The organism is Streptomyces sp. NPDC053079, assembly GCF_044546695.1.
Classification (GTDB): domain Bacteria; phylum Actinomycetota; class Actinomycetes; order Streptomycetales; family Streptomycetaceae; genus Streptomyces.
Genome location: NZ_JBITZJ010000003.1, coordinates 421,964 through 479,634, shown reverse-complemented (window position 1 = coordinate 479,634; position 57,671 = coordinate 421,964). Strand labels below are relative to the sequence as shown.

Annotated in this window: 44 protein-coding genes, 1 tRNA gene and 1 pseudogene; 29 read left to right on the top strand and 17 right to left on the bottom strand. The window is 72.7% G+C overall.

The genetic code is table 11. The annotated features are described in order from the left end of the window. Positions 1–30 precede the first annotated feature (30 nt). The 11 genes from asnB to ACIGXW_RS14455 all read left to right on the top strand — a co-directional run bounded on the left by asnB (position 31) and on the right by ACIGXW_RS14455 (position 14,523). Positions 31–1,908, top strand: a complete 1,878-nt coding sequence (gene asnB / locus ACIGXW_RS14505; RefSeq protein WP_399573191.1) for an asparagine synthase (glutamine-hydrolyzing) — start codon at positions 31–33, stop codon at positions 1,906–1,908. Next, entirely contained in the window at positions 1,908–2,882 is a 975-nt protein-coding gene (locus tag ACIGXW_RS14500; RefSeq protein WP_399573189.1) for a quinone oxidoreductase family protein, read from the top strand. The genes asnB and ACIGXW_RS14500 overlap by 1 nt, the downstream gene beginning before the upstream one ends. Before the next feature lie 12 nt (positions 2,883–2,894). Continuing rightward, positions 2,895–3,800 carry a catechol 1,2-dioxygenase gene (locus ACIGXW_RS14495; protein ID WP_399573187.1) on the top strand — a complete coding sequence of 302 codons (906 nt, stop codon included), beginning with the start codon at positions 2,895–2,897 and terminating at the stop codon, positions 3,798–3,800. A gap of 280 nt (positions 3,801–4,080) precedes the next feature. Further along, on the top strand, positions 4,081–5,010 hold the full coding sequence (locus ACIGXW_RS14490; RefSeq protein ID WP_399573185.1) for a hypothetical protein: 930 nt from the start codon (positions 4,081–4,083) through the stop codon (positions 5,008–5,010). A gap of 164 nt (positions 5,011–5,174) precedes the next feature. Beyond that, positions 5,175–6,266: an amidase domain-containing protein gene (locus tag ACIGXW_RS14485; RefSeq protein ID WP_399573183.1), complete on the top strand. Its 1,092-nt coding sequence runs from the start codon at positions 5,175–5,177 to the stop codon at positions 6,264–6,266. A 270-nt stretch (positions 6,267–6,536) separates the two neighbouring features. Then, on the top strand, positions 6,537–7,763 hold the full coding sequence (locus ACIGXW_RS14480; protein WP_399573181.1) for a beta-ketoacyl-[acyl-carrier-protein] synthase family protein: 1,227 nt from the start codon (positions 6,537–6,539) through the stop codon (positions 7,761–7,763). Positions 7,764–8,017: 254 nt separating this feature from the next. Beyond that, positions 8,018–10,825 carry an AMP-binding protein gene (locus ACIGXW_RS14475; RefSeq protein WP_399573179.1) on the top strand — a complete coding sequence of 936 codons (2,808 nt, stop codon included), beginning with the start codon at positions 8,018–8,020 and terminating at the stop codon, positions 10,823–10,825. Continuing rightward, positions 10,765–11,487, top strand: a complete 723-nt coding sequence (locus ACIGXW_RS14470; RefSeq protein WP_399573177.1) for a beta-ketoacyl synthase N-terminal-like domain-containing protein — start codon at positions 10,765–10,767, stop codon at positions 11,485–11,487. The genes ACIGXW_RS14475 and ACIGXW_RS14470 overlap by 61 nt, the downstream gene beginning before the upstream one ends. A 26-nt stretch (positions 11,488–11,513) precedes the next feature. Further along, positions 11,514–11,774 carry an acyl carrier protein gene (locus ACIGXW_RS14465; RefSeq protein WP_071967522.1) on the top strand — a complete coding sequence of 87 codons (261 nt, stop codon included), beginning with the start codon at positions 11,514–11,516 and terminating at the stop codon, positions 11,772–11,774. Positions 11,775–11,829: 55 nt separating this feature from the next. Next, positions 11,830–13,653 carry an acyl-CoA dehydrogenase gene (locus ACIGXW_RS14460; protein ID WP_399573175.1) on the top strand — a complete coding sequence of 608 codons (1,824 nt, stop codon included), beginning with the start codon at positions 11,830–11,832 and terminating at the stop codon, positions 13,651–13,653. 285 nt (positions 13,654–13,938) lie between these two features. After that, positions 13,939–14,523, top strand: a complete 585-nt coding sequence (locus tag ACIGXW_RS14455; protein WP_399573173.1) for a hypothetical protein — start codon at positions 13,939–13,941, stop codon at positions 14,521–14,523. 37 nt (positions 14,524–14,560) lie between these two features. On the opposite strand, the gene ACIGXW_RS14450 is transcribed toward ACIGXW_RS14455, so the two are convergent. After that, positions 14,561–16,621: a phosphocholine-specific phospholipase C gene (locus ACIGXW_RS14450; RefSeq protein WP_399573171.1), complete on the bottom strand. Its 2,061-nt coding sequence runs from the start codon at positions 16,619–16,621 to the stop codon at positions 14,561–14,563. A gap of 269 nt (positions 16,622–16,890) precedes the next feature. Between ACIGXW_RS14450 and ACIGXW_RS14445 the strand changes: the two genes are divergently transcribed. The 5 genes from ACIGXW_RS14445 (at position 16,891) to ACIGXW_RS14425 (ending at position 20,855) form a co-directional block, all read left to right on the top strand. Then, complete coding sequence (locus ACIGXW_RS14445) at positions 16,891–17,853, top strand: hypothetical protein (RefSeq protein ID WP_399573169.1); 963 nt, start codon at positions 16,891–16,893, stop codon at positions 17,851–17,853. A 20-nt stretch (positions 17,854–17,873) separates the two neighbouring features. Next, complete coding sequence (locus ACIGXW_RS14440; RefSeq protein ID WP_399573167.1) at positions 17,874–18,137, top strand: hypothetical protein; 264 nt, start codon at positions 17,874–17,876, stop codon at positions 18,135–18,137. 121 nt (positions 18,138–18,258) lie between these two features. Continuing rightward, positions 18,259–19,167, top strand: a complete 909-nt coding sequence (locus tag ACIGXW_RS14435) for a hypothetical protein (protein ID WP_399573165.1) — start codon at positions 18,259–18,261, stop codon at positions 19,165–19,167. Between the two features lie 186 nt (positions 19,168–19,353). After that, positions 19,354–19,986, top strand: a complete 633-nt coding sequence (locus ACIGXW_RS14430; RefSeq protein WP_399573163.1) for a DUF4360 domain-containing protein — start codon at positions 19,354–19,356, stop codon at positions 19,984–19,986. Positions 19,987–20,189: 203 nt separating this feature from the next. Continuing rightward, positions 20,190–20,855 carry a DUF4360 domain-containing protein gene (locus ACIGXW_RS14425; RefSeq protein WP_399573161.1) on the top strand — a complete coding sequence of 222 codons (666 nt, stop codon included), beginning with the start codon at positions 20,190–20,192 and terminating at the stop codon, positions 20,853–20,855. Between the two features lie 29 nt (positions 20,856–20,884). Here ACIGXW_RS14425 and ACIGXW_RS14420 read toward each other — a convergent pair whose 3' ends face one another. The 3 genes from ACIGXW_RS14420 to ACIGXW_RS14410 form a co-directional block, all read right to left on the bottom strand. Continuing rightward, positions 20,885–21,481, bottom strand: a complete 597-nt coding sequence (locus tag ACIGXW_RS14420) for a TetR/AcrR family transcriptional regulator (RefSeq protein WP_399573158.1) — start codon at positions 21,479–21,481, stop codon at positions 20,885–20,887. 217 nt (positions 21,482–21,698) lie between these two features. Continuing rightward, complete coding sequence (locus tag ACIGXW_RS14415) at positions 21,699–23,150, bottom strand: MFS transporter (protein WP_071967531.1); 1,452 nt, start codon at positions 23,148–23,150, stop codon at positions 21,699–21,701. Between the two features lie 225 nt (positions 23,151–23,375). Next, the gene (locus ACIGXW_RS14410) at positions 23,376–24,566 is read right to left on the bottom strand and encodes a serine hydrolase domain-containing protein (protein ID WP_399573156.1); all 1,191 of its coding nucleotides are present in this window, start codon (positions 24,564–24,566) and stop codon (positions 23,376–23,378) included. A gap of 97 nt (positions 24,567–24,663) precedes the next feature. Here ACIGXW_RS14410 and ACIGXW_RS14405 point away from each other — a divergent pair, with 97 nt between their 5' ends. Then, entirely contained in the window at positions 24,664–25,065 is a 402-nt protein-coding gene (locus ACIGXW_RS14405) for an alkyl sulfatase C-terminal domain-containing protein (protein WP_399573154.1), read from the top strand. On the opposite strand, the gene ACIGXW_RS14400 is transcribed toward ACIGXW_RS14405, so the two are convergent. Then, complete coding sequence (locus ACIGXW_RS14400) at positions 25,046–26,200, bottom strand: PP2C family protein-serine/threonine phosphatase (RefSeq protein WP_399573152.1); 1,155 nt, start codon at positions 26,198–26,200, stop codon at positions 25,046–25,048. The two genes, ACIGXW_RS14405 and ACIGXW_RS14400, sit on opposite strands and share 20 nt — an antisense overlap. A gap of 90 nt (positions 26,201–26,290) precedes the next feature. Further along, positions 26,291–26,428, bottom strand: a complete 138-nt coding sequence (locus ACIGXW_RS14395) for a hypothetical protein (RefSeq protein ID WP_399573150.1) — start codon at positions 26,426–26,428, stop codon at positions 26,291–26,293. A 45-nt stretch (positions 26,429–26,473) separates the two neighbouring features. On the opposite strand from ACIGXW_RS14395, the gene ACIGXW_RS14390 reads away from it, so the two are divergent. Next, positions 26,474–27,298 carry an endonuclease/exonuclease/phosphatase family protein gene (locus ACIGXW_RS14390; RefSeq protein ID WP_399573148.1) on the top strand — a complete coding sequence of 275 codons (825 nt, stop codon included), beginning with the start codon at positions 26,474–26,476 and terminating at the stop codon, positions 27,296–27,298. Positions 27,299–27,368: 70 nt separating this feature from the next. Then, positions 27,369–27,442: transfer RNA gene (locus ACIGXW_RS14385), tRNA-Lys, on the top strand. Between the two features lie 44 nt (positions 27,443–27,486). Here ACIGXW_RS14385 and ACIGXW_RS14380 read toward each other — a convergent pair. Beyond that, positions 27,487–28,365, bottom strand: a complete 879-nt coding sequence (locus ACIGXW_RS14380) for a LysR family transcriptional regulator (RefSeq protein WP_071967845.1) — start codon at positions 28,363–28,365, stop codon at positions 27,487–27,489. Between the two features lie 123 nt (positions 28,366–28,488). Here ACIGXW_RS14380 and ACIGXW_RS14375 point away from each other — a divergent pair, with 123 nt between their 5' ends. Beyond that, complete coding sequence (locus tag ACIGXW_RS14375) at positions 28,489–29,325, top strand: alpha/beta fold hydrolase (RefSeq protein WP_399573146.1); 837 nt, start codon at positions 28,489–28,491, stop codon at positions 29,323–29,325. A 27-nt stretch (positions 29,326–29,352) separates the two neighbouring features. Here the strand turns inward: ACIGXW_RS14375 and ACIGXW_RS14370 are convergent, their stop codons facing one another. After that, positions 29,353–29,520, bottom strand: coding sequence for a hypothetical protein (locus ACIGXW_RS14370; RefSeq protein ID WP_399573144.1), 168 nt, complete (start codon positions 29,518–29,520; stop codon positions 29,353–29,355). A gap of 37 nt (positions 29,521–29,557) precedes the next feature. After that, a pseudogene (locus tag ACIGXW_RS14365) lies at positions 29,558–29,940 on the bottom strand (PfkB family carbohydrate kinase); the annotation flags it as partial. A 44-nt stretch (positions 29,941–29,984) separates the two neighbouring features. Between ACIGXW_RS14365 and ACIGXW_RS14360 the strand changes: the two are divergent. Together ACIGXW_RS14360 and ACIGXW_RS14355 are read left to right on the top strand one after the other, a co-directional pair. Further along, positions 29,985–31,196 carry a cytochrome P450 gene (locus tag ACIGXW_RS14360; RefSeq protein WP_071967540.1) on the top strand — a complete coding sequence of 404 codons (1,212 nt, stop codon included), beginning with the start codon at positions 29,985–29,987 and terminating at the stop codon, positions 31,194–31,196. A gap of 161 nt (positions 31,197–31,357) precedes the next feature. After that, complete coding sequence (locus ACIGXW_RS14355) at positions 31,358–38,953, top strand: SDR family NAD(P)-dependent oxidoreductase (RefSeq protein WP_399573142.1); 7,596 nt, start codon at positions 31,358–31,360, stop codon at positions 38,951–38,953. Positions 38,954–38,969: 16 nt separating this feature from the next. Here the strand turns inward: ACIGXW_RS14355 and ACIGXW_RS14350 are convergent, their stop codons facing one another. After that, positions 38,970–39,872: a phytoene/squalene synthase family protein gene (locus tag ACIGXW_RS14350; RefSeq protein WP_399573140.1), complete on the bottom strand. Its 903-nt coding sequence runs from the start codon at positions 39,870–39,872 to the stop codon at positions 38,970–38,972. Positions 39,873–40,033: 161 nt separating this feature from the next. Here ACIGXW_RS14350 and ACIGXW_RS14345 point away from each other — a divergent pair, with 161 nt between their 5' ends. Next, positions 40,034–40,927, top strand: coding sequence for a GNAT family N-acetyltransferase (locus tag ACIGXW_RS14345; RefSeq protein WP_399573138.1), 894 nt, complete (start codon positions 40,034–40,036; stop codon positions 40,925–40,927). 55 nt (positions 40,928–40,982) lie between these two features. Here ACIGXW_RS14345 and ACIGXW_RS14340 read toward each other — a convergent pair whose 3' ends face one another. Both ACIGXW_RS14340 and ACIGXW_RS14335 read right to left on the bottom strand, forming a co-directional pair. Next, the gene (locus ACIGXW_RS14340) at positions 40,983–41,333 is read right to left on the bottom strand and encodes a DUF6355 family natural product biosynthesis protein (protein ID WP_399573135.1); all 351 of its coding nucleotides are present in this window, start codon (positions 41,331–41,333) and stop codon (positions 40,983–40,985) included. Positions 41,334–41,468: 135 nt separating this feature from the next. After that, on the bottom strand, positions 41,469–42,080 hold the full coding sequence (locus tag ACIGXW_RS14335) for a nucleoside deaminase (RefSeq protein ID WP_104531843.1): 612 nt from the start codon (positions 42,078–42,080) through the stop codon (positions 41,469–41,471). Positions 42,081–42,209: 129 nt separating this feature from the next. Between ACIGXW_RS14335 and ACIGXW_RS14330 the strand changes: the two genes are divergently transcribed. After that, on the top strand, positions 42,210–43,730 hold the full coding sequence (locus ACIGXW_RS14330) for an SDR family oxidoreductase (RefSeq protein WP_399573133.1): 1,521 nt from the start codon (positions 42,210–42,212) through the stop codon (positions 43,728–43,730). Here ACIGXW_RS14330 and ACIGXW_RS14325 read toward each other — a convergent pair. Genes ACIGXW_RS14325 through ACIGXW_RS14310 form a run of 4 tightly spaced genes read right to left on the bottom strand, consistent with a single transcriptional unit; the run spans position 43,708 to position 46,310 of the window. Next, the gene (locus tag ACIGXW_RS14325) at positions 43,708–44,142 is read right to left on the bottom strand and encodes an Immediate-early protein 2 (protein WP_071967546.1); all 435 of its coding nucleotides are present in this window, start codon (positions 44,140–44,142) and stop codon (positions 43,708–43,710) included. The genes ACIGXW_RS14330 and ACIGXW_RS14325 overlap by 23 nt on opposite strands. Before the next feature lie 25 nt (positions 44,143–44,167). Continuing rightward, a complete protein-coding gene (locus tag ACIGXW_RS14320) occupies positions 44,168–45,091 on the bottom strand; it encodes an anti-sigma factor RsbA family regulatory protein (RefSeq protein ID WP_399573131.1) in 924 nt (307 codons plus the stop codon). Next, on the bottom strand, positions 45,088–45,411 hold the full coding sequence (locus ACIGXW_RS14315; protein WP_399573129.1) for an STAS domain-containing protein: 324 nt from the start codon (positions 45,409–45,411) through the stop codon (positions 45,088–45,090). Before ACIGXW_RS14315 ends, ACIGXW_RS14320 begins: the two co-directional genes overlap by 4 nt. Beyond that, positions 45,408–46,310, bottom strand: coding sequence for a SigB/SigF/SigG family RNA polymerase sigma factor (locus tag ACIGXW_RS14310; RefSeq protein ID WP_399573126.1), 903 nt, complete (start codon positions 46,308–46,310; stop codon positions 45,408–45,410). Before ACIGXW_RS14310 ends, ACIGXW_RS14315 begins: the two co-directional genes overlap by 4 nt. Positions 46,311–46,478: 168 nt before the next feature. Between ACIGXW_RS14310 and ACIGXW_RS14305 the strand changes: the two genes are divergently transcribed. The 4 genes from ACIGXW_RS14305 (at position 46,479) to ACIGXW_RS14290 (ending at position 55,379) form a co-directional block, all read left to right on the top strand. Next, complete coding sequence (locus tag ACIGXW_RS14305) at positions 46,479–47,570, top strand: ABC transporter permease (RefSeq protein WP_399573124.1); 1,092 nt, start codon at positions 46,479–46,481, stop codon at positions 47,568–47,570. Between the two features lie 115 nt (positions 47,571–47,685). Next, positions 47,686–51,708 carry a HAMP domain-containing protein gene (locus ACIGXW_RS14300; RefSeq protein ID WP_399573122.1) on the top strand — a complete coding sequence of 1,341 codons (4,023 nt, stop codon included), beginning with the start codon at positions 47,686–47,688 and terminating at the stop codon, positions 51,706–51,708. A gap of 30 nt (positions 51,709–51,738) precedes the next feature. Then, positions 51,739–54,183: a SpoIIE family protein phosphatase gene (locus tag ACIGXW_RS14295; protein ID WP_399573120.1), complete on the top strand. Its 2,445-nt coding sequence runs from the start codon at positions 51,739–51,741 to the stop codon at positions 54,181–54,183. A 398-nt stretch (positions 54,184–54,581) separates the two neighbouring features. Beyond that, a complete protein-coding gene (locus ACIGXW_RS14290) occupies positions 54,582–55,379 on the top strand; it encodes a class I SAM-dependent methyltransferase (RefSeq protein WP_399573118.1) in 798 nt (265 codons plus the stop codon). Here ACIGXW_RS14290 and ACIGXW_RS14285 read toward each other — a convergent pair. Next, the gene (locus ACIGXW_RS14285) at positions 55,336–56,238 is read right to left on the bottom strand and encodes a LysR family transcriptional regulator (RefSeq protein WP_399573116.1); all 903 of its coding nucleotides are present in this window, start codon (positions 56,236–56,238) and stop codon (positions 55,336–55,338) included. The genes ACIGXW_RS14290 and ACIGXW_RS14285 overlap by 44 nt on opposite strands. 122 nt (positions 56,239–56,360) lie before the next feature. On the opposite strand from ACIGXW_RS14285, the gene ACIGXW_RS14280 reads away from it, so the two are divergent. Next, positions 56,361–57,593 carry an MFS transporter gene (locus ACIGXW_RS14280; protein WP_399573113.1) on the top strand — a complete coding sequence of 411 codons (1,233 nt, stop codon included), beginning with the start codon at positions 56,361–56,363 and terminating at the stop codon, positions 57,591–57,593. The last annotated feature ends 78 nt before the right edge of the window (positions 57,594–57,671 follow it).

Below are 57,671 nucleotides of genomic sequence, written 5' to 3'. Positions count from 1 at the left end.
CGCCCTGACGACGAAAGAGAACGAGAAGCCATGTGTGGCATCACCGGATGGGTCGACTTCACCCGCGACCTCACGGCCGAATCCACGGTCGTCGACGCCATGACCGACACCCTCGCGGCCAGAGGGCCGGACGCCCGCGGCACCTGGCTGGACCGCCACGCCGCGCTGGGACACCGCCGGCTGTCCATCATCGACCTCGAGCACGGCGCCCAGCCGATGCGCACGCCCGAGCGCGGCCCCGAGGACCTGCCGCGCGCCGTGATCTCCTACGGCGGGGAGATCTACAACTTCCGTGAACTGCGCGAAGAACTGGTCCTGCTCGGGCACCGGTTCGCCACCCGCAGCGACACCGAGGTGGCCCTGCGCGCCTACCTGCAGTGGGGCGAGGACTTCGTCCGCCGGCTCAACGGCATGTACTCCATCGCCATCTGGGACACCGCCCGCGAGGAGCTGCTGCTCGCCCGGGACCGGCTGGGCGTCAAGCCGCTCTTCTACTACCCCACGCCCGGCGGCGTGCTCTTCGGCTCCGAGCCCAAGGCGATCCTCGCCAACCCCCTGGCGGACGCCGTCGCCGGAGCCGAGGAGCTCTGCGACGCGCTGCTGTTCCTGCGCACCCCCGGGCGCGTCCCCTTCCGCGGCATGCGCGAGCTCAAGCCGGGCCACACGCTGCGGGTGAGCCGCTCGGGCATCAGGGAGGAACGCTACTGGGCGCTGGAGTCCCGCCCGCACACCGACGACCTGCCGACCACCGTCGCCACCATCCGCGAGCTCCTGGACGACATCGTCCCGCGCCAGATGGTCGCGGACGTGCCGCTGGTCTCGCTGCTGTCCGGAGGGCTGGACTCCAGCACGGTGACGGCGCTGGCCGCACGGGCCCGGGCCGCCGACGGCGAGAGGCTGTCCACCTTCTCGGTCGACTTCACCGGCCACACCGAGAACTTCCGGGCCGACGCCATCCGCCCCACCCCGGACGGCCCGTACGCCCTCGAAGTCGCCCGGCACGTCGGCAGCGACCACCACCCCGTCGTCCTGGACCGCGCCGGCCTGCTCGACCCGGCCGTGCGCCGCACCGTCCTCGGCGCCTGGGACCTGCCGTTCAACTTCGCGGACCTGGACGTCTCCCTCTTCCTGCTCTTCGCCGCCGTCCGCCGGCACGCGACCGTGGCGCTGTCGGGGGAGGGCGCGGACGAGGTCTTCGGCGGCTACCTGTGGTTCTCCGACCCCGAAGCACGCCGCGCGGAGACCTTCCCCTGGCTCAAGCTGGGCGCCCACCGGGGCCTGGACCCCCGCTCGCTGTTCCACCCCTGGTTCGTCGACGGCATCGACCTCGCCGAGTACGAGGCCGACCTCTACCGCACCGCGCTGGCCGAGGTGCCGGTTCTGGACGGCGGGGACGCCGAGAACGCAGCGGACCGCCGCACCCGGGAGCTCGGCTATCTGACCCTGACCCGGTGGCTGCCCATCCTGCTGGACAAGAAGGACCGCATGGGCATGGCCAGCGGTCTGGAGGGCCGGGTGCCGTTCTGCGACCACCGCCTGGTCGAGTACGTCTTCAACATCCCCTGGGAGATGAAGACCCACACGGGCGAGGAGAAGGCGCTGCTGCGCGCGGCCGCCGCCGACCTGCTGCCGGAATCGGTCCTGCGCCGCAAGAAGGCCGCCTACCCCTCCATCCAGGACCCCGCCTACGACCGCGCCCTCATCACCGGCCTCACCGCCGCGGCCGGCGACGGCGGCGCACCGCTGAGCCCGTTCCTCGACGGCGACGCGGTACGGCGGATGACCGCCAAGACCACCACCGGCAGCCTGTCGGAGTTCGAGCGGATCCTCGTCGAGTCCACCGTCCGCCTGGACGGCTGGCTGCGCACCTACCAGGTCGGGGTGACCGGAGTGAAGGGAACGAACTGATGCACGCCATCGAGATCCGCGAGACCGGTGGACCCGAGGTCCAGCTGTACGTCGACAAGCCCGACCCCGGGCAGCCCGGCGAAGGACAGATCCTCGTCGAACTCGCCGCGGCCGGGGTGAACTTCATCGACCTCTACCGGCGCGAGGGCCGCTATCCGCTGCCCGTTCCCTGCGTGCCCGGCGAGGAGGGCTCCGGCGTCGTCCTGGCCGTCGGTCCGGGCGTCACCCGCTTCGTGCCCGGCGACCGCGTCGCCTGGACGACCGTGCTCGGCAGCTATGCCGAAAGGGTCCTCGTGCCCGAGGACAAGGCCATCGTCGTGCCCGACGCCATCGACCTGCGCACGGCCGGCGGCGTGCTCGTCCACGGCATGACCGCCCACTTCCTCGCCCACGACTCCTACCCGGCCCGTCAGGGCGAGACGGTCCTCGTCCACGCCGCCGCCGGCGGCGTGGGACTGCTGCTCACCCAGCTGCTCAAGCGGCGCGGCGTCCGCGTCATCGGCACGGTCTCCACGCGGGAGAAGGAGGAGCTCGCCCGCGCCAACGGCGCCGACGAGGTCATCCGCTACACCGAGACCGGGGACCTGGCGGCCGAGGTGCGCCGCCTGACCGGCGGGGAGGGGGTCCACGCGGTCTACGACGGCGTCGGCGCCGCCACCTTCGACGCGAGCCTCGCCTCGCTGCGCACCCGCGGCACGCTGGTCCTCTTCGGAGGCGCCAGCGGGGCCGTGCCGCCCGTCGACGTGATGCGGCTGCTGTGGGGCGGCTCGCTGACCCTGACCCGGCCCTACCTGGAGCACTTCCGGGCCACCGTCGAGGAGTTCGAGTGGCGGGCGGGCGAGGTGTTCCGGGGCATCACCGACGGGACGCTGACGTTCACCGTCGCGGGCACGTACCCCCTCGCCGAGGCGCACCGCGCGCACACCGACCTGGCCTCCCGCCGCACCACCGGCAAGCTCCTCCTCATCCCGTAAAGGAGACCTCCCATGGGCGACATCGCCGGTGCGGGCCTGCTCTCGCACGCGCCCGTCATCATGTTCCCCGAGCCCGCCCGGATCGAGGCCAACGGCGGCAGCGACTTCACGCTCGCGACCGGCCTGGAGCGGCTCCGGCGCGAGGTGGTCGACACGGCCGACTACGACACGGTCGTGGTCTTCGACTCCCACTGGTCGACGACGACCGAGGCCGTCATCACCGCCCACCCGCGCCGTACGGGCCTGTTCACCTCCGACGAGATGCCGGGCGCGATCAGCCGGCTCCCGCACGACCTCCCCGGCGACCCGGAGCTGGCCCACGCGGTCGCCGCCCGGGCGGAGGAGAGGAAGGTGTGGATCACCGCCAACGACGACCCGTACCTGCCGGTCCACTATGCGACGCTCAACCTCTGGACGTACCTCGGCCGGGGCGCGGGCGCAGCGGCCGGTAAACCCTGGGTGTCCGTCTCGGTCTGCCAGACGGCGACCACCGAGGATTTCCTGGAGATCGGCCGGATCGTGGGGGAGGCCGTCGGCGGCCTCGACCGCAAGGTGCTGCTGCTCGCCTCGGGCGGCCTCTCCCACCGCTTCTGGCCGCTGGCCGAACTGCGCGACCGCATGGCGGGGGACCCCGCCAACATCGTCACCGCCGAGGCACGGGCGGCGGACGAACAGCGGATCGCGTGGCTGGAGGCGGGCCGGCACGAGGAGGTGATCCGCACCATGCCGGAGTATCTGGGGTACGCCCCCGAGGCGCGCTTCGGCCACTACCTGATGCTGGCGGGTGCGGTGGGCGGCGAGGCGTGCGGGGCACGGGGCCGGCGTTTCGGCGAGTACGAGAACGGGATCGGGACCGGCCAGGTCCACCTCTGGTTCGACCGGCCCGCGACCGGCTGGAAGCGCGGACCGGCCGGCTGATGGGCGGGACGCGAGGACGGGAGCCGGTGGCCGTCGACCCCCGGCTCCTGCGCAACTGCCTCGGCCACTTCGCCACCGGCGTCACGATCGTGACCTGCGAGGTGGCCGGGGCCCCGCACCCAGGGGGACTTCCACCGGCTTCCCCCCCCGTCGCCGGACGGCCTGCCGGACGTCTGGCGGGACCCCGGGAGGGTTCCGTCCCCGGGACCCCTTTAGGGTGACCTTTCATGTGGCCAGGACAGCAGCCTTACGGGGCGAACGAGACCCGCGGAGCACGTGCGTGAATCCGTATCAGCAGCAGAGTCCGCACGGGCAGCCCGGGGAGACGAATCCGTACCGGCAGCCGGTGCAGCCGCCCTGGGACGCTCCCACTCTCCCGGCGGGGGCTTCCCCGGCTCCCGGGGGCGGCGGGCGGAAGACGGCGGTCATCGCCGTCGCCACGGCCACGGCGGTGGTCGTAGCCGCCGGCGTCACCGGCTACCTGGTCCTGGGCGGCGACAAGGACGACGCGGCGGTGGGCCCCGGGCCGACCGCGTCCGCGTCGTCACCGGCGGCCGAACCCACTCCCGCGGAGAGCGGCGGGCGCGGCTCCGGCAGTGAGCCGAAGCCGGTGGTTCCCGGCTGGAAGGTCGTGGTGAACGACCAGCGCGGCATCGCCTTCGACGTCCCCCCGGACTGGGACCGCAAGGCCGCCGACTGGGTGAGCTACGTCGCCGAGAAGAACGACCCGGAGGACAAGCCCATCGTCGCCTACGTGGGTCCGGCCGTGCTCAAGGAGCAGTGGTGCCAGTCCGACGACGACAAGGACGGCGAGAAGGAGGACACCCCTCTCGCGGCCGCCGGCTCCAGGGGCGAGAACGGCGCCAAGAGCACCGAGGAGGCGGCCCGCAGGAACGCGGAGCTGTGGATCTACGGTGCGTACACCCAGCCGGACAAGTCCAAGGTCAAGGCCGGCACGGCGGAGCCCTATACCACCAAGTCCGGCATTACGGGCACCGTGGCGACGGCCGAGTCCTCCGGGGTCGTGAAGAAGGGCCCGTGCGACCACGACGGCAAGGCCACCGTCTTCGGGTTCAAGGACGCCAAGGGCGACTTCGTCTCGTGGACCTTCCACGGCGTCAAGGGCGTACCGGAGGAAGTGCCGGACGTGACGGTCCGGAAGGTCCTCAGCACGGTGCGTCTGACCGGCGTCGGCGCCGAGAAGTCCTGAGCGCCCGGAGCGAATCCGGGATGGGTGCGTGAGGCATTCACACATCTGTATGAAATTCTGATCTATGTGCGAAGATTCCGTCCCCCGGTCCATCCGGACCGGGTGACAAGGGGAACTTCGTGAAAAAAACTACGCTCAGATGCGTTATCGGAGCGGGCCTCACCGTGGCGGTCTCGGCCGCATTCCTGCCCTCGGCCATCGGTACGGGCGCGGACAAGAAGCCCGGCAAGGTGGACAACGCGACGGTCGACTCCTTTGGTCGCCTCGCCGACGCGGTTCTGACCGACCGTACGACGGCGCTCCTGGACAGCCAGTCCACGGGGCGAATAGCCCCCAAGCGCGAGAAGAAGGTCCGGCTCTCGGCCGAGCTGGCGCGCACCGAGGACGGCGCGCTGTCCTCGCTGCGGACCCGCAAGTCCCGGCTCGCCGGCCTGGGTGAGGCGTACACCGCCGCCGACATCCAGGTCGCCACGGACCGGACCACCGTCAAGGGCAAGCGCGTCACGGTCGAGGTCACCGAGACCACGACGCTGACGTACAAGAAGATCCGTGGCGACGAGCCGGAGAACACCGGCTTCAAGGCCCGCCACGAGCTGACCTTCACCGCCGCCTCCGGCGGGAAGTGGGAGCTGACGGCCATGCGGCCCCTGGACCAGGGGCCCCGGCCGGTCAACGCTCCCGTGACGAAGGTCGCGGCGGCACCGAGCGCGAACTCGATGCCGAAGGCGACACCGGCCTCGATCTCGTACCCGGGCCGCAAGGCGTCCGGCAAGCAGGCGACTCCCGGCAACGACTACAAGGCCATGGCCGCGTACGCCGAGAAGTACTGGCGGAACTACAACCCCCAGTACCGGAAGTTCAACGCCGACGGTGGTGACTGCACCAACTTCATCAGCCAGGCCCTCAAGGCCGGCGGCTGGAAGAACGCGTCCGGCTCGGCCTCGGACTACCGTGCCTGGTGGTACGACTCCTCGACCCAGTCCACCTCCTGGGTGGGCGCAAACGAGTGGTCGTGGTTCACGCTGAACGCCAAGCGGGCGACGAACCTGTCGAACGTGTACCAGATGGACATCGGCGACATCCTGCAGATGGACTTCGACGGTGACGGGTCCAAGGACCACTCCATGATCACCACGTACCGCAGCAGGGCCGGCGTGCCGTACCTGACGTACCACTCGACCAACACGTTCCGGAAGTCGGTCGCGAGCATCATCGCGTCCAACCCGGACGCGGTCTACTACGCCTACCGCACCTGATCGCCCGCCGGGCCGGGCCCTGGTGCCCGGCCCGGCGGCCGGTGAGAGCGGACAGGCGTGACAGTGCGGGGCCCCGGGGCGGCGAGCCGTCCCGGGGCCCCGCCGTCGTTCTTCTCCGCTGCCCCGCGCGCCATTCAGGGGAAAAGCGGATGTACCGGGGCAATCACCTGGTTCGTTCGCTCCGGCTCCCGCATCATGAGGGCCCGGCGCACGCACACGACGACGCGGGCCCGGGGCATGGGCGTCGCGTCACCCGCAGGGAGATCCCCGATGGTTCCCGCAGACATCGCCGTGACCGGGCTGGGCCTGGTCACACCGGCCGGGCCGACCCCGGAGGCGAACTGGTCGGCGCTGTGCCGGGGCCGCTCGCTGGCCGCCGCGGACCCGGAACTGGCCGGGTTGCCCGTCGACTTCTCCTGCCGGGTGCCGCCCTTCGACATCGAGGCCGAACTCGGGCGCGGCCGCACCCGCCGCCTGGACAGGTTCAGCCACCTGGCCCTGGCCGCGGCCCGGCGCGCGGTCGCCGACGCCGGGCTCGACGCCCGCACCTGGGACGGCGAACGCGTCGGCGTCGTCCTCGGCGTGGGATCGAACAGCCTCCACACCTACGTGAAGGAGTTCTGCCACCTGGGCGCGGGAACCCCGGACCGCGTCTCGCCCCTGGCCCTGCCGCGCAGCGTCCCCAACATGGCCGCCGGCGAGGTCGCCATCGACCTGGCGGCGGGCGGGCCCAACTTCACCACCTCCAGCGCCTGCGCCTCCGGCGCCACCGCGCTCGGCGTCGCCCGCGACCTGCTGCGCTCCGGTGCCTGCGACATCGTCCTCGCGGGCGGCAGCGAATCCGCCCGCTCCCGGATGACCGCCACCTGCTTCCACCGGATGCGGGCACTGTCCCGCCGTCGCGACCGGCCGGCCGAGGCCAGCCGCCCGTTCGACGCCGACCGCGACGGATTCGTCCTGGGCGAGGGCGCCGCCGTCCTCGTGCTCGAACGGTACGCGGGCGCCCGGGCGCGGGGCGTCCGCCCCCGCGCACTGCTTCGCGGCTACGGCGCGACCTCCGACGCCCACCACCCCGTCGCCCCGCGCCCGGACGGCGGCGGAGCCGCACGCGCCCTGACCGCCGCCCTGCGCGACGCCGGCTGCGGCCCCGCGGACATTGGCCACGTCAACGCCCACGGCACCGCCACCCGACAGGGAGACGCGGCCGAGGCCGCCGCCCTGACGCGGGTCTTCGGCGGCGATCCGCCACCGGTCACCGCGCCCAAGAGCGTCATCGGCCACGCCCTCGGCGCGGCCGGCGCCATCGAGGCCGCCTACACCGTCCTCAGCCTCGAACACCAGCTCATCCCCCCGACGGCCAACTTCCGCTTCCAGGACGGCGACCACAAGCTCGACATCGTGGCAGGCGTCCCCCGCCGGGTGACGATGACCGCGGCGATCACCTGCTCCTTCGGGTTCGGCGGCCAGAACGCCGTCCTTCTGTTCACCGCTCCCTGACCTCTTCCCGACCGCATAATGTCCCGTGCCCACGGGCAGACACAAAAAGGCGAACGGCTTTTCCTCCCCGCTCTCCCGGTTATCCGCGAGCCGCCGCCTGACAATGCTCTGACGAGGTACTGACAGAACATTCCCCGCTCCTTTTCCCCCTTCCGGAACCGGTGTTGACTTGCTCCGGCCCGGACGTCGCGGCCAACGCTCACGGAGCTGGGGTAAGGATGAGAAATGCACGCCGGAACGGCTCTGGGGAACCGATGCCGCGCCGTACGTTCAGCTGTTTCCTGATCGGCGGGAATTCCCTCCTGGTCTCCTGCGCGGAACTGCTGCTGGAACAGGGGCACGAGGTGCTCGGCGTCGTATCGCCGGACGAAGGGATCCGCGACTGGGCCGCGAGACAGGGCCTGGACGCGGTCGACGCCGACCAGGACCTGACTGCCTACCTGTCCGCCCGGCCGTTCGACTACCTCTTCAGCGTCGCCAACCTGCGGATGCTCCCCGAGGCCGTCCTGAGCCTGCCGCGCGAGCTGCCCGTCAACTTCCACGACGCACCGCTGCCGCGGCACGCCGGCCTGAACGCGACGACCTGGGCGATCCTCGGCGGCGAAACCCTGCACGGCGTCTCCTGGCACGTCATGACCGAACGCGCCGATGCCGGAGACCTCCTCGCCCGGCGAGAGGTTCCGGTGTCCGAGCGGGACACCAGCCACACCCTGAACGTCAAATGCCTCGAAGCCGGCGTCGAGTCCTTCGCGGAACTGATCGAAGACCTGGCCCTCGGACGGGCCGAACGGCACCCCCAGAATCCCGCCGGACGGAATTACCACGGCCGCTTCGACCGGCCGGCCGGCGGCGGATTCCTTTCCTGGGACCGCACCCCGCAGGAATTGGACGCCACCGTGCGGGCCATGGAGTTCGGCCCGCACCCCAACGCGTTCGGCACGGCGAAAATCGCCTGCGACGACGGACCCGTCCTCGTCTACGGATCCGAAATCCTCCCGCACAGCTCGCGGCGGGCCCCGGGAACGGTGGTGGAAACCGGCGACGACGGCATCGTCGTCGCGACCACGGGCCGGGACTTACGGCTGACCGGGCTCACCACCCCCACCGGCCGGCCGCTGCCGGCCGCGGCCCTGGCGGCCCGCCGGATACGGCCGGGCCACCGCCTCCCCGCGGCCGACGCCCCACTGCTGGAGGCCGCGAGCGGCGCCCAGCGGCGCAGCCTGCGCGACGAGGCGTTCTGGGTGCGCAGGCTCTCCCGCCTGACCCCCGCCGACCTGCCCCACCGCCGGACCTCGCCCACCGGCACGGACGGCACCCCCCTCCGCCACCTCGTACCGGTACCGGACGACGGCGACCGCGCCGCGCACGCCACCGGGCTGGACCGCGCCCAGTGGCTGCTCACCGCCTCCCTCGCGTTCCTCGCCCGGCTCGGCGTGGAGAGCGGGACCGACGTACGACTGCTCCACACCGGCCACCTCACCGGACACCCCGTCGTCGACGCCCTGTACGCCCCGGCCGTACCCCTGCGCGTCCCCGAGGTGGCGGACCGGACCATGAGCGCGTGCGGCACGGAGGTCGTCCGCGAGCTGGAGGCGGCCGTCCGGCGCGGCGGCCCCGCCCACGACCTCGCCACCCGCCACCGCGCGTTGCGCGAGCGGCGCCCCGCCCTCACCGACCTGCCGCTCGCCGTGGAGCTCACCGAGGACATGACCGAGCCGGCCGCACCACCGGCCGGTGCCGCGCTGCTGATCCGCATCCCCCTGCGCGACGGCCCCTGCCAATGGGTGTTCGCCGAGGACGCGTTCGGTCATGAGGAGGCCGTGCTGACGGCCGAGCACGCCGCCGCGTTCCTGCACGCCGCCGCGCACGCGCCCCACGCGGAGCTCGACGGCATCGCGCTGGGCAGCGACGCACGCCGGGCCGAGCTCGCCGCCTGGAACGACACCGCGACCGACTTCCCGCTCGACCTCTGCGTCCACCAGATGGTCACCCGGCAGGCCCGGCTGCGCCCCGACGCCCCCGCCGTCGTCTGCGGCGGACGGACCCTCACCTACGGCGACCTCGACCGGCGGTCCTCGGACCTGGCGGGCCTGCTGCGGGCCCGCGGCGCCGGCCCCGGCACCCGGGTGGGCGTCTGCCTGAGCCGCTCGCCGGAGCTCGTCGTCGCCCTCCTGGCCGTCATGAAGTCCGGGGCCGCCTACGTGCCGCTGGACCCCCTGTACCCGGCCGAGCGCATCGCCTACATGGCCACCGACACCGCACTGCCGCTCCTGATCACCGACCCGGGGGCCGCCCGCGGCCTCCCCGCCCTGACGGCCGGCCTCCTGCTCCTCGACCGGGACCGGCCCGCCACCGCCGCGTACGCCCCCGAACCGGGCGCGGACGTGGCGAGCGGCACGGACGCCTACGTCATCTACACCTCGGGATCCACCGGCCACCCCAAGGGCGTACGGATCAGCCACCGGGCGCTGACCAACTTCGTCTGCGCGATGTCCGACGCCCCCGGCTTCACCGACCGGGACCGCCTCCTCGCGGTCACCACCGTCTGCTTCGACATCGCCGGCCTGGAGCTGTACCTCCCCCTCGTCACCGGAGGACAGGTGGAGATCGCGTCCGCCGGGACCGCCGCGGACGGCTTCCGGCTGCGGGAGCTGCTGGAGAGCAGCCTGCCGACCGTCATGCAGGCCACCCCCGCCACCTGGCGGATGCTCATCGAAGCCGGCTGGCGAGGACAGCCGCACGGGGCGCCGCTGCGGATCCTGTGCGGAGGCGAGCGGCTGCCCACCGACCTCGCCGACGCCCTGCTGAGCCGGGGCGCGCGGCTGTGGAACATGTACGGACCCACCGAGACGACCATCTGGTCCGCCGTCACCCCGGTGACCTCGGCGGAACGGACCAGCATCGGCAGGCCGATCGCCAACACCCGGCTGCACGTCCTGGACGCCCGCCGCCGGCCCCTGCCGACCGGAGTGCCGGGGGAGCTGTACATCGGGGGAGAAGGGTGGCCGTCGGCACCACCGGCGCGAACACCGCCCTGCTCGACTCCATGGACGAGACCGTGACCGGCCCCGGCGCGGACCGGCTCCGCCCGGCGAGCGCCCCGTACTTCTCGCTCAACACCATCGCCGGCCGCATCGCCATGGAGTACGCCGTCAAGGGCTGGAACCTCACCCTCACCTCCCCCCGGACCGCCGGCCTCGAAGCGGTCCTCGCCGGAGCCCGCGCCGGCGCCGCCAGGCGCTCCGACCTGCTCCTGGCCGGCTCCGTCGAGACGCCCCTGCCCCCGCACAACGCCGGCCACGCCGTCTCCGAGGCCGGATCCGCGATCCTCGTCATCGAACCGCGGGCCTCGGCGGCGGCCCGGTCGGCCACCGCCTACGGCACCTGCCGGGTGGCCCCCTTCTTCCTCCCCCACCCCGCCGGCTCCGCCCCGCAGGCGGTCACCGGCGCGCTCGCCCGCCTGCTGACCCCGGGCGGCCCCGTCCCCGCCACCCGACTGATCGCCGAGGACGGACCGGTCGCCGCCGCCGTCGCCGGGCAGCTGCGCTCGCTCGGCTCCGACGTCACCCTCACCCCGCCCGGCGCCGGGACGCTGCTGCCGATGCTGCACATTGCCTCGGCCCTCGCCCGCGGCACCGCCCCCCACCTGGTGGCCACCGCGTCTCAGGACGGCACCTGCGCACTGGCGCTGGTGTCCCCGGAGCCCCACCGCAACCCCGCATAGCCGGATCACCCACAACAGGAGCAACCATGACCGACGTCACCACCACCGCCATCGACATCGACGAGCTGCGGGCCACCATCGCCGCGATCATCGAGGTCGACGTCGCCGAGCTGACCGACGACGCCCGCTTCGACGCGGACCTCGAGGTCGACTCCCTGCTGGGCCTGGAGATCCAGGTCTCGCTGGAGGAGAAGTACGGCGTCGAATTGCCGGAAGAGGAGTTCAAGAGCGTCAAGACGCTCAGCATGGTGCACGAGCTCCTGACGGCGAAGAAGGCGGCCGGATAACCCGCGGCACCCCCTTGCGAGCGCACGGTCTTACGAGGCGGATGGAGTATGACAAATGCACGATGAAGAATCCGGCGTGGCCGCCCACCTGATGAGCGAGGAATTACGCCTCGCGCTCTTCGGCGACGACCACGAGAACATCCACGGCCCCTGGCGGAAAATGATCTCCTCCCCGGAATTCCGGCACCGGGAGGGAGCCACCGGGGAAGAACGCCTGAACCTGGCCTACGCACGGCTGCGCACCCTCGCCGCGTCCGTCGACTCCGGCGAGGAGCTGGCCGCCGACGCGGCCCGCCTGGCGGCCCTGCACGAGTGGACGATGTGCGTCGACGGCTCGCTGGCCACCCTGGCCGGCATCCACTACAACCTGTTCCTGGGAAGCCTCGTGGACCGCCCGAGCGCCGGGCGCGACCTCGCGGACTTCACCGCCCTGCGCCGCACCGGCACCTTCCTGTGCACCGAGCTGGAGCACGGCAACGACGCCGCCGCCCTGGAGACCACCGCCACCTACCGGCCCGGCACGGGCGACTTCGTGCTCCACACCCCCCACGCGGGAGCGCGGAAGTACATGCCGAACACGAGCCCCACCGGCGGCCCGAAGAGCGCCGTGGTCGCGGCCCGACTCGTCGTGGACGGCACGGACCACGGCGTCTTCCTGTTCCTCACCCCGCTGACGGACGAGGAAGGGCCGCTGCCCGGCGTCCGCGTCAGCCGGCTGCCGGAGCGCACCGGCGCCCCCGTCGACCACTGCCTCACGTCGTTCGACCACGTGCGCCTGCCCTTCCACGCCATGGTGGCGGGCGACCACGGGCAGCTGGCCGGGGACGGGACCTTCACCGGCGACGCCGCAGGACGGCGCGAGCGCTTCCTGCAGTCCATCGGCCGGGTCACCGTGGGCAAGCTCTGCATGAGCGCCGCCGCGCTGGGCGCCGCCCGCACCGCGCTGACCATCGCCGTCCGCTACGGCCACCACCGCCACATCAGCGGGCCGAAGCCCCTGCAGCGCGTCCCGGTCTTCCGGCACCGCACGCACCACGGCCCGCTCGTCTCCTCGCTGGCCACCGCCTACGCCATGACCTTCCTGCACCGGGAGGCCGTCCGGCGCTGGACCGCGCACACCGACGCCGACAGGACCGGCACGGAGCGACTGGTCGCGGTCGCCAAGGGATGGATCACCTGGCGGGCACGCGACATCGCGCAGGAGTGCCGGGAGCGGTGCGGAGCCCAGGGCTTCTTCTACGTCAACGGCCTCGCCGAATTCGCGGGGAACATCGAGGGCACCATGACCGCCGAGGGCGACAACCTCGCCATCTGGGTCAAGGCCGCCTCGGAGATGATCTCCGGCTCCCGCGACCGGTGGTCACCGCCCCCGCCCCCCGGCGACCGTGAGCTGACCGACCCGGACTTCCTGCACCGCCTCCTGGCCGCCGTCGAACACCACGCCTTCACCCGGGCCCGCACCCGGCTGCGTCAAGGCCCCCGGGGCGACCGGCTCGCCCGGTGGAACGCGGCCGCCACCCCGGCGCTGCACATGGTCGGGGCCCACGCGGAGCTCCAGGCGGCCGACGCCCTGCTGGCCGCGGCCACCGCGGCACGCACGCCAGCCGCGCGGGCCGTGCTCCATGACCTCCACCGGCTGTTCGCCCTCCAGCGCATCGCCGAACACACCGGCGACCTGCTCGTCGAAGGCGAACTCGCCCCCGAGCACGTCCGGCAGCTGCCCACCCTCGTCGACGCGCTCGTCGAGCGGCTGGCGGGCAAGGCACTGCTCCTGACCGAGGCCTTCGACGTACCCGAGGAGATCCTCGCGGACATCCCCATCGCCAACGCCTCCTACGCCGCCTTCTACGGCGACGCCGCGGTCCCGGCCGCGAGCTGAGACGGGGACGTGGGTCCCGGGCCGCCGCGCCCGGGACCCGCGGGGCGAGGGCCGGCCCGAATGGACATGAATCACATTCCCCTCGCCTTCCAGGATTCCCGAAAAGGCACTCACGCACATCGAAAAACCCCCGTGACCTGCGAAACTTGCGATTTCGGCGAGGGAATGTTCAGGTTTATCGGGCCCTGAGCCGCTTGCCGGGGCCACCCGATAAGCCTTGCCTTTGTAAGGGTCTGTGTTTGGAGTATTGACGTGACTGCTTCGTGGTCGGAATCATCTTTGTCCGTGGTGCCAGAGCTTCGCCCCACCTCCGCCACGACGCAGGGCGCCCGCCACGCCCGGCCCCTGGGTCTGTACGACTCCTGGTGGACCATGGCCGGCGCCGCGCTGGCGATCTGCGCGGCCTGGGCCGCCAGCGTGTGGATCTCCTTCCACCTGCAGGCGGACGCGGCCCTGCACACCGTCGCCCTCTTCGTCCACCTCGCCTCCCTCGTGCTCGGCTTCGGCGCCGTCCTCGTGGCCGACTACTACGGCCTGCTGTGGATCACCGGCCGCTGCTCCCTGCGCGACGCACTCGGCAGCGCGGGCCGTCTGCACCTGCCCATCTGGGCCGGCCTCGCGGGACTCGTGGCCAGCGGCACCATGCTCCACCCCGACCCCTCCTCCACACTCACCTGCGTCAAGCTGGTGCTGGTGCTGCTTCTCAGCCTGAACGGCCTGCAGGCGGGCCTGCTCAACCAGCGCATGGCCGCGCACACCACCGCCGCTCCCGGGCCCCGCCTCCTGGCCTGGGGCGGAGCCACCGCCCTGGTGTCCCAGGTCTGCTGGTGGGGCGCCGTGATCATCGGGTTCCTCAACACCCAGAGCTGAGCACGGACGGAGCCCGGAAGACGCGGCGGCAGCGCCGTCAGCCGGTGGCGATCGCCGGATCGCTCACCCCGGGCTCGCCGTTCTCCACGTGCCCGGCGAACCTGCGCAGGAACGTGCCGTCGGAGCCCGACGCCACGGACAGGTCGTACCAGCGCTTGCTCGGACGCAGGTCGACGGTGTGCACCACACGGCCGCCGGCCCGCACTGTGAACGTCCGGCTCCCCCCGCTGTAGGCGTCGGTCACCGTGAGCCGGCACTCGGAGGCACCGGCGTTCGTCATGATCAGCTCGAGGCTTCCACCGCCTCCGGCGACGTGGCGGGCGGTGACCTCGGGGCCCGCGGCGGAGCCCGGGCCCCTGAAAGTGCGCAGGAAGCCGTTCGGGCCGAACACCGACAGGTCGTACGAGCCCTTCGAGTAGGCCGAGTTCCAGGTGTCGGAGAGCTTCTTGCCGGCCTCGGCGGTGTACGTCCAGGGCCCGTCCGTGCGGTTCCCGGACGTAACGTGGAAGCACGCCCCCGCCGCCTCGCCGGCGCTGAAGGTCAGCGTGAAGCGCCCCGTCGACGGCGTCGCGACGCCGTCGACCACCGGTGCGTACGGCAGCGGGCGCGTGCGCTTGAAGCCCGCCTCCTGCTTCGGCAGGGAGGGGTTGGCGGGCGGCTCCGGCACGTAGTCGGGGTGCCGCTCGCCGTCGCGCGGACGGTACGCGGCGGTGTCGGGGAGCGCGGCGTGCCCGGTGTCCGGCAGCCGGAAGTCGAAGGCCGAGGTGAGGTCGCCGCAGACGGCACGCCGCCAGGGCGAGATATTGGGCTCGCGCACGCCGAAGCGGCGCTCCATGAACCGCAGCACGGAGGTGTGGTCGAAGACCTCCGAGCAGACGTAGCCGCCGGTGCTCCAGGGGGAGACGACGAGCATGGGGACGCGCTGGCCGAGGCCGTAGGGGCCGGCCGCGTAGCGGCTGTTGCCGGCGAACACGTCGAGCCCGGTGGCGACGGTGGAAGCGCCCTGGGCCGCGGAGGCCGGCGCGAAGGGCGGCACGACGTGGTCGAAATAGCCGTCGTTCTCGTCGTAGGTGATGAACAGCGCGGTCCTGCTCCACACCTCCGGGTCGGCGGTGAGCGCGTCGAGGACCTGTGCGATGTACCAGGCCCCGTAATTCACCGGCCAGTTGGGGTGCTCGGAAAAGGCCTCCGGGGCGGCGATCCAGGAGATCTGGGGAAGCCTTCCCGCCTTCACGTCGGCCTTCAGGATGTCGAAGTAGCCGTCCCCCTTCTTGACGTCGGTCCCGGTGCGGGCCTTCTCGTAGAGGGGGTCGCCCGGCTTGGCGTTGCGGTACTTGTTGAAGTACAGCAGCGAATTGTCGCCGTAATTGCCGCGGTAGGCGTCGTCGATCCAGCCCCAGTGGCCGGCGGCGTCCAGGCCGTCGCCCCGGTCCTGGTAGACCTTCCACGACACCCCGGCCTTCTCCAGCCGCTCCGGGTAGGTCGTCCAGTCGTACCCCGCCTCCTCGTTGCCGAGGACGGGGCCGCCGCCCTTGCCGTCGTTGCCCGTGTGGCCCGTCCACAGGTAGTAGCGATTGGGGTCGGTGGCCCCGATGAACGAGCAGTGGTAGGCGTCGCACACGGTGAACGCGTCGGCGAGCGCGTAATGGAACGGTATGTCCTCCCGTGTGAGGTACGCCATCGTGCCCGCCGACTTCGCCGGGATCCACTGGTCGTACCTGCCCCGGTTCCAGGCCTTGTGGCCGCCCGCCCAGTCGTGGTTGAGGCCGGCGATGAACTGCATGCCGAGGTTCTCGGCGTCCGGGCGGAAGGGCAGCACCTCCTTGCCGCCGTCCGGCTGGTGCCAGACCGACTTGCCGCCGGGCAGGGTCACCGGGCGGGGGTCGCCGAATCCGCGGACGCCCTTCAGCGATCCGAAGTAGTGATCGAAGGATCGGTTCTCCTGCATCAGGACGACGATGTGCTCGACGTCCTCGATGGTGCCGGAGCGGCGTCTGGCCGGGATGGCGGAGGCGCGTTCGATGCTGCCCGCCAGGGCCGCGTAGCCGGCAGTGGCTCCCGCGATCTGCAGGAAGCGGCGGCGATTGAGTTCAGCCATGAGTCTGGGCACCTCTTGGGGTGTGAGGGCTGGGACCAGCGAAGTGTTCCAAGTGCTGTGAGCGTCGGGGAAGGGAGGGAATCGGCGGTGTCGCCCGGGTGACGGTGCACCGTACACGGGGCGAACGCACACGTGTACGCGGGGGCCGGTCGTGCAAACCCTGCCCCACCAGACCCGGGCTCAGTACACTGACGGCCGTTGCTGGGACGCCGTCGGGGGGCAACATGCGGGCAAGGCTGTTATGGGTCGCGTCGAACGCGGACGGCGTCGTGTCCGTGCTGCTGGCCGGCTTCGTGAGCGTCCTCGGATTTCTGGACCACGTCGACGAGTCGACCCTCGGCAACACCATCGCGCTCACCCTGGCGGTCCTCGCCTTCAGCGTCCTGCGCGACCGCTGGCAGGAGGAACGCGGCAACGCGGTCCGCACGGAAGCCATGACGGAGGCCCTGCGGACGCTGCGCGACCTGCCCGCCCGGCTCGACCGGCTGTCGGGCATCGACCGCGTCCTGGTCGACACCCGCACGACCCTGGAGGAGACGCTCGGGGTAGCCATCGTCACCGGCAGCGGGATCTCCCGGGCCCTGGAAGAGGCCCGCACCCACACCGACCGCTGGTACTTCAAGGGCGCCACCGGCACGTACGTCCGCGCCGTGACCCTGCCCGAGTGCATCAGGGAAGCCCGCCCGACGCGCCGCAAGCTCGACGTCCGGCTCGAGATCCTCGACCCGACGGACATGAACCTCTGCGAGGACTACGCCCAGCTCTACCGCACCCTGGCGGACGAAGCCGACGGCCGGCAGAGCGCCTGGACGGGCGACGGCACGCGCCGCGAGCTCTTCGCCACGATCCTGGCCGCCTGCTGGCACCAGCAGCGCTACCGGCTGATGGACCTCTCGATCGGCCTGTCCTCGGTCATGACCACCTTCCGCTGGGACCTGTCCTCCACCTCGCTGGTCATCACCCAGCGCGGCCCGCGCTTCCCCGCGATGGTCGTCCGCCGCGGCAGGTCGTACTACGACTCCTGGAACACCGAGCTCCACGAGAGCCTCAAGCAGGCCCGCAGGCTGCCGCTGGAGCGGGCCGCGGGCGTACCCCTGTCCCAGAGCCCCACCGCGGACGAGGTCCGCGACCTCTTCCGGGCCCTCGACGTGCGCCTGCCCGACGAGTACGAGGACCACGACCTCCTGGACATCGCGCAGAAGGCGGTCCGCGAATCCGATCCGTACGCGTGACCCGGGGCTAGCCTCGGACCATGAACGCTGAAGTCTCCCGGTACACCGTCGTCCTGAAGCCCCAGCTGACCGACGAGGAGGCCCACCCCGACCACGGGGGAACGCTCCGCTCGGCCACCGTCGAGGACACCGGCGAGCTCGGCAGGACGGGCTTCCCCCGGTACGCCGGAGAGGGCATCGAGGCGGACATCGACCCCGGGACGCGCACCGTCGAAGCGGTGACGGTCGACGGGATGGCCCTGCCCTACGGCTGGGTCGCGGAGGTGGCGGACAACGGCAAGTGACGCCGGGTCCGGTCGCGCGGAGGCCATGGCCAAAATCCTCCCCGCCCTCTTTCCTTCCCGCACCGCGGCCCCCGACCCTGGCCGGAGGTGAGTGTGGCTCCGAGTGAGGAGAGCGACGGGAATGACCGCTGCGCCGTACCAGGGCACGGGAACACCGGGTGCCGATGACGCACCCGCGCGGAAGACGACGTTCCCGCAGGGCATGACGCCGTTCGACCACCTCTACGACCAGCCGGATCCCCGCGCCTACTTCCGCACCCTGGGCCCGCTGGAGTACAGGGCGCCCCAGCACGCACAGGACATCTTCCGCCGGGCGGTCCGGGCCTGCGGGGCCCGCACGGCGGAGCCCACGACGGTGCTGGACATCTGCTGCTCGTATGGCATCAACGCCGCCCTCCTCAACCACGACGTGACGCTGGACGACCTGTACGCGCACTACACCTCCGCACGGGCCACCGCCATGAGCACGGCCGAACTGATCGCCTGGGACCGTGAGTACTACGCCGCTCGCCGGCGCCCCGACGCGGTCCGGGTGACCGGCCTGGACGTGGCCGCGAACGCCGTGTCCTACGCGTGCGCGGTCGGCCTGCTGGAGGAGGGCTTCGCCGAGAACCTGGAGACCGGGGCCCCTTCGCCGCCGCTGCTGCGTTCCGTGCGCCGCACCCGGCTGGTCACCGTCACCGGCGGGACGAGCTTCCTGACCGCCCGTACCTTCCGGCCACTGCTGACCGGAGCCCGCCGTCCGCTGTGGGTCGCCGCCCTCGTCCTGCGGACGATTTCGTACGCGCCCATCGCCGCGTGCCTGGCGGCGCACGGTCTGGTCACCGAGAAGCTCACCACGCGGACCTACCCGCAACGACGCTTCACCGACGCCGGGGAGCGGCACTACGCCATCCAGGCAGTGACCGCGGCCGGCGAGGACCCGCACGGAAGGGAGACCGACGGATACTTCCACGCCGCGCTGCATCTTTCCCGCCCGCCCTCGGACGTGACGGCGTCTCCGCTGGCCGGGCTGGTGCCGGGGCCATGAGACAAGGCCCGGTGAGTACGGGCCCGTGAGCGCGGGTCCGCCCTGAATCCCTCTTGCCCGGCGACGCGACGGCCGTGCACAGGATCGGCTCAACCTGACCTGTACATGTCCCGTATCCGGTGGTGGCATGAACCCCGCGGCGTCGGTCCGCGGAGCAGCGGGAGGGTCTCCATGTACAGACCGGTGATGGTAGGCAGCGCGGCCGTAGTGCTTCTGGCCGCTTCGTTCTCGCCCGGGACGGCCTCGGCGGCCGAAAGGGTGCCCCCGCCTGACCGGGTCGTGATCGACCTGGTCGCGATCAACGGGTCGGGCTGTCCCGCCGGCACGGCCGCCGTGGCGGTCGCGGCGGACAACACGGCGTTCACCGTCTCCTACAGCGATTACCTCGCCCAGGTGGGCGTCGGGTCGACACCGACCGACTTCCGCAAGAACTGCCAGCTCGGCCTGAACGTCCGCGTCCCGCAGGGCTACACCTACGCGATCGCCCGGGCGGACTACCGCGGCTTCGCCCACCTGCAGCGGGGCGCCACGGGCCTGGAGCGGGCCAGCTACTACTTCCAGGGCATGTCGCAGACGTCCTCGGTCAGCCACCGCTTCGCCGGTCCCGTCAGCGACAACTGGCAGGTATCCGACGTCAACGAGGTCAGCGCCCTGGTCTACGCCCCCTGCGGGGCCCAGCGGATCCTGAACGTGAACACGGAGCTGAGGGTGAGCGCGGGCAGCTCGGACCCCGCCACGACGAACAGCTTCATGGCGATGGACTCGACGGACGGCAGCGTCAACACCCTCTACCACTTCGCCTGGAAGGAATGCTCCTGACCCGCTGATCCGATCCCGTCCCGCGTGCGGAACGGGTGAGGAACGGTGAGGCAGACGTGGTGCGGCGCCGGTCCGCGGACCGGCGCCGCGGGCCGCGCGACAGCGCGGTATCGGCTCAACCTGATCTGTACACGTCTCGTCGCTGGTGGTGCTATGAGCCCTCAAGCGTCCGAGTGGGCCCCAGGGCAGTAGGAGGGATCTCCATGTTCAGACCCGTGACGATCGGCAGCGCGGCCGCGGTTCTCCTGGCCGCATTGTTCACGCCCGGGACCGCCGCCGCGGACGGGGTTCCTCCGCCGGACAAGATCGTGATCGATGTGGTGTCCGTCAACGGGTCGGGCTGTCCCGCCGGCACCGCGAACGTGTCCGTCTCGCCGGACAACACCGCCTTCACCGTCTCCTACAGCAACTACATCGCCCAGGTGGGCGTCGGTTCCAAGCCGACCGACTTCCGCAAGAACTGCCAGCTCAGCCTGAACGTCCACGTCCCCCAGGGCTTCACCTACGCGATAGCCCAGGCGGACTACCGCGGCTTCGCCCACCTGGAGAAGGGCGCCACGGGGCTGGAGCGGGCCAACTACTACTTCCAGGGCATGTCACAGACCGCTTATGTGAACCACCATTTCACCGGCCCGGTCAACGACAACTGGCAGACGACCGACACCACGGAAATCGAGGCGCTGATCTACGCGCCCTGCGGGGCCATGCGGTACTTCAATGTCAACACCGAGCTGCGCGTGGACGCCGGCACCTCCGACCCCACCAAGACCACCAGCTTCGTCGCGATGGACTCGACCGACAGCAGCATCAGCACCCTCTACCACTTCGCCTGGAAGACGTGCCCCAAGCCCAAGCCGCCCAGGTCGTGAGGCCTGCGCCTACCGGATCGGGGTGAGGGTCAGGGGGCGGCGGGGGCGGCGGGGGCGGCAGAGGTGAGGACGTGCCGCATGACGGCCTCCACCTCCCCGCGGGTCGGCGGAGTGCTGCCGGCCAGGCCGCGCAGGGTCAGCCCCGTCATGGCCGCCGCCGCGGCCTCCGCGGTCGCCGGGTCGACGTAGGCGAGCAGGGCCCCGACGGTCAGCTCCATGTCCCGGTCCGCGATCGCCCGCAGCGCGGGGCGCCGCAGGGCGGCCAGATACAGCTCGAGCTCCACGGTCCGCTGGTCGCGCTCCGGCCCGAAGCAGCCCATCAGCACATCCGTGAGCAGCACGGTCAGCTGCTCACGGGTGAGCTCCGGGCGCTGGGCCACCCATTGCTCCAGGTAGAGGGCGTAGCGGTCGACGGAACGCCGCAGGGCGGCCTCGATGAGGTCGTCCTTGGTGGCGAAGTGGTACGTCGTCGCCCCGAGCGGGACCCCCGCCTCCTCGGCGACCGCACGGTGGGTGAGCCCTTCGACGCCCCGTGCGGCGATGACGCGCTCGGTGGCGGCCGCGATCTCCTCGATCCGCCGTTGCGGGTCCCGCCTCCGCCGGGGGGCTTCCTTGTCGGCTGTCATCGCCTGTCCTCCCGGGAGCTCGTTCTGCGCCCGCCATCGTAGGCCGCCCCCGCCCCCGCCAAGCCCGCCGCCCCGGCGAAGAAGGCTTATGCCGGCAATCTCAACGTCACTCCGCCTACTGATCGCCCGCGATCCAGCCGATCCAGGCGCACACCGACGCGAAAGGGCGGCGGCACCCCCACCGGGTGCCGCCGCCCTTTCGGCGTGCCTCAGGCGCTCACTCGTGCGCTTCGGCCGCCACCGGCTTCGGGATCATGAACGAGGTCGCGAAGGCCGCGGCCAGGATGACCACGCCGGCGATCATGCCGGCGAGGTAGCCGTCGGCCGAGGCCGGGTCGCCGGGCAGCACGGCCGTCTTGACCGCGTAGAGCAGGGCGAAGCTCAGGCCGGCGCCCAGGTTGAAGGCGCCCGCGTTCAGGCCGGGCAGGAAGCCCGGGTTCTCGCCGGGGGACAGGACGATGCCGAGCCCGTTGAGGACGATGTTCGCCACACCCGCGTAGGTGATGCCCACGAGGATCGAGGCCACCAGCAGCATGGCGCGGGAGTGGGACGGGAGGGTGAGGATCATCAGGACGACGGACGCCACGGAGCCGGTGAGCCCCAGCCGCAGGACGCGGCCGTACCCGTAGGTGGCCGCGAGCCGCCCGGCGACCGGGCCCATGGCCAGTCCCGCCAGCGCGTACGGCGTGAGCGTCCACCACGCCGACTCCTCGGCGCTCATGCCGAGGCCGGCATCGGCGTCCTGGGCGAACGTGGGGATCAGGCCGTTCATGACGGCGAACACACCGGTCATGGTGAGCACCGTGGTCAGCAGGGTCGCCCAGGTCGCGCGCTGCTTCAGGTGGCGGGTGGCCACCAGCGGGTGCGCGGAGCGGTCCTCGGTGCGCCAGAACAGCGCGAAGGCGATCGCCGAGACGACCACGAGGGCGGCGACCAGGGCCCAGCGCGCGGCCCCCAGCTTCCCGGCCTCGTTGAGCGCGATGAGCAGTGAACCGACCGATACGACCAGGAGGCCGACGCCCGGCCAGTCCATCCGGTTCGCGGCCGGGACCTTCGACTCGGGGGTCAGGGTGACGACCAGGGCGGTGGCGATGGCCGCCACGACGGCCATGGCCCAGAAGACGGACTCGAAGCCGTGGTTGTCGGCGAGGAAGCCGCCCGCGAGGGAGTCGACGCCGGCGATGCCGCCGTTGACGGCGGTGATCACGCCGAGCAGGGTGCCGTACCGCTTCGGCTCCGAGACCTCGACCCGCAGCATGATCAGGCAGAGCGGGACGGTCGGGCCGGACGCGCCCTGGATGACACGCCCGACGAACAGCATGGGCACGCTCTGCGCCAGCGCGGCCACGACGCAGCCGACGGCCATCAGGGCCAGCATTCCGGCCAGCACCTTGCGGCGGCCGATGACGTCGCCGAGCCGCGGCAGGAACAGGGAGAAGAGGGCGGCCGAGGTGAAGAACGCGGTCTGCGTGAGCCCGATCTCGGCGGACGTGGCACCGAGGCTGTCCTCGATGCTCTTCAGCGCGGGGCTGAGCATGCTCGCGTTGAGCTGGAAGGCGATGCAGGCCGTGAGGAGCGCGGCGACCAGCACACCCACCCGGGTGGTGCGGCCGCCGGGTGCGCCGGTGATCCGGTCCCCGGCGCGGTGGTCAGAATGAGAAACGTTCATGCCTCGGTGCTTCATTTGTGGTGGTCGACAAAACAGCCCTCTGCTCTGCTGAACAGCGGTGGATTTTCGCGGAGCGCAGCAGAAGGGCTGCCACCGGAAGGTGCGCCCCGGCGTTTTCCGTCGCCGGGGCGGACGGACCGGCGATCAACCGGCCGTGCCTCTGGTCCGTGGCCAAAGGTACCGTCTCCGGTCATTTTGCCAGCTCACCGAGGTGTCACCGAGCCGTCACCGGGCCGGCGGGGATGCGCACGTCGCGCCGAGCGCCGCCTCGAGGAACTCCTGCACGGCCTCGTCCACCTTGGGCGGGCCCCCGACGGTGGGCACGCTCACCGTCCAGCCGAAGCTGACCTGGCGGCGGCCGTCCGGCGAGCTCCACGACTGCGCGCGGTAGCCGAATCCGTTGCCCATGTGCCCCCAGACCAGGTCGCCGGGTGCCGTCGGGCAGAGGTCGCCGCCGCCGATCACGCCCAGTCCGTAGCCGGCGGCGTTCGTCGTGCGCATCTCCCGCAGGCGCGCGGGGGAGAGGAGGGTGCCGTCGGACAGGGCGCGGTGGAAGCGGTTGATGTCGCCGCTGGTGGACACCACGCCCGCCGCGGCGCCCCACACCGACGGGGTGTAGAGCGTCGTGTCGACCAGCCGCCCGTCTCCGCTCAACCGGTAGCCGTTGACATGCGGTCCGGTGAGGAGAGGACTGCGGTCCGGGTAGGAGGTGTCCTTCATGCCGGCCGGGCGGAAGACGCGACGCCGCAGCTCCTCACCGAGCGGCCGGCCGGTCACCTTCTCCGCCACGAGGCCGAGAAGCAGGTAATTGGTGTTGGAGTACGCGAACGTCCCGACCGGCTGCAGCGGCTTCTCGGTGGCCCGCCCGATCAGCTCCCGCGGGGTGTGGTGGCGGAAGCGGCGCTGCTCCATCTCCGCGTCCGATCCGGTGGGGTACAGCCGGTCGAAATAGTCGGGAACGCCGCTGGTGTGGTCGAGCAGCTGCCGGAGGGTGATCGGCTCCGGATACGGCAGGAGGCCGGGCAGATGCCGGGCCACCGGGTCGTCGAGCTTCAGCCGTCCCTCGTCGGCGAGCTGCAGCAGCACCGTCGCCGTCATGGTCTTGGTGATGCTGGCGACGCGGTAGCGGTCGCCGGCCCGGGCCGGCTGTTTCGTACGGAGGTCGCGCACGCCGCTCGCTCCCGACCAGACCACGTCCCCGACGCGCACCTCGGCCAGCGCTGCCGGGGCACCGGCCGCCGTCAGCTTGTCCAGCGCGGCCCGCAGACGTCCGGCGTCCGGCAACGCTTCGGGAGCGGGTGCCGCCACGGAGGCGGCGACGGGCGTCGGTACCGCCGCGGAGGCGACGCCGGGCGAGGCGGCCGCCCCAGCTGCGAGGGCGGTGAGAACGGCGACGGCGCGCAGTCTTAAGCGCATGTGATACCCCCCAGAATTCGATTTCCCCGAGCGTAGAGGTTCGGCGGGGGAGGACGGCCCGCAGCCGCTGATCACCACCCAGAGCTCCGTCGACCTCGTGCGCAGCCTGAGCCTGGAGCAGTACTTCTCCGCGCTGGCCCGCAGCGTGGACGGCCCCCGGGCCGCCGCCGACAACCCCGCCCCGATCGTGCTCCGCTGGATCATCACCGACACCGGCCAGGAGTGCACCACCACCCTGCGCAACGGCGTGCTGGTGTACGTGGCGGGCAAGGACGTCGTCGCGGGGGAGCCCCAGGCCACCATCTCACTGACGCGCAAGACGCTCGACGCGCTGGCCCAGAGCCCGCTGTTCCGGAAGAACTTCGACGCGCTGCTGACCGCCAACCCTCCGCAGATCACCCTCGCCGACCCCGCGGAACAGCAGGCGGCGGACAAGGTGTTCGCCACGCTGACCGTGGCCGACCCGGAGTTCCCGATCGTCACCCCGCGCCGGGACTGACCCCGGCGACGCCACCGTCTTCTCCGCGGTGCACGGCGACGACCGCGGCGTCGTCCCCCAGCCGGCCGTGCACATGGGCCAGCAGCTCCTCGCGCAACCGCTGTACGAGCTCGTCCGGGCCGGCCCCGCCCCAGGCGGCCGCCCGTTCGGCGAGCGGGAAGAAGACCCCGTCGGCGTCGCGGGCCTCGATGACGCCGTCGGTGTACAGCAGCAACGTGTCGCCCGCCTCGAACGCGAACGTCTCCACCTCGTACTCGCCGTCGCCGGCGAGCTCGCCCAGCCCGACGGGCAGGTGAATGGCCTGCGTCTCCAGGGCGATGACGCGGTGCCGCCGCAGGAGGAGCGGCGGCGGGTGACCGCACGAGATCAGGTGGACGACCGGCTCGTGGTCGGGGAGGTCCAGCAGGATGGCGGTGGCGAAGTACTCCTCGACCTCCGGTTCCCCTCCGGTCCGCCATTGAACGGTGTCCCAGCGCACCGCCCCGTCCAGGTGGATGGCGAGCCGCGGCAACGTGGCCTGCCGGTGGGAGGCGGCGCGGAACGCCCCCATCAGCAGGGCGGCGTGACTGATCGCCGGCAGGCCCTTGCCGCGCACGTCGCCGATGAGCAGCCGGGTGCTGTGCTCCACGGTGCGCGCCGCGGAGTACAGGTCGCCGCCCATCTCCGCCTCGGTCTCGGCGGGCAGGTACAGACAGGCGATCCGCAGCGGGCCGCTGCGCCGCGGCAGCGGCTGCAGCAGGACGTGCTGCGCGGCCTCGGCGACCGACTTCACCCGGTGCAGCTCCCGCTCCCGCCGGTCCCGCACCAGGCAGAAGACGACCAGCAGCGCCGAGACGAAGACCAGCGCGGCGATCTGCGCCTGGATGTTGGCGGTGGTGAGCACCCCCCTCACGCTGCCGATCACCACCTGTCCGGCGACGGCGAGCGCACCGACCAACGCCGTCAGACGCGCCCCCGCGAACGCCACCGTGAGCGCGGGTGCCGCCACCAGCAGGGGACCGAGGTGAATGTGGGGCGGGGCCAGGATGTCGACGACGCAGACCGCGACGATCAGTCCGAGCGGGATCACCACGGCAGCCGGCGCGTGGCCCGGCTGCCAGGCGAGGCGGACGTCGGTCAGCGGCCGAAGGGGCATGCCGCAAGTCTGCCACCGGGCCTCCCGGCTCCCGGGTACGCACGCCCGGGCACCACCGGTGCCCACCCCTCCGGCCCTCCGGCGCTCACTTCACGAGTTGTCCGCGTTCTTCAGCACGACCTCGGCACCGCTCACGCGCTGCGCCGCGGCCGTCGCCGGGCCGGCCAGTGCCGCGGGGCAGGCACCGATGCGGCGCACGGGCCTCTTGCGCACCGGGCGGCGCGCCACCACCGTGTCTGTGAGGTGGGCCGGAACCGATGACGGAGGCATGCGATGACCACGAACCCCCGGCCCGGCGACCTTGCGGGCGGCCATGGCGGCCATGGCGGCCTGCGGGTCATGTCGTTCAACCTGCGCTTCGCCTCCGAGACGGGGCCGCACCCCTGGTCGGAGCGGCGCCCGGTCATGCGCCGTCTGCTCCACCGGCAGGCGCCCCATCTCCTGGGGACGCAGGAGGGCCTCTACGGGCAACTGCGTGACATCGCCCACGACCTCGGCTCCCGCTACGCGTGGCTCGGCATGGGCCGGCACGGGGGCAGCCGCGACGAGTTCACCGCCGTGTTCTACGACGCGACGCGGCTGGCCCCCGAGGAGTACGACCACTTCTGGCTGTCCGACACCCCGTCCCTGATCGGATCGGCGACCTGGGGCAACGTCATCGTGCGCATGGCCACCTGGGCCAGGTTCGCCGACCGGCGCACCGGCAAGCGGTTCCACGTGCTCAACACCCACCTCGACCATGTCCACCAGTACGCGCGCGAACGCTCCGCGGATCTGATCACGAGCCGGCTCGGGCCCGACCCCGCCCTGCCCCGCATCGTCACCGGCGACTTCAACGTCCCGGCGCACCGCAACCCCGTCTACACCGCCATGCTGACCAAGGGCGCGCTCGTCGACACCTGGGACTCCGCCGCCGAGCGCGGCCCGCAGTACGCCACGTTCCACGGCTACCGCCCCCTGGTGCCCGACGGTGACCGCATCGACTGGATCCTCACCTCGCCCTCGGTCCGCACATGGCGGGCGGAGATCAACACCTTTTCCGAGAACGGGAACTTCCCCAGCGACCACCTGCCGGTCCAGGCCCTCGTCGACCTGTGACGGACGGGGAGATGGCCGATATGCCGCCCGGGGTTCTGAGCACGGCCCACAGTCGGGTAATATTTCTTTCGCGCCGCTAGCTCAGTTGGTTAGAGCGGCTGACTCTTAATCAGCAGGTCCGGGGTTCGAGTCCCTGGTGGCGCACAGAGAACGAGGCCCCCACCGCACAGGTGGGGGCCTTCGTCGTGCTACGCGGCGTGGCAGGCCTCGATCAGGGCGCGCAGCCCGGCGCCCGGCGGGTCCGGGCGCACCGCGAGACAGCAGCGCATCACCGGGGCGGGGTTGCGCAGGGGACGGAACACCACCCCGGGGACCGGGAGCTGTTCGGCGTGCGGCGCGTAGAAGACCGTCCAGGACGGCATGCCGAAGCCGATGCTCGCCAGGGTGTCCTGGGCGGTGGTGAACTCGGGGCCGAGGACCGGCTCGAAGCCCGCTTCCCGGCAGGAACCCACGACCAGGTCGTGGAGCGCGGGGTTGCGGGAGGGACCGGCCAGCCGCAGCGGCAGACCGGCCAGGTCCGCCATGTCGATCGCCGCGCGGACCGCGAGGTCGTGGCGGGCGGGAATCGCGACCATGAGCGGGTCCTGCCACAGCGGCAACAGCTCCAGACCCGGCACGGGACGGCCACCCCGCAGCAGGGTCGCGTCCATCCCGCCGGAGCGTACGTCCTTCAGCCGGGCGTCCGTCGCCGCAGTGACCAGCTCGAGGTGTGCGTGGGGAGCGAGCCGGGCGAACTCCGCGAGGATGGTCTCCAGCCGTGTGCCCAGCCCCGAGCTGGTGCCCAGGCGCACCGTGGCGGACCGTCCGGAGCGCAGCTCGTCGACCGCCGCACGGGCGCGGGCCTGTGCGGCCAGCACCTCCCTGGCGTGCGGCAGCAGACGGCTGCCCGCTCCGGTCAGCCGGACGGTCCGGGTGGTGCGGTCGAACAGCTCGACCTCCAGCTCGCGCTCCAGCCGGCGTATCTGCTGACTGACCGCCGACTGCACGATGTGCAGCCGCTCGGCGGCCCGGCCGAAGTGCAACTCCTCGGCCACCGTCAGGAAGTACCGCAGTTGCCGGATCTCCACACCCACCCCATTGATCGGTTTCCGTGATGAGTGTAAGCGCGGTTCGGCCCTTGGTCGCTCGCCGGGACCGGGATGGGATGGGGGCGTCAAGAAGGCGACGGAACGACAGAGAGAAGCACAGCCATGCCGAAGACGACCGTGCGGACCAGCGGTGGAGAGGCCGTCGTGGAGTACGACATCACGGGCACGGGACCGGGACTCGTACTCGTCCACGGCACGGCGGCCACCCGGCAGATGTGGCAGCCGCTGACCGAGGCGCTCGCCGACCGGTTCACCGTGGTCGCACCCGACATGTCGGGATCGGGCGATACCACCGATCACGGCGGCGCCCTCACCCCCGCCGACCTGGCCGACGAGGTCCTCGCCGCCGCCGACGCCGCCGGGCTCGACAGCTTCCACCTCGTCGGCCACTCGCTGGGCTCGGCCGTCGCGACCCACCTCGCCGCGACCCGGCCCGAACGCGTCCGCTCGCTCGCGCTGCACGCCGGCTGGGCCTACACCGACGTACGGATGGACGCGGAGTTCCGTTACTGGCTCGAGTTGATGCGCACCGACGCCGAGCACGGCACGGCGCTGTTCCCCAGGATGCTGCCCCTGATGGCCTTCGGGCCGCGCTACTGGGAACACACGGACGCGGCCGCCAACGAGGAGCTCGTCAAGGGGCTCATAGAGATGATCACGCCCGGCGCGGTCCGCCAGACCGAGGTGGACCGGCTCGTGGATCTGCGGCCGTTGCTGGGGCGCATCACCGCGCCGACGCTGGTGCTGGCCAGCGCGCACGACCGCCTCATCGGCGCGGAACAGCAGCAGGCGCTGCTCGCCGGCATCCCGGACTCCCGCTACGCCGAGATCGACGCGGGCCACGCGGCGCCGGCGGAGGACCCCGAGGGGTTCGTGGCGAAGCTGGCCGGCTTCCTGGACGAGCGGCTGGCGGCGGAGCGGGTGCCGGCACGGGGCTGAGGCTCGGCGGGGCCGGAGGACGGCCCCTCAGGCGGCCACGGTCACCCCTGGGCGTTCTCCTGGGCGGCCGTGGTCCGCGGCCACGACCAGCAGGAACATCAGGAAGCCGACCACGGCCGAGGAGATCAGCGGGATCACGACCACGGGCATGATGCCGCGCAGGACGGACGGTACGCGCAGGCGTCGCACGGCCATGACGGACGCGCCCGCGAGCAGGCCGGCGATCAGGCCCGTACCACTCGGGCGCGAGGCCGCGCGGCAGGCTTCCGCAGCAGGCGACCCAGTCCGCGTCGGCCGAGCGTGCCCGCACGGTCGCCAGCAGCGACCGGGCCTCGTCCGGGGCGAGTTCGGGCCCGGCCGCGTTGACCTTGGTGAGCGTGCCGTCCGGTTCGGCGACGGCGACGTTGACCCGGGTCGACCCGTGGACGGGCACGCCCGCGACCTCGATGCCGTGCTCGCCCAGCAGTCGCGTCAGCAGGGCGCCCTCCGCGCCGCCCAGCGGCAGCACCGCGACCGTACGCCGCCCTGCGGCGGCCACGGCCCGGAGACGTTGACGCCCTTGCCGCCGGGGTCGACCCGGTCGGCGCCGGCGCGCAGCACCGCGCCGCGCTCCAGCCGGCCGACCTCGGGACCGGCCCTGCCGCCGCTAGCATGCGCGCATGGATACGAGCTGCGACTTCGACCCGTGGTCCCCTCGATTCGTCGCCGACCCGTATCCCGGTTACGCGCGGCTGCGCGCCGCCGGGCGCGTCCACTGGTTCGCGCCCAGCCGGCAGTGGCTGGTGCCGCACCACGCCGACGTACGGGCACTGCTGCGTGACCGGCGGCTGGGCCGCACGTATCTGCACCGCTTCACCCACGAGGAGTTCGGCCGTACCCCGCCGCCCGCCGGGCACGAGCCGTTCCACGTCCTCAACGGCAACGGCCTGCTCGACCTGGAGGCACCCGACCACACCAGGATCCGGCGCCTGGTGTCGAAGGCGTTCACCCCGCGCAGGGTCGAGGCCCTCGCCCCGACCGTCCGGCGGCTGGCCGGCGACCTGGTGGACGGCCTCGTCGCCGAGGGCGGCGGAGACCTGATCGCCGCGGTCGCCGAGCCGCTGCCGGTGGCCGTCATCGCCGAGATGCTCGGCATCCCCGCCGCCGACCGCGCGCTGCTGCGGCCCTGGTCGGCGGACATCTGCGGTATGTACGAGCTGAACCCCGGCGAGGAGACGGCGCGGCGCGCGGTGCGGGCCTCGGCCGACTTCTCCGCCTATCTGCGGGAGCTGATCGCCGACCGCCGCGCCCGCCCCGGCGACGACCTGATCAGTGCGCTGATCGTCGCGTGCGAGGAGGAGGACCGGCTCACCGAGCAGGAGATGGTCTCCACCTGTGTGCTGCTCCTGAACGCGGGCCACGAGGCCACGGTCAACACCACCGGCAACGGCTGGTGGGCCCTCTTCCGCCACCCGGACCAGCTCGCCGCCCTGCGCGGCGACCACGGCCTGCTGCCGCGGGCGGTGGAGGAGTTGATGCGCTACGACACGCCCTTGCAGCTCTTCGAGCGCTGGGTGCTCGACGACATCGAGGTCGCCGGCACGGTCATCCCGCGCGGCAGCGAGGTCGCCCTCCTCTTCGGCTCCGCCAACCGGGACCCCGCCTGCGTCCCCGACCCCGACCGCCTCGACGTGACGCGCGCCGACAACCCCCACCTCAGCCTCGGCGCGGGCATCCACTACTGCCTGGGCGCCCCCCTGGCACGGCTCGAACTCGCCGCCTCCTACGGGGAGATGCTGCGGCGTGCGCCGGGGCTACGGCTCGTGAAGGAGCCGCAGTGGAAGCCGGGCTTCGTGATCCGGGGACTGCGGGAGCTGCTCGTCGAGTGCTGACCGGCCGCTTCCCGGCCGCTCGCCGGGGCACGTGCCCGACCGGACGTCGTCCCGGCGTGCTGCTTCACCAGTGTGGGTGACGTCGGTTTTTGGATATCCGCCTTGATGATGGGCATTCAACCTTTTGGTGTGGCCGTGGCGCAGCTGTGGCGGGGGGCCTCGTGGTGGATGCCGGTCTGTCGAACGCACTCTCCGGGGAAGCGATCGCGGTGGTCGGGGCGGCGTGCCGGCTCCCCGGTGGCATCGCCGATCCGCAGGGCCTGTGGTCCGCCCTGGCCGAAGGCCGGGACCTCATCAGCGCCGGTCCGCCCGCCGGACGCTTCGACGCCGCGCGCTTCTGGGACCCCGACCCCGAGCGGCAGGGCAAGAGCTACACCTTCGCCGGCGGCTATCTGGACGACATCGCCGGCTTCGACGCGGCGTACTTCGGCATGTCACCGCGCGAGGCCAAGCACCTCGACCCCCAGCAGCGGCTGCTGCTGGAGCTGACGACGGAGGCGTTCGACGACGCGGCCGTCGACCCGCGGACGCTGGCAGGTTCGGACACGGCCGTGCTCGTCGGAGTGTCCGACATGTCCTACGGCGGGCTGCAGATGACCCGCCTGGAGGAGGTCGGCGCCCACACCATGAGCGGCAGCGCCCTCTCCATCACCGCCAACCGCCTCTCCCGCACCTTCGACCTGCGCGGCCCGAGCATGGCGGTGGACACCGCCTGCTCCTCCTCGCTGGTCGCACTGCACCAGGCGTGCGAGATCCTGCGCTCGCGGCGCAGCGCGGCGGCCGTCGTCGGGGGAGTCAACCTCCTGCTGGGCCCGCAGGCGTTCATCGGTTTCTCGCGCGCCATGATGCTCTCGCCGCGGGGACGGTGCGCGACGTTCTCGGCGGAGGCGGACGGCTACGTACGCTCCGAAGGCGGAGCCGTGGTGCTGCTCAAGCCGCTGGCCGACGCGCTGGCCGCAGGAGACCGCGTCCACGCGGTGATCGTGGCCAGCGGCGTCAACTGCGACGGGCTGACCCCCGGGCTGGCCGTACCGAGCGCACAGGCCCAGCAGGCGCTGCTGGAAGAGGTGTACGGGCGCGCCGGAATCGCCGCCGACGACCTGCTGTACGTCGAGGCCCACGGCACCGGCACCCCCGTCGGCGACCCGCCCGAGTGCGAGGCCATCGGCCGGGCCCTGGGCATGCGGCGCACCCGGGGACCCCTGCCGATCGGCTCGGTGAAGACGAACCTCGGCCACGGCGAACCCGCCTCCGGGCTGACCGGACTGCTCAAGGCCGTCCTGGTCCTGCGCCACGGACACGTCCCGGCGAGCCTGCACGCCGAACCGCCCAACCCCGCCATCGACTTCCGGGCCCTGAACCTCGACCCGGCGACCGAGGCGAAGCCGGTGGCCGGCCGGCTCCCGGGCTTCGTCGGCGTGAACAGCTTCGGCTTCGGCGGCGCCAACGCCCACGCCGTCCTCGCCGGACCGCCCCCGCCGCAAGCCGCCGGCGAGCGCCCGGACGGCCCGCTGCCCGTACTCGTCTCCGCCCGTACGCCCCAGGCGCTGGGCGAGGCCACCGCCGCATTGGCCGCGCACCTGGCCGCCGCCGACGAGGACGACTTCCCCGACCTGTGCTGGACCGCGACCCGCCGCCGGGCCCGCCACACCCACCGCCTGGCCGTCCTCGCCGACAGCGCCCACGACGCCGCCCGGCGACTGGCCGAACTGGCCGCCGACGAGGGAGCGCTGCGCGCCGCCGGCACCCCGCCCGCCGGCGAGGGCGCGGTGGCCTTCGCGTTCTGCGGCAACGGCAGCCAGTGGGACGGCATGGCGGCGGACCTGATGGCCGGCGCACCCGCGTTCCGTACCGCCGTCGAAGAAGCGGACGCCCACCTGACGCCCCTGCTCGGCTGGTCCGTGGCCGAACTCCTCGCCCGCCCGGCACCCCGGGACGGCGAACAGCCGCACCGGCCGATGTCGGACACCCGCTACGCCCAGCCCGCCCTCTTCGCCCTCCAACTGGGCCTGGCCGCCCAGCTCGCCGCCCACCACGTGCGGCCCGACGCCGTCCTGGGCCACAGCAGCGGCGAACTCGCCGCCGCCCACCTCTGCGGAGCCCTCGACCTCGCCGCCGCCGCACCAGCGGTCGCCGGACGCAGCCAGGCCCAGGCCGCCACCGCCGGCCAGGGCCGCATGGCCGTCGTCGCCCTCGGCGAGGAACAGGCCTCCCGCGCGCTCGCCCCCTTCCGCGGCCGGCTGGAGATCGCGGCGGTCAACAGCTCCCAGGACGTCACCGTCTCCGGGGACACCCCGGCCCTGCGCGCGCTCTGCCGCACCCTGACCGAACGGAACGTGCCCTTCCAAGAGCTGGACATCGACCACCCCTTCCACAGCGCGGCCATGGACGCCATCGAGGAACCGCTGCGCCGGTCGGTGACCGGCCTCGCCCCCGCGGCACCCCGCATCCCGATGTACTCGACCGTCACCGGCCGGCCGGTCGGCCCCGGCGAACTGGACACCGACTACTGGTGGCGCAACGTCCGCCACCCCGTCCGCTTCGCCGACGCCGTCCGCGCACTGGCCGCCGACGGACTGGCCGCAGTCGTCGAGATCGGGCCCCGGCCGGTCCTGCGCGGCGCACTGTCCCGGCTCGCCGCCGAAGGACCGCACGCCCCCTTCCCCGTCACACCGGCCATGACCCCGGACGTGCCCGGGGCGGAAGGGGTGCGGCGGGCGGCGGCCCGGCTGCTGGCCGCCGGCCCCCGGCGGCCCCACGACGGCACGGACCCCTGGTTCCCCGCCCCCGGCCGGGTGCGGGCCCTGCCCGCCTACCCCTGGCAGCGCGAACACCACTGGCACGGCACCCCCGAGCACTGGGTCCGCACCAGCGGCGACGGCGTCCTCGTCCACCCCCTCCTCGGCGAACGGCTCCCCGCCCTCGAGCCGGTCTGGCACGCCACCGTGGAGCGCACCCGCACCCCCTGGCTCGGGGACCACGACATCGCCGGGGCCGTGGTGATGCCGGCCGTCGGATACGTGGAGATGGCCCTCGCGGCCGGACGCGAGGTCTTCGACGCACCCGTCGAACTGGACACCATCGACATCCCCCGCGGACTCCCCCTGCCCTGGGACGCCGCCATGGACATCCGGCTGCAGACCTCCCTCTCCGACGAGGACGGCATCTGGCGCGTCGCCAGCCGCACCGGCGACACCGGCAGCTGGCGCCTGCACGCCCGCGGCCGGGCCCGCCGCCTCGCCACCACCGCACCCCCACCGGACGCCGACCTCACACAGCTGCGGGAGCATGCCCCCGAGCGGCGCGACATCCAGTGGCTCTACGACACCGCGGCCCGCGTGGGCCTGCGCTACGGGCCGGCCTTCCGCGTCCTGCGCGACCTCCACGTCGGCGACGGAGATGTGCTGGCCTCCTACCACTGCACCCCACCGGACGACGGATACGGCGGCTACGTCGTCTTCCCGCCCCTGCTCGACGGCGCCTGGCACGCGTGCGTGGCGCTCATGACCGACGCGGACACCATCTACCTGCCCGCGGCGATCGGCCGCGTACGGGTGTGGCGCACCGTCGCGCCCACCGGATGGGTGCACTTGCGCCTGCGCTCACGGACCCGGCGGGAGGCCGTCTGGAACATCACGATCATGGACGAGGAGGGGGCCGTCGCCGTCGAGATGGACGAGTGCCGCCTGCAGCGGATCGAGATCAAGGGCATCGACGACCTGGGCCAGTACGCGACGGTCCTGCGCGCCGCCCCGCTGCCCGGCCGGCCCGTCGCGCCCTCGCCCCTCCCCGCGCCCGCGACCGTCCTGAGCAAGGCGCGGCCGGAGATCGACGCCGTCACGGCGCCCTTCCTCCACGAGCGGTACGCCCGGCAATTGCGCGACGCACAGGCCCTGACCGCGGAAGGCGCGATCGAGGCGTTCTGCGGTCTGCTCCCCGAGCCGGCCGCCATGTTCGACGACGCCGTCCCGGCCGTGGTCGAGCCGCGCTTCCGCGCTCCCTTCGCCCTGCTGCTGGAGATGGGGGAGCGCCACGGCGTCCTGTGCCGCCGGGAGCGGGCGTGGCACATCCGCGATGCCGAGGAGCGCGCCCGGGCGATCCGGGAACAGATCCTGTCCGCGCCGGACCAGCTCGCCACCTCCGTGCTCCTCCTGCGTACCACCTACTCACTGCACGACGTGGTGCGGGGCCGGCGGGACCCCATGGAGTCGCTCTTCCTCGACAGCGGCCCCGAACTGATCGGCCAGTTCTACGACATCGATCTGGTCAATCGCCTCCACAACAGGATCGCCCGCGCCCTGCTGAGGCAACTGGTCGCCGTGTGGCCGGCCGACCGCGCCCTGCGCGTGCTGGAGGTCGGCGCCGGCACCGGCGGCCTCACCGCCTGGCTGCTTCCCCTGCTGCCCGCCGACCGCACCCAGTACGCCTTCACCGACGTCTCGCCGGCGTACTTCCCGGCCGCCCAGGCCCGCTTCGCCGACTACGACTTCGTCGACTACCGCACGCTCGACCTCGACGTCAGCCCCCTCGCCCAGGGCTTCACCCCCGAGAGCTTCGACGTGATCGTGGCCGGATACTCCCTCCACGCGGCCAAGGACGTCGGCCGCTGCCTGCGTCACCTGGCGTCACTCACGGCCCGGGACGGACACCTGATCGCCGTCGAGACGCACGCCCCCGAGGTGCTGGTGGGCATCTTCGGCATGCTGGACAGCTTCTGGCAGACCGACGACACCCACCTGCGCCCCGGATCGGTGCTCCTGCCGCGCCACCAATGGCCGCCGCTTCTCGCCGAGCACGGGTTCGGCGACGTGGTGCAGACCGGGACGGACCGGTCACCGCTGCGGGAACAGTTCTCTGTGCTGCTCGCCCGCAGGCGAGGAGCGGGCCCCGAACGGTCCGAGGAGGAGCGCCGGCCGCAGTCCACCGGGGAACCGGCCGCGAGCGGTACGGCCGTGGAGCCGGCGCCCGACCCCATCCCGTCGTCCTGGGTGCTCATCACCGAGGACGACTCCGAAGAGGCGATGGTCCGCGCACTCGCCGCCCGGCTCGCCGCGGCGGGCAGCCCGCACGTCCGTACCCTGTCCGCGGACGCGGTGCACCACGACGGGGACGACTTCCGGGCGGACGGCACCGGGCCCACCGGCGTCGTCCACCTGCTCAGCGCCCGCTCCGACCACGCGGCCGACGGCTACCCCCACCTCGCGGTGGACCTGGCGGTGCGGCGGCTGGCCGTCCTGCGCGCGATCGCCCGCGCCCACCGCGCGCAGGGCACCGACCCGGCCCTGCGCACTCTGGTCCTCGTCTGCCACCCCACAGGGGCCCTCCCCGCCCCGGAACGGCCCGCCGTGCCCGGCCAGGCCGCCGCGTGGGGAGCGGCCCGCAGCCTTGCCGCCGAGCTGCCGTCGCTGGCCGTCAAACGCGTGTCCTTCGACCGCGGAACCGCACCGGACGCCGACGCCGGGCGGCTGCTCGACGAACTGCCGCCCGCCACCGGCACGGACGAGGACGAGGTCGTCCTCACCGCCGCCGGCCGGTTCGTCCCCCGTGTCGTGCACGCGCCCCACCCCCGCGCGCCGCGCACCGCCGACGACGGCAGCGGCAGCAGCCACCGGCTGGTGGTCGACCGGCCGGGACTGGGCTACCGGCTCACCTGGGACGAACGACCCACCCCCGTGCCCGGGGAGGGAGAGGTGGTCGTCTCCGTGCGGGCCGCCGCCCTGAACTACCGGGACATCATGGTCGCCACCGGCCTGCTGCCCCCGGCCGCCGACGAGAGCATCGCCTCCGAGGGGCACATCGGCCTGGAGGGCGCGGGCGTGATCACCGCCGTCGGACCGGGAGTCACCGGCCTCACCGCGGGGGACCGCGTCTTCGGCCTGATGGACGCCTACGCCGGGCACGCCCACACCCTGGCGTCCCTGGTCCGCCCGATTCCCACCGGCATGACCTTCACCGAGGCGGCCACCGTGCCGGTGGCCTTCCTCACCGTCCAGCACAGCCTCGAGGAGCTGACCCGGCTGCGCCCCGGGGAGACCCTCCTCGTCCACGGAGGCGCGGGCGGCGTCGGCCTGGCCGCCCTGCAGTACGCACAGGACCTCGGCGCCCAGGTGATCGCCACCGCCGGCTCGCCCGCGAAGCGGGACCTGCTGACAGCACTCGGCGTCGACCACGTCCTGGACTCCCGGTCCCTGTCCTTCGCCGACCGGATCAGGGAGCTGACCGCGGGCCGGGGCGTCGACGTCGTGCTGAACTCCCTCAGCGGCGAGGCGGCCGCCCGCAGCATGGAGGTCCTCGCGCACGGCGGACGGTTCGTGGAACTGGGCAAGCGGGACCTCTACGCCAACAGCCGCACACTCCTGCGGCCCTTGGCGGGGAACGCCTCCCTGCACGTGGTCGACCTCGCCCGCATGACCTTCGCCGACCCCGAGGCCGTCTCGGCCGCGCTGGAAACGGTGGCCGAACGCCTCCGCGCGGGCCGCTACCGGCCCCTGCTGCACCAGGCGTACCCCGCCCACCGGGCCGAGGAGGCCTTCCGGTTGCTGCAGCACTCCCGGCACATCGGCAAAGTCCTCCTGTCCTTCGACGAACCCGTGCCCGTCCGCACCTTCCCCGCCCCCACGCCCGTCGACCCCGACGGCACGTACCTGGTCGTCGGCGGGCTGAGCGGGCTCGGCGCGCGCACCGCCCTCCACCTCGCCGAGCGCGGCGCCCGCCACCTGGCACTCGTCGGCCGCCGCGGCGTCGACACCCCCGAGGCACCCGAGGTCCTGGCCCGGCTCGCCGCCCGCGAAGCCTCGGTGAGCGTGCACGCCGCCGACGTCACGGACGCCGACGCCATGCGGACTCTCCTGCGGCGGATCGATGCCACCGGGCATCCCCTGCGCGGTATCGTCCACGCCGCCCTGCACCTGGAGGACGAGGCGCTGGCCGACCTGGACGACGAGCGGCTACGCGCCGTACTGGCACCGAAGATGGCCGGCGCCATGATCCTGGACCAGCTCACCCGCCACCGGAACACCTCGCTCACGCTCTACTCGTCGCTCACCGCGTGGACCGGCAACATCAAGCAGACGAACTACGCGGCGGCCAACCTCTTCCTCGAAGCCCTCACCCGCCGGCGCCGCCACGACGGGGAGCCCGGCCTGGCGGTCGCCTGGGGCGCGATCGCGGAGACCGGCTACGTGGCACGCGAGGGCCTGACCTCCTCCCTCGCCGCGGCCGGCCTGACGCCCGTCACCCCGCACGAGGCGTGCACCGCCCTCGACCGCTTCCACGCGCACGGCACCGACGTGACGGCCTACGGACGCTGCGACTGGGCGCGGATGGCGATGATCGCGCCCTCGCTCGCCGGGCCCCGCTTCGCCGCGGTCGTCCCCCCGCCGCTCATCGGAACCGACTACCGGCTCGAGGAACTGCTGGCCCGCCTGGCCGCCGCCTCCCCCGAGGAGGCGCTCGACCTCCTGGAGAAGGCCCTGACCTCGGTCATCGCCGACATCCTGCACATGCCCGCCGACCAGCTGGACCCCACCGGGAACCTCAGGGACTACGGAATGGACTCCCTGATGGCCATGGAGCTCCTGGCGACGCTCCGCAAGCAGTTCCAATGCGACCTGCCCATCATGCAACTGCTGCACAGCGACGGCTCCGTCCGCGGCATCAGCGAGATCCTCCTGCCCCGCCTCACCGCCCGCCCCAGCGGCGAAGCCCCGCGCCCCCTGCAGTCCTACGTCTCGGCGGACGCCGTCCGCGAGGCCTGACGAAGGCGGTGCCGCCTCAGCGGCCGCGCCGGACGTACTCGCGCACCAGAACCCGGAGCGCGGCCGGCACGGAAGGGCGCGCCGAGCCGCGCAGCAGGCCGGTGCCCTTGGCCATGGCCGCGTCGGCGGTGAGCACCTCCAGCGTGATCACCGCCCGGATGAACGCCCGGTGGGCCGCCGGCGCGAGAGCGGGCAGGCGCCTGCTGGCGAGCAGGTCACGGCGGGCCCGGCCCAGGAGATCGGTGAACAGGGCGCGTACGGCCGCGCTCTCGCGTCCGTTCTCGAGGTCCTCACGGGAGACGCCGTGCCGTTCCAGGGCCTCCTGAGTGAGCGTGAGGCGGCCGTCGCGCAGGTCCTCGGCGAGGTCGTTGACGAAGTCCAGGCGCTGGCTGCCGTCGATGTAGGCGCGGCACAGCTCACGGGTGGCGTCGGCGCCGGCGTCGGGGTCCAGGAGCAGGCAGGCGATGAGCATGAACGCCGGAAGCGAGTAGGCGTCGACGTATCGCCCGTACTCCGCCTCGTCGGCGAAGCCGGTGAAGTCGCGGTCCATGGGCGCCCCCGCCAGGAACTCCTGGACGTGGCCGCGCAGTCGGGGGTGGCGGGAGACGGTGTGCAGCAGCGGGCGGAGCACCGGATCCCCGCTCTGCCCGGTGGCCAGACCGTCGCGGACCTCCTTCTCCCACGCCGCGTAGGCAGCCCCGGCGTGGGGGCCGCCCTCGTCGAGGAGCGTATCGGTGCGATGCATGAACGCGGTGGCGGCGATGACATGCGGAACGAGCGCCGGCGGGAGCAACAGGCGGACCGCGACGTAGGCGTGGCGCCGGTAGGCGGAGACCAGGACGCGCTGGCGGGTGTAGTCGTCGCGCAGTTGACGGTCGCGGATGCCCGCGAGGGTGAGCGTCCTGTCCCACGAGTGCATGTCGATGGCTCTTCCTGCGAGGGGTGATGAGCAGGGCCGAGCCTATCCGCCCTCCCGCCGGCGGCTCCTTCGGCTCCCCTCCCGCCCGGTAATCCCGTTGCGGACGCTCCGGCGGCGCGTTACGTTCACCCGGCCCGCCCCCGACGGAGACGTAAGGCGCCGTGTCGATCCACATCACCCCACTGACCTGCCCCGGCCGTGTTCTGTCCGGCCACCGCCTGGCGTGGCTGGCGTCCGACGCCGACGGCATCCCCGTCGGCTCGGCGTTCCTGCGCGTGTTCACCGACGCCGGCCGGGAGCACCTGGCCGAGCTGACGCTCGCCGTCCACCCCGCCGAGCGCCGCCGCCGCATCGGCTCGCGCCTGCTCGACGCCGCACTGGCCGCCGCACGGGAGGACGGCAGACGCCATGTCGTCGCCCAGGCCGAGGCAGGGTCCCCCGGAGGCCGCTTCCTTCCCGCCCGGGGCTTTCGGAAGGCACTCACGCTGACCTACGCCCGGCTGGCCCTGGACACGGTGGACGCCACGGCCCTCGTGGGCATCGTCGGGCGCCCCCACCCCGGCTACCGGCTGACGTCCTGGCACGGGACCGTCCCCGACCACCTCGCCGGGACGTTCGCGGCCTCGCGCCGCGCCATGGACGACATGCCGATGGACGACGCCGGGCACGACGCCGGCCGCACCACGGTCACCTGGGACGTGGACCGGGTCCGGGAAGCGGCGCGGGCGGTCCGGGAGCGGGGCGAACTGCTCCACACCGTCGCCGCCGTGGACGAACGCGACGGTTCGATCGCCGGTTTCACGGAACTGGTCGTGCCCGGCGACGGCCGGGGCGACGCCCAGCACTACGGCACCGCCGTCCTGCCCGGGCACCGCGGACACGGCCTGGGCCGGTGGATGAAGGCCGCATCGATCCGGCGGGCGCGCGAGGACCACCCGGGCCTCGCCGGCCTGCTGACCGACACCGCCGACGGCAACGCGTACATGAGGCGCATCAACGACGGCCTCGGATACGTCCCCACGCACCAGGTGCTGGAGTACCGCCTCACCCTGTGAGGCCGGTGCGCCCCGCGACGCCGCCGACCGGCGCCGCGGAGCGGGCAACGACCTGTCAGGGCCCGGTGTCCCCGGGGTGGGCGCAGAGCCCGCCCCGGTAGTTGCTGTCGTACCAGGCGCCCGTCGCGTCGAAGTCCAGGACGGTCCTGCCCGGGCCGACGCAGCGGTGGTAGTTGGGCCGCGCCCACCGGGTGACCTGGATCCACACATTGGTATTGGTGGCGCAGTGCTCGTAGTAGGGGTGCTCGCCGCCGGGCTTGTTCCAGCCGCAGGCCTGGACCCGCTCGGTGGCCGCGCCCGCCGGCTCGGCCACAGAACAAACCAGCACGCTCGCCAGCGCGAAGGTGACCAGGCCCAGCAGACGGCTCCGGCTCCGGCCGGCGGGGGAGAGTTCTCGTGTTCGCACGATGGGTTCCTCTCGACAGGGAGGCTACGTCTTGCCTCTTCCGTCAGCCTGGGCCCTGTGCGGACATCCCGGCCACACCCTTCGATGATGGTCGAAGGAGTGGTCAACCATCACGAAAGGGCATTTGATGCCCAGTCATACATGCGAATCCCCGGTCGCCCGGGAGAGCGATCGGTAGAGCGGATCGGTGATCTCCGTGCGCACCGCACGGGCCACGGACGGCCGCGGCAGAAGCGACTTGCGGACGAGCTCGGTGAGGGGGACGTCGATCTGCGGCACGCCCCAGGCGATGAGCCTGGCGATCGAGGTGCCGTACGCGACCGCGCGCACCCCGCCCCACAGCAGGGCGCCCGCGCACATCGGACAGGGCTCGGCCGTGGAGACCAGGACGTGCCCGGGCAGATCGATGCCGGCCGCCGCGGCCGAGCGCAGCAGGTTCACCTCCGCGTGGGCGGTGGGATCGCCGCTCTCCGAGGAGTTGCCCGCCCCGGCCACGACGGCTCCGTCGGCCGGATCCACCAGCACCGCCCCGAAGGGCCACTTCGCCGACGCCCGGGCGTGGCGGACGGCCACGGGCATCGCCGCGCGGACCGCGGCCCGCAGCGGCGACGGCCAGTCACCCATCCAGTCGGTGTCCGTCCGGGCGCGGGCCTCGGCGTGCGCGAGCGCGCCGCCCAGCGGGAGAGGGGCGGCCGCCGTGGCAGCCGCGCACAGGAAACGCCGTCGCGATGGGGACCGTGAAGACATCAGGCCGTTCTAGCACGCGGGCGATCCCTGTCGGGGCCGAACCGGGAGGCCGGCAGCGGACTCCGAACGGGCGGAGAACGCCACGGCGGGAGACGGTGGACCAGGAGCGTACGACCCGTGGAGGAACCCATGACCCCTGACGGCGACCGGCGGCGGCATCACTGCCTGGTGACCGGGGCCACCGGCTACATCGGCGGCCGCCTGGTGCCCGAGCTCCTGGACGCCGGCCACCGGGTGCGCTGCCTGGCCCGCTCGCCCGGCAAACTGCGCGACCACCCGTGGACCGGCAGCGTCGAGGTGGTCCGCGGCGACGTGACCGACGCGGCATCGGTCCGCGCGGCGATGGAGGGCATCGACACGGCGTACTACCTCGTCCACGCCCTCGGCACCGGCTCCGGCTTCGAACACACCGACCGCGCCGCGGCCGGGACCTTCGGCGAGCAGGCCCGCGCCGCCGGCGTACGGCGCATCGTCTACCTGGGCGGCCTCACCCCCGCCGGAGTCCCGGCGAGCAGGCTCTCGCCGCACCTGCGCTCGCGCGCCGAAGTCGGCGAGGTGCTCCTCGCCTCCGGCGTGCCCACGGCGGTCCTGCGCGCCGCGGTCATCATCGGCTCCGGCTCGGCCTCCTTCGAGATCCTGCGCTACCTCACCGAGCGCCTGCCGGTCATGGTCACCCCCAGCTGGGTGCGCACCCGCATCCAGCCGATCGCCGTACGCGACGTCCTGCGCTACCTCGTCGGCAGCGCCGACCTCCCCGAAGAGGTCAACCGCACCTTCGACATCGGCGGCCCCGACGTCGTCACCTACCTGGAGATGATGCGCCGGTACGCGGCGGTCGCCGGGCTGCCCCACCGGCTGATCCTGCCTGTACCCGTCCTGACGCCACGCCTCTCCGGCTACTGGATCGGCCTGGTCACCCCCGTCCCGCACGCCATCGCCCGGCCGCTCGCCGAGTCGCTGCGCCACGAAGTGGTCTGCCGGGAACACGACATCGCCCGCCACGTCCCCGACCCGCCGGGCAGCCCCGTCGGCTTCGACACGGCACTGTCCCTGGCCCTCGAACGCGTACGCGACGCCCAGGTCGCCACCCACTGGTCCTCGGCCTCGGTCCCCGGAGCCCCCAGCGATCCGCTGCCCACCGACCCCGACTGGGCCGGCGGCAGCCTCTACACCGACCGGCGCGAACAGAGCGTCGACGCCCCGCCGGAGGTGCTGTGGCGGGTGATCGAGGGCATCGGCGGCCGCAACGGCTGGTACTCCTTTCCGCTCGCCTGGGCGGCGCGCGGACGCCTGGACCGGCTGATCGGCGGGGTCGGGCTGCGCCGCGGGCGCCGTGATGCCGAGCGGCTGCGGGTGGGTGACTCCCTGGACTTCTGGCGGGTCGAGGAGATCGAACCGGGCCGTCTGCTGCGGCTGCGCGCCGAGATGCGGCTGCCGGGCCTGGCCTGGCTGGAGATGTACGCCGAACGGGACGGGGCGGGACGCAGCCGCTACCGGCAACGGGCGCTGTTCCATCCCCGCGGACTGCTCGGCCACCTCTACTGGTGGAGCGTCTCGCCCTTCCACGCCCTCGTGTTCGGCGGCATGGCCCGCAACATCGCCCGGACCGCGGCCGCCCGCGCCGGTGTCACTCGTCCAGCAGGCCCCTGACCACGCGGCCGAAGACCCGGTGGCCGAGCCGGTTCGTCAGTGCGTCGCACCAGCGCGGCAGGCCCGTCACATGCAGGGCCTCGCGCCAGACGACCCACGACTCCGTGCCGGTCGCGCCCACCTCCAGCTCGGCCCAGCCGGTGACGGCCGAGCCGCGCTTCTGCAGGCGGCACAGGCCGGGAGCGCCGTCGGAGGGCGGCTGCCAGCGGACGACCTCCATGACGTCCTCGACGGCCACCGGACCCAGCCGGGTCCGCGCCACGAACCGCGTCCCCACGCCCGTCGGCGGCGGCGTCGTCACGAGGATGCGGGTGAGCGGGACGTGCGCGGCGTGCCGTTCCCAGTCGGTGAGCCGGCGCCACGCCTCGCCGACGGGCAGCCGGGAGCGGTGCCGGACCAGGAAGGGCCTCATTCCGGCATCGTATGCGGGCGGGCGGTCAGCGCCGCAGATAACAGCGCGTGGTGGTGGCGCCCGGCAGGGTGTGGGTGCGGACGAGGTCGCTCACGTAATGGACGAGCAGCAGGCCGCGGCCTCCCGGGCGGTCGGGCGGGGGTGGGCAGCGGCCCGCCAGCGGATCGCCGATGTGCCCGCCGTCCTCGACCTCCCACACCACGTGGTCGCCCTCGGCCCAGATCCGTACCGTGCCGGAGCCGCCGCCGTGCACGACGCTGTTGGTGGTCAGCTCGGCGATGGCCAGCGCCAGGTCGTCGCGGCGACCGGGCGGCAGGCCCAGCGCGACGGCCCGTTCGAGGACCAGGTGCCGGGCGTCGGGGAGCAGCGAGCCGTCGAAGGAGAAGGCGAAGGCGCCCGGCGGGCGCGGCAGCGGCTGGTTGTACGCGGCGACGACGTGGTCCGGGGCGTAGGAGCCGCTGGCCAGCTCCAGGCCGTCGCTGATGACGACGGGGTGGGTGGCGTGCGCGTCCGCCAGCACCTCGGGCGCCAGCCGGGCGGCGTCGTACGGGCACAGGATGGTGACCCGGCGTCCGGCGAAGGCGTGGTTGATCAGGGCCTCGTGCTGGGCGCACGCGGGGTACTCGGCCGGGGAGCGGCCGGCCCAGATCGGCTCGCCGATGAGGCGGACGTGGCGGTGGGGGTGGGCGTCGGCGAAGGCCCGCAGCACCCGGGGGATGATCCGGCCGGGGTTGCGGCCGGCCTGTGCCATGTCGACGAACCGCACCGCCGCGCCGTCCTTGCCCAGCTCCGCGCGCAGCAGCTTCAGGTTGTCCTCGGGGACGGCCACCGCGACCGGTTCCCCGGCCTCCAGCCCGGAGCGGACGAAGGCGACGCCCGCGGCCACGTACTCGCACTGGTCCCGGTAGAACAGCGCCGGGTGGGTGAACGTCCCGTCCGCGGCTGTCACTTCCCGCACCCCGTCACCTCGATCGCTGCCAAGCCGGACCAGAACGTCTCCAACGTACGGCGGAGTGAGGGCGGTGGCCGGTCCACGATGATCCGCCGGCCGCTTTCGAGCCGCTGGGCCGTCAGCGCCAGCGCGGCGGCGCCGGCGACGTCGACGAAGGTGACGGCGGCCAGCTCCAGGCAGGGCAGGGTGCCCAGGCCCGGCAGCGATGCCAGCGCGCCTTCCCACGTCGTGTGCGTGCTCAGGCTCACTTCCCCCGTCAGCCGCAGGCCCGGCCGCCCCACGAGCGGGCTGACGTCCAGGGCAGCCCGGGCGGTCACTGCTCGGTGAGCAGGTGCGTGCGGAGTTTGGCGAGCGTACGGCTGAGCAGCCGGGAGACGTGCATCTGGGAGATGCCGAGCTCGGCCCCGATCTGGGTCTGCGTCATCTCCTCGCCGAAGCGCAGCCGCAGTATGCGCCGCTCCCGCTCGTCCAGCCCGGGCATCACGTGCTTGAGGACGTGGAGGTTCTCGACCTTCTCGAGGTTCTCGTCCGTGGTGCCGATGCGGTCGACCCAGGGCCGGGAGGCCGTGCGGCCACTTGACGGGGCGTCGTCGTCGGTGGGCATGTCGAGGGAGTTGGCCCGGTAGCCGTTGCTGGCGATCTGGGCCTCGACGACCTCCTCCTCGGAGAGGTCCATCACCTCGGCCAGCTCCTTGACTCCGGGGGCGCGGCCCAGCCGGCTGGAGAGCTCGTCCGTCGCCCTCGCCAGCTCCACCCGCAGCTCCTGCAGCCGGCGGGGTACGTGGACGGCCCAGCTGGTGTCCCGGAAGAAGCGCTTGATCTCGCCGGTGACGTAGGGAATGGCGAAGGTGGTGAACTCCACCTCGCGCGTGAGGTCGAAGCGGTCGATCGCCTTGATGAGACCGATGGTGCCGACCTGGACGATGTCCTCCATCTGCTCCGCACGGGACCGGAAGCGCTTGGCGACGAAGCGGACCAGGGAGAGGTTCATCTCTATGAGGGTGTTGCGCACGTACTGGTATTCGTGCGTTCCCTCCTCCAGAACCGCCAGGCGGTCGAGGAACAGCTTGGTCAGGGACCGGGCGTCCCGCGGGTCGGTGCCGGCCGGGTCGTCCACCTCGGGCAGTGCCGGTTCGCCCGCCCGGGGCCCGCACACCTGCGTGCCGCTCTTCTCGGCCACGGCCGACCGCGTCGCATGTGTGGTGGTCACGCGCATCCTCCTTGGCTCGACTGTTCAGAGCGGCTTCTGCCCTTGTCCCGCGGCGTCATTCGCCTGTCGGCGAAATCCGCGGAGAAAGACGGCGCTCGCACCGCCCGGAACGCGCGGCACCCGCCCGGCAGTCCCGGCCGCGCCGCGCCCGTCATGTCGGCTTATGGTGGCCGCATGGGCGGAACGAGCGGCGACGGCGACAGCCCCGCCGACGCCGTCGGACGCCCTCGCGCGGGTGAACGCCGGCGGGCCTTCCGCCACTCGCCGTTCTTCCCGGCCACCGTGCTCGCCCTCATCGTGGCCGCGGCCGCCGGCCTCTTCGCCGGCTCCTACACCTACGCCATGGCCAACCCCACACCGCACAGCGTCCCCACCGCCGTCACCGGCGTGCCCGCGCCCGAGGTCGAGCGGGGCGCATTCGTCCAGGGCATGGAGAAGGCGCTGGGCGCCGAGCTCAAGCTGCACCACTACGCCACCTACGAGGCGGCCAGGAACGCGGTGGAGGAACAGAAGGTCTACGCGATCCTGCGGGAGGGCCCCGGCGCGGCCGAGCTGGACGTCTCCGGCGCGTCCGGCGCCACCGTCGCGCAACTGCTGTCCGAGACCGCGCCCCAGGTCGGCAGGGCCATGGGGGTGCCGGTGACGGTGAAGGACATCAACCCCCTCCAAAAGGGCGACCCGCGCGGACTGGCGCTCTTCTACATCACCCTCGCCGCGGTGATCGTCGGCTTCGTCGGCGCGATCCAGCTGAGCGTGCACGCCTTCGACCTCAACCCGGCCGAGCGCATCGCCTTCACCGCCGGCTACGCGCTGCTGGGCGGCTTCACCATCGCGGCGGTCGTGGACTGGGGGCTGGGCGCGCTGCGGCTGCCCTTCGTGGAGTCGTGGCTGATCCTGGCGCTGACCATGTTCACGTCGGGCATGGTCTTCTCGATGTTCAACGTCCTGATCGGACGCTGGGCGATGCTCCCCACGTGGGGCCTGCTGGTCCTCCTGGGCAACCCCTCCTCCGGCGGAGCCGTCTCCTGGCCCCTGCTCCCCTCGCTGCTCGGCTCGATCGGCCGCTGGCTGCCTCCCGGCGCCTCGGTCAACGCCCAGCACACGGCCGTCTACTTCGGCGAGCACCAGCACCTCTTCCCCTTCGCGGTCCTCGCCGTGTGGGCAGCGGTCTCCTGCACGGTCTTCTGGACCTGGCGCCACCGTCACCCGGGCGGCCGGGACACGGACGCGGCGGCGGCCGCTTCGGGGGCAGCCCCGGCGGGGTGACGGGCGCTTGCGGCAGGCCGGCCGTCCGAACCCCGGATCAGGTGGGGCCACCTGCGATAGCCTCGTGCGCATCGCGCTCTTCGACCCGTGCTGGACGAGCGGAAGAGGCTGGTACATGAGCGACGGCACGCCGGACGACTCCCTTCCCGCACCGCGCGCACGGGCGCCGCGCCGCACCGCCGACGTGGTGGCCGAGCCGGAACTGCGGCAACTGCTGGCCGGGCTGACCGCGGTGCGCGACGGCGACTTCGGCACCCGTCTGCCGGACGGCGGGGAGGGCCTGCTCGGCGAAATAGCCACCGTCTTCAACGGGATGGTGGACCAGCTGTCGCTGTTCACCTCCGAGGTCACCCGGGTCGCCCGGGAGGTCGGCAGCGAGGGCCGGCTCGGCGGCCAGGCGCGGGTGCCCGGCGTCTCCGGGACCTGGAAGGACCTCACGGACTCCGTGAACGTCATGGCCGGCAATCTCACCACCCAGGTCAGGGACATCGCCCAGGTCGCCACGGCCGTGGCACAGGGCGATCTGACGCAGAAGATCACCGTGGACGCCCGGGGCGAGATCCTGGAGCTGAAGGAGACCATCAACACGATGGTCGACCAGCTCTCCTCCTTCGGCGACGAAGTGACGCGCATGGCCCGCGAGGTGGGCACCGACGGCATCCTGGGCGGCCAGGCCGACGTCAAGGGAGTCTCCGGCACCTGGCGCGACCTGACCGACTCGGTGAACTTCATGGCCGGCAACCTCACCGCCCAGGTGCGTTCCATCGCCCAGGTCGCCACGGCCGTGGCGCAGGGCGATCTGACGCAGAAGATCACCGTGGACGCCCGGGGCGAGATCCTGGAGCTGAAGGAGACCATCAACACGATGGTCGACCAGCTCTCCGCGTTCGCCGACGAGGTCACCCGCGTCGCCCGCGAGGTCGGCACCGAGGGCAACCTGGGCGGCCAGGCGACGGTGCGCGGCGTGTCGGGCACGTGGAAGGACCTGACCGACAACGTCAACGTCATGGCCTCCAACCTGACCGGCCAGGTGCGTTCCATCGCCCAGGTCGCCACGGCCGTCTCCCGCGGCGACCTCTCCCAGAAGATCACCGTCGAGGCGAAGGGCGAGGTCGCCGCACTCGCCGGCGTCATCAACGTCATGGTCGACACCCTGTCCGCGTTCGCCGACGAGGCGACCCGCGTCGCCCGTGAGGTCGGCACCGAGGGCATCCTCGGCGGCCAGGCCCGGGTCCCCAACGTCGCCGGCACGTGGAAGGACCTCACCGACCACGTCAACTCGATGGCCAACAACCTGACCAACCAGGTCCGCAACATCGCCCAGGTGACCACCGCCGTCGCCCGGGGCGACCTGTCGAAGAAGATCGACGTGGACGCCCGGGGCGAGATCCTGGAGCTGAAGAACACCATCAACACGATGGTCGACCAGCTCTCCTCCTTCGCCGCCGAAGTCACCCGCGTCGCCCGCGAGGTCGGCAGCGAGGGCCGCCTCGGCGGCCAGGCGGAGGTCGAGGGCGTCTCCGGCACCTGGAAGCGGCTCACCGAGAACGTCAACGAGCTGGCCGGAAACCTCACGCGCCAGGTCCGGGCGATCGCCGAGGTCGCCAGCGCCGTGGCGGAGGGCGACCTGACCCGCTCCATCACCGTCGACGCCTCCGGCGAGGTCGCCGAACTCAAGGACAACATCAACTCCATGGTGGGGTCCCTGCGGGAGACCACCCGGGCCAACCAGGAACAGGACTGGCTCAAGACCAACCTGGCCCGCATGTCGGCCCTCATGCAGGGCCACCGCGACCTGGCCGTGGTCGCCGAGCTCGTCATGGACGAGCTGACACCGCTGGTCGGCGCCCAGTACGGGGCGTTCTACCTCGCCGAGGACGGCGAGGCCGGCACGGTCCTCAGGCTCATCGGCTCCTACGGCTACCCCCACGTCGGCGAACGCCCGCCCTGCATCCCCCTGGGCCGCTCCCTCGTCGGCCAGGCCGCGCGCGGCCGCCGCACCATCACGGTGGACGGGCTCCCGGCCGGCTACGTCACCATCAGCTCGGGGCTGGGCCGTGCCGAGCCGACGGGCCTGATCCTGCTGCCCGTCGTGGTCGAGGACCAGGTCCTGGGCGTCATGGAGCTGGCCTCGGTGTCTGCGTTCACCCCCGTCCACCGCGACTTCCTCGACCAGCTGATGGAAGCCGTCGGGGTCAACGTCAACACCATCCTGGCCAACGCCCGCACCGACGAGCTGCTCGCCGAATCCCAGCGCCTCGCCGCGGAGCTGCGCGCCCGCTCGGAGGAACTGCAGGTCCAGCAGGAGGAGCTGCAGCGCTCCAACGCCGAACTCGAGGAGAAGGCGGCGCTGCTCGCCTCCCAGAACAGCGACATCGAGCACAAGAACCTGGAGATCGAACAGGCCCGGCAGGAACTGGAGGAACGGGCCCGGCAGCTGTCCCTGGCATCGAAGTACAAGTCGGAGTTCCTGGCCAACATGAGCCACGAACTGCGCACCCCCCTCAACAGCCTCCTCATCCTCGCCCAGCTCCTCGCCCAGAACCCCACCCGCAACCTCACCCCCAAGCAGGTCGAGTACGCCGGCATCATCCACTCCGCCGGCTCCGACCTGCTGCAGCTGATCAACGACATCCTCGACCTGTCCAAGGTGGAGGCCGGCAAGATGGACGTCACCCCCGAACGCGTCCCGCTGCACCACCTGCTGGACTACGTCGAGGCCACCTTCCGGCCCATGACGGCCCAGAAGGGCCTGGACTTCCGGATCACCACCGACCCCGGACTGCCGGCCGAACTGCTCACCGACGACTCCCGGCTGCGACAGATCCTGCGCAACCTCCTCTCCAACGCCGTCAAGTTCACCGAGGAGGGCTCGGTCGAGCTCCGCATCCTGCCCGTCGCCGAGAGCGAGCTCCCCCAGCCCGCCCACCGGGGCGGTCCGGCCATCGCCTTCCAGGTCGGCGACACCGGCATCGGCATCGCCGAACAGCAACTGGACAGCATCTTCGGCGCGTTCCAGCAGGCGGACGGCACCACCAGCCGCAAATACGGCGGCACCGGACTGGGCCTGTCCATCAGCCGCGAGATCGCCCACCTCCTCGGCGGCGCCGTCACCGCCCGGAGCACGCTCGGGCACGGCAGCACCTTCACCCTCTTCCTGCCCGTGGCCCGCGCCGACTTCAAGGAGGCCGTCGCCGCCCCGGCGGCCGGCCCCGAGCGGACCGGCGCGTCCCTCACCGCCGTCCCGGCCGCCGGAATCGCCCTGCCCGCTCCCGCCCGCCGGCGGCTGCTGGTGATAGAGGAACGGCCGCGCGGACTGCTGTCCCTGGTCGCCGAGAGCGCCGTCGCCGACCTCACCGGCGACGACCCGCACACCCCCGGCCCGGGCGTCATGGCCGAAGTCGTCACCGCAGTCGACGCCCAGGAAGCCGCCGCCTCGCTCGCCGCCGAGCCGTGCCACTGCGTGGTCCTGGAGGTCAGCATGTCCGCCGGGGCGGCCATGCGCCTGCTGGAGGCCATGGACGGCGACCCCGCGCTGCGCAGCGTTCCCGTCCTGGCCCACAGCAGCAGGCGCCTGGACGCCACCCGGGAACAGGCCCTGCAGGACCACGCCGCCCACCGGCCCGTCGAACTGCTCTCCAGCCTGGACGAGTTGCGCGAACGCATCGCCCTGCACCTGTCCGCGGACGCACCCGGAGACGTCCTGCCCCTGGTCCGCCCCGACACCTCACGCCGGCGCGAACCTCCCGGGGGCGGCGGGGCACTGGCCGGCCGCACCGCGCTCGTCGTCGACGACGACACCCGCAACGTCTACGCGCTCACCGGCATCCTCGAACTCCAGGGCATGCGGGTGCTGCACGCGGAGAACGGCCGTACCGGCATCGAGACCCTCCAAAGACACCCGGAGACCGACCTGGTCCTCATGGACGTGATGATGCCCGAAATGGACGGCTACACCGCCACGGCCACCATCCGGGCCATGCCGGGCTACGCCGACCTGCCGATCATCGCCGTCACCGCCAAGGCCATGCCGGGCGACCAGGAGAAGAGCCTGGCCTCCGGAGCCACCGCCTACGTCACCAAGCCCCTCGACGCCGACGACCTCATCGCCCGCATACGGCGCTCACTGAACGCATAGCCGCGCACCCCACGACCGAGGAGCAGCCACTTGGGCACCCCCCGACAGTCCGAGCGCGGCGATCAGGACGGCGGAGCGCCGGCGGGCGGCGCGTCGGCGCGTCCGGACGAGCCCGGCACCACCGCCTCCACCCTGGGCCGGCTGGCCGACACCGTCGACCGCCTGCGCCGGGAAGTACGGGAGGCGCACGCGGCCGCGGACGGCCGGGCCCTGATCGAAATGGCCAAGGGCATCCTCGTCGAACGCCTGCGGTGCAGCCCCGTGCACGCCGACCGGCAACTGGCCGCCCTGTCCGACCGGGCCGGCCTCACCCGCCTGGAACTGGCCGCCGACATCATCAGCCAGGCCGCCCACGACCGCCTCGCCGAAGTGACCGAGAGCTTCATGGCCCGCGTGCGGGCCGCCGGCCGGTCCGGCGCCGAGGACGACACCCCGTCCGTGGCCGTACGGCTGCGCAGCGCCGAAAGCGGCGCACTGGCCGCGGACGACACCCAGGCCGTCGCCGAGTCCCTCCTGGCCCACGCCCTCGCCCCGCTCGGCGCCGTGGCCGTCGCCGTCTGGGCCGCGCGGACCGACGCCTCCATGGCCCTGGCCGGATGCGCGGGCTTCGCCCAGGAGGAGGCCGCCCGCTGGCACTACGTCCCCCCGGGAGTGGCGACCCCCGCCCGGCGGGCGCTCACCGAACGGCGCCCCGTGCTCCTGCCGGCACTGAAGGACACCTGCCTGCCGTCCATCGGCCACCGCCAGTTCCCCGGCGGCGGCCGGATGGCCGTCCCCGCCGAAGCCGGCGGCCGCATCCTCGGCGTACTGGAAGTCTGCTGGCCGCACCCGCTGGCGCCGCAGTCCCCGCAGATCCGGCGGCAACTCGAAGCCCTCGCCGAGCTGTGCGCGCACACCCTCGAGCACGCGTCACCCTCACTGACCGGCACCTGCACGGCCCTGCCGCCCCGCGCCTTCGGCGGCCCGGGTGAACTCGTCGACCTCGTGGACGGCATCGGCGACCCCGCCCTCGTCCTGCGGCCCCACCTGGACGCGGACGGCACGCTCTGCGACTTCCACATCCACCACATCAACCGGCACTTCGTCGACCCCCTCGGCCGCCCCGGCAGCGCGGTAGGCGGCGCACTGCTGCTGGAGGCCTACCCGATGGCGGCGGGCGAGGAAGGCCTCTTCCACCGGATCGAGCGCGTCCACGCCACGGGCGAGCCCTTCCGCGCCGAACGCCTCGCCCTCGCCACCGTCGTCGACCACCAGATACCGGTCACCGCCCTCGCCGACATCAGCATCAGCCGCCACGGCGAGAGCCTGCTGCTCGTCTGGCGCGTCGAGGACGAGGCCGTACGACTGGCCAACCTCCTCCAGCACGCCCAGCGCCTCGGCCGCATCGGCGGCTTCGAGGAGAACACCGTCACCGGCGAGATCGCCTGGAACCAGCAGCTGTTCTCCTTCTACGGGCTGCCCCCCACCGCGGCCCCCGTCCCCCTCGAACACCTGCCGTCCTTCGCCCACCCCGACGACTCCGCGACCATCCGCCGCTTCCTGCGCACCCTCCTGCACCACCGCCGCCCCGCCTCCACCGACTTCCGCCTCAACAGGCCCGACGGCATCGCCCGCCGCATCCGTGTCATCGGCGAACCCGTCCTCGACCCCGGCGGCCGGCTCCTCGCCGTACGCGGCGCCTACCAGGACATCTCCGCCCAGCACTGGACCGAAGTCGCCCTCGCCGCCACACGGGACCAGCTCGCCCACACCGAACAGCGCGCCGACGAGCGCAACCGCCTGGCCCTGCAACTGCAGCACGCCATCATGCCCCCCGCACGCGGCCACGTGGACAACCCGCACCTGCGCATCGGGGTGCGCTACCGCCCCGCCGAGAAGGACCACCTCGTGGGAGGCGACTGGTACGACGTCGTCATCCTCCCCACCGGGCGGACCCTGCTGTGCGTCGGCGACGTCGCCGGGCACGGCATCGACGCGGCGACCGACATGGTCGTCCTGCGCAACGCCCTGCGCGGCCTCGCCGCCACCGGAGCCGGCCCGGCCCAGCTGCTCACCTGGCTGAACGTGGTGGCCTTCCACCTCACCGAACGCGTGGCCGCCACCGCCGTCTGCGGCCTCTACGACCCGGCCAGCCGCGTCCTGAGCTGGGCGAGGGCCGGCCATCTGCCGCCCGTCCTGATCCGCGGGCGGCACAGCGACGCCCTCCCGCTCATCAAGGGCCTCCTGCTCGGCGCCCTGCCCGAGACGCGGTACGAGGAGGGGCACATCCGCATGGAGAGCGACGACGTCCTGCTCATGTACACCGACGGCCTCATCGAGTGCAAGGACCGCTCGCTGCACGACTCCCAGCGGCAGCTCCTGGAAGCCGGCGACTGCTCCACCGGCTCCCTCGAACAACTCCTGGACAACCTCCTGGCCCACACCAGCGCCGACACCGACGACGACACCTGCGTCATCGGCATCCAACTCCGCTGAGCAGGAGGCGCTTGAGCAGAAGGCATGCTTCAACGTCGTCCTCGGCCCTTGCGCCCTCGCCCTGGGAGCCACCGCCCTCGCCCGCCGCACGAACCGCCGCTTCCGCGCCCTCCTGGGCTGCGCCCTCGGCTGCGCCGACCTGGTCCTGCTTGCCGTCCTCGCCGCCGCACAGGGAACCCCCAGCTGGCACATGGGCGGCTGACTTCCGAACGCGTGGCCGCGCCGTCGCGCTCAGGAGCACCGCGAGGCTTCACGGTCCGCTCATCAGGACAGAATCGACGCATGGTGTTGTCCACCGGTCAGGGGGTGTCCTCGTGAGCCGGAGCTTTCCCCCTCCGGGGGACGGGCGCCGTGTACGACCCGCGCTGCACGGAGTTCCTGAAACGGCCCTGTGGGCGTTGTACTACCGGGCCGCGGCGGCCGCCCGATTTCCCGGCCTGCTGTCCGACCCGATGGCCGCAAAGGTGCTCGGGCAATGCGCATTCCCCTTCGAGGAGAGATTCGGCCGCCCTCTCGGATGGGCCTGCCGATATCTGGCCCTGCGCACCCGGTTTTTCGACCGGGAAGCGCGGCGATTCCTCGCCCGCCATCCGCAGGGCACCGTCGTCGCCCTGGGCGAAGGCCTGGACACCCAGTTCTGGCGGGTGGACAACGGCCACGTGCGGTGGCTGACGGTCGACCTGCCCGAGGTGATCGCCTTGCGGCGATCGGTGCTCCCGCACGACGACCGCCGCCAGACCGTGGCCTGCTCGGCGCTCGACCCGCTGTGGATGGAGGAAGCCGGCCGGGACGGCGACCAGGTGCTCGTACTGGCACAAGGACTGTCCTCGTACCTCCGGCCGGAGGAGGCGAACGGCCTGATCGACGCCTGTGCCGACCGGTTCCCGGGAGCCACCCTCGTCCTCGACGGCCTGCCGGGCTGGCTGACCGCCCTCAGCCGCCGCGGACTGATGCGCATCGGCCCCTACCGGTTCCCGCCCATGCGCTTCAGCATGGCCCCGCACGACGCGAGCCGCTTGCGCGACCGCCATCCGGGAGTGGACGACGCACGCCATGTCGGCCCGGACCGGGTACGGGACCCGCTCGCCGCCCTCCTGCGCTACGGCTACCGCCTCCCGGTGGTGGACCGGGCCCTGCCCGCCCACGTACGGATCACCCTCTCCGCGTCGTCCCCGTCCGCGCCAGCGCCTCGGTGAAGGCCCGTACGCGGGCGGTCTCATGGTCACGACGCCAGACGAGGGCGAGCTCGGAATCCGGGAGACCGCTGACCGGGACGTAGGCCAGCGCGCTGCGGCCGTGGTACTCCGCGGTGGGCCGGCACAGCAGCATCGCCCCCCGGTCCGCCGCGGCCAGGGTGAGGCCCTCCTGGAGCGTGCCGGCGACGGGGCCCGCCGGTATCGGGCGCCCTCCGGGCGTAACGGCGGGCGCCATGGCGTCGCGCCAGTAGGCGGGCGCCGGCTCACGCACGCCGATCAGCGGGCACTGTGCGAGTTCCTCCGCCCCCACGAAGGAACGGGCCGCCAGAGGATGACGCGCCGAGACCGCGAGCGTCTGCGGCTGCCGCGAGAAGACCGCCCCCACCACCAAGTCGTTCTCCACGACGGGCGCCAGGACGACGGCCAGATCCGCTTCCCCCCGCCGCACGGCGCCGAAGGGATCCGACAACGGCACCTCGACCATCTCCACGACACATCCGGGGTGCTGCTCCTGGAAGAGGGTCACCGCCCGCATCATGTGGTCGTTGGCCGTCCCCTGAAATCCCAGACGCAACGAACCCTCCACCGTCCGGGCGGCCGAGCGCGCCGCGTCGACGACCGCGTGCAGACCGTCGTACGCGGGCCGGAGCCCGGCGAGGAACTGTTCACCCAGCGGCGTCAGCCGCACCCGACGGCTGGTGCGCTCGACCAGCCGGGCCCCGATGCGGCCTTCCAAAGACCGCAGCAGTTGACTGACCCGGCTCTGGCTGACGTACAGCCGGTCCCCGGTCCGCCCGAAATGCAGCTCCTCGGCGAGCACGAGGAAACACTCCAGTTCACGGATGTCCAGACCGTTCATTCGTGCTGCGCCCGCCCTCTCCCGGCGTTCCGGGTGTTCCGCGATGGATCGATAAGCCTGACTCATTGAAGGATGAGAGATCGCCCGTTGTTCCCGCTGCGCGGGCCGGGTTGCCTGGACCCATGACGACGACTGCACGACGTACGATCGCCGGACCGCCCCGGCAAGAGGAACTGTCCACGAAGCGCGGCTGGGCGGCCGTGGGGGCGGTCGCGGCCGCCACTTTCACGGTCGTGACCTCGGAAATGCTGCCCGTGGGCCTCCTGACACCGATCGGCGGGGCGCTGGAGGTGAGCGAGGGCACCGCCGGGCTGGCCCTGACGGTCACCGGCTTGGTGGCGGCCGTGTCCGCGCCCCTGATCATGCCCGCCGTGGGCCGGACGGACCGGCGCGCGGTGCTGCGTGCCCTGATGCTGCTGCTCGCGGCCGGCAACCTGCTGGCCGCCTGGGCCCCGCACTTCGGGGTGCTGATGGCGGGCCGGGTCCTGGTCGGCGCGGGCATGGGCGGGGTGTGGGCGGTGGCCGCCTCACTGGCGGTACGGCTGGTGCCCGCGAGGTCGGTGGGCGCCGCGACCTCGTTGATATTCAGCGGCATCGCCGTCGCCTCCGTCCTGGGCGTCCCCGCGGGGACCTTCCTCGGTGAGGCCGCCGGCTGGCGGGCGGCGTTCGCGGCGGCCGGCGGGCTGGCCGTCGCGGTGGCGGCCGCACTGTCGCTGCTGCTCCCGCGCCTGCCGGTGGAGCGGGCGGTGAGGCTGGGGGGCGTGGCCGGGCTGACAGGGCGGCGCACCGTCCGCAGGGCGCTGTGGGCCATGGCCCTGCTCGTCACCGGCCACTTCGCCGCCTACACCTATGTACGTCCGGTGCTGGAGGACGTCTCGGGCGCGGGCGCCGGCCTGATCGGAGGGCTCCTTCTCGCCTACGGCGTCGCGGGCGTCGCCGGGAACTTCGCGGGCGGGGCGGGAGCCGCACGCTCCCCGCGCGCCACCCTGCTGGTGATCAGCGCGGTACTCGCGGCGGCCGTCCTGCTCGTCCCGGTGCTCGGCGGCTCACCGGCGACCGCCGCGGTGCTGCTGGTGGTGTGGGGCGTGGCGTACGGGGGAGTGTCGGTGACCACGCAGGCCCTGCTGGTGGCCGCGGCACCGCGGGACCATGAGGCGGCGTCGGCTCTGTTCGCCGGCGTCTTCAACGCCTCGATCGCCCTCGGGGCGCTGGCGGGCGGCCTCACGGCGGACGGGCTGGGCACCGCCCCGGTGCTGTGGACAGGGGGAGGCCTGGCGCTCGGCGCCCTGGCCGTCGTAGCACTCGGCCCCACGGGGAAGACGGTGGCACCGGCCCCGGAGGACCGCCAGGGGTGAACGCCTGGCGGGGGAGAGACGGCTAGGACACGGTCGGCCGACGGCATCCGCGACGACGGCCCGCAGCTCGCCGGTACG

Bases quoted from the DNA above. Each gene is read 5' to 3' on its own strand.
- asnB (WP_399573191.1), top strand. From the start codon at position 31: ATGTGTGGCATCACCGGATGGGTCGACTTCACCCGCGACCTCACGGCC.
- ACIGXW_RS14500 (WP_399573189.1), top strand. From the start codon at position 1,908: ATGCACGCCATCGAGATCCGCGAGACCGGTGGACCCGAGGTCCAGCTG.
- ACIGXW_RS14495 (WP_399573187.1), top strand. From the start codon at position 2,895: ATGGGCGACATCGCCGGTGCGGGCCTGCTCTCGCACGCGCCCGTCATC.
- ACIGXW_RS14480 (WP_399573181.1), top strand. From the start codon at position 6,537: ATGGTTCCCGCAGACATCGCCGTGACCGGGCTGGGCCTGGTCACACCG.
- ACIGXW_RS14475 (WP_399573179.1), top strand. From the start codon at position 8,018: ATGCCGCGCCGTACGTTCAGCTGTTTCCTGATCGGCGGGAATTCCCTC.
- ACIGXW_RS14465 (WP_071967522.1), top strand. From the start codon at position 11,514: ATGACCGACGTCACCACCACCGCCATCGACATCGACGAGCTGCGGGCC.
- ACIGXW_RS14460 (WP_399573175.1), top strand. From the start codon at position 11,830: ATGCACGATGAAGAATCCGGCGTGGCCGCCCACCTGATGAGCGAGGAA.
- ACIGXW_RS14450 (WP_399573171.1), bottom strand. From the start codon at position 16,621: ATGGCTGAACTCAATCGCCGCCGCTTCCTGCAGATCGCGGGAGCCACT.
- ACIGXW_RS14440 (WP_399573167.1), top strand. From the start codon at position 17,874: ATGAACGCTGAAGTCTCCCGGTACACCGTCGTCCTGAAGCCCCAGCTG.
- ACIGXW_RS14435 (WP_399573165.1), top strand. From the start codon at position 18,259: ATGACCGCTGCGCCGTACCAGGGCACGGGAACACCGGGTGCCGATGAC.
- ACIGXW_RS14430 (WP_399573163.1), top strand. From the start codon at position 19,354: ATGGTAGGCAGCGCGGCCGTAGTGCTTCTGGCCGCTTCGTTCTCGCCC.
- ACIGXW_RS14425 (WP_399573161.1), top strand. From the start codon at position 20,190: ATGTTCAGACCCGTGACGATCGGCAGCGCGGCCGCGGTTCTCCTGGCC.
- ACIGXW_RS14420 (WP_399573158.1), bottom strand. From the start codon at position 21,481: ATGACAGCCGACAAGGAAGCCCCCCGGCGGAGGCGGGACCCGCAACGG.
- ACIGXW_RS14415 (WP_071967531.1), bottom strand. From the start codon at position 23,150: ATGAACGTTTCTCATTCTGACCACCGCGCCGGGGACCGGATCACCGGC.
- ACIGXW_RS14410 (WP_399573156.1), bottom strand. From the start codon at position 24,566: ATGCGCTTAAGACTGCGCGCCGTCGCCGTTCTCACCGCCCTCGCAGCT.
- ACIGXW_RS14400 (WP_399573152.1), bottom strand. From the start codon at position 26,200: ATGCCCCTTCGGCCGCTGACCGACGTCCGCCTCGCCTGGCAGCCGGGC.
- ACIGXW_RS14390 (WP_399573148.1), top strand. From the start codon at position 26,474: ATGACCACGAACCCCCGGCCCGGCGACCTTGCGGGCGGCCATGGCGGC.
- ACIGXW_RS14375 (WP_399573146.1), top strand. From the start codon at position 28,489: ATGCCGAAGACGACCGTGCGGACCAGCGGTGGAGAGGCCGTCGTGGAG.
- ACIGXW_RS14370 (WP_399573144.1), bottom strand. From the start codon at position 29,520: ATGGCCGTGCGACGCCTGCGCGTACCGTCCGTCCTGCGCGGCATCATG.
- ACIGXW_RS14360 (WP_071967540.1), top strand. From the start codon at position 29,985: ATGGATACGAGCTGCGACTTCGACCCGTGGTCCCCTCGATTCGTCGCC.
- ACIGXW_RS14350 (WP_399573140.1), bottom strand. From the start codon at position 39,872: ATGCACTCGTGGGACAGGACGCTCACCCTCGCGGGCATCCGCGACCGT.
- ACIGXW_RS14335 (WP_104531843.1), bottom strand. From the start codon at position 42,080: ATGTCTTCACGGTCCCCATCGCGACGGCGTTTCCTGTGCGCGGCTGCC.
- ACIGXW_RS14330 (WP_399573133.1), top strand. From the start codon at position 42,210: ATGACCCCTGACGGCGACCGGCGGCGGCATCACTGCCTGGTGACCGGG.
- ACIGXW_RS14325 (WP_071967546.1), bottom strand. From the start codon at position 44,142: ATGAGGCCCTTCCTGGTCCGGCACCGCTCCCGGCTGCCCGTCGGCGAG.
- ACIGXW_RS14310 (WP_399573126.1), bottom strand. From the start codon at position 46,310: ATGCGCGTGACCACCACACATGCGACGCGGTCGGCCGTGGCCGAGAAG.
- ACIGXW_RS14305 (WP_399573124.1), top strand. From the start codon at position 46,479: ATGGGCGGAACGAGCGGCGACGGCGACAGCCCCGCCGACGCCGTCGGA.
- ACIGXW_RS14300 (WP_399573122.1), top strand. From the start codon at position 47,686: ATGAGCGACGGCACGCCGGACGACTCCCTTCCCGCACCGCGCGCACGG.
- ACIGXW_RS14285 (WP_399573116.1), bottom strand. From the start codon at position 56,238: ATGAACGGTCTGGACATCCGTGAACTGGAGTGTTTCCTCGTGCTCGCC.
- ACIGXW_RS14280 (WP_399573113.1), top strand. From the start codon at position 56,361: ATGACGACGACTGCACGACGTACGATCGCCGGACCGCCCCGGCAAGAG.